The following is a 52,621-nucleotide window of genomic DNA, read 5'->3' as shown; positions in this document are numbered from 1 at the left end:
TATCTGTTTTAGGAAATGATTGCCGCTGTACCCTGTCGCTAGAACGTTTTTATAGACATGTAAAGAACTGTCTAATATCTATCAAATTTAATTGGTTGTAGTCCTGCTGAAGATGGTTCATAATGAGAATCGGGAATGGCGGATACAGGAATTGGAAAGGGGTTCAACATGCAGATGCAGTCTAGCTGGTATGAACGAATAGCCGCACCTCGGACAAGCACGTGCCTTGCTTGCAGGAAGACCATTCCCTATTACGGGGAGATTGCGAACCTTGGAGCTGAGGATTGGCGGCGCCCTTTATGTACAAGCTGCTTGGAGCATATCCCTTTTATCGATGAAGTCGGATGTTCAAGCTGTGGACGCCATATTCGCTGCGAGGACTGTCAGCGGCAACCGCTTCAGAGCTATGGCCTTGCTTATAACCGCAGTGTCGTTCAATATCACGATCATATGAAAGAATGGCTAGCGATGTGCAAATATAAAGGCGATCAATCCTTTGCTCGGGTGATGGCGGGAATGATGATCGAACGGTATATGCCGCTTGCCTTAACGGCGAAAGTCAATAAGCCTGCTCGATCGACAAGTGATTGGTGGACGATGCTGAAGGAATGGTGGAATCCGGAATCCATAATCGAAGTGCCCGATCTGATCACGTATGTGCCTTCGTCACTCGAGCGCTTGGAAGAGCGGGGCTTCAATCAAGCTGAGCTTCTTGCCGGATATCTAGCAAAGGCGTGGGGGCGACCGCTGCTTAGCTGCCTGGATCGAGTAAGGGATATGGGCAAGCAAAGCCAACAAAGTCGTGCAGGGCGTGAGCACAGCCTTGAAGGCACTTTTGTATGGAATAAAGAAGCCTTTCAAGGGATTCGATTTTATATAGCAAGGCAGCCTAAGCCTCATCTTCATATCCTGTTAGTCGATGACGTTTATACGACAGGAAGTACGATAAGAGCATGCGCAAGTGCCTTGCGCGAAGGGTTGAATGAGATTCGCATTCCAGGCATGATAAGCAGTTACACTTGGGCCCGAGCTTAAGATGAACCAGATGATTGATGCATATCGATGATCGGAATAGCTTAGACTGCCCCTTCAAATCTATTCCCAACTCCTCTCTTCTCTAAATAAAAGCACTCGTAATCTGAATCATGATACGCTATGATAAGTCTATTAGTTCAATAGCATGGAGGTGTGCTGGATGGATTTAGCCAACTGCTTTCGCTGCGGAAGGTTATTTGCTAAGGCATTTCGAGATATTTGCCCGACCTGTATCAAAGAGATTGAACAGGAATATATGAGATGTACCGATTATTTGCGCCATAATCGTCAGGTGACGATGCAGGAGTTGAGTGAGGCGACAGATGTCAGCGTTCGCCAAATCACCACGTTTATTCGGGAAGGCCGCATTTCAATCGCGAATTTCGAGAATATCAGCTATAAGTGTGAGGCCTGCGATACACATATCCGTGAAGGGCATCTATGTGACAGCTGCCGTCGACGTTTGCAGAGCGATCTAAAGAATAGCGAGAAGGTTGTTCGCCAGGCTGAGCCGACGACCCAAAGCACGACAACATATCGAATTACAGAATAGTCGTTAAAGGATTGTAGTAGTCTGATCATTGGATGCAATAATGTAGTTCAGTTAGATGAAATTGTTGTTTTCCTGAGGAAGCAGTGATTGTGGATCTAATGCAAATCGTCTTTTTATATCACGCATGGAAATAATTGTGAAACATTCTCTCTTTTTCAAAGGGAAAACTAAATAATCACGTAGGCTTGTCCGATAATCTTAGTAAAGGTTATCGGTTTTTTTTATGCAAGAAAGAGGGACAGTAGAAGAGAGAGATCTTCTAACTGTGGAACGAGGTGATTCACGATGAAAATTAATGATACACAGCGAATTAATGCGGTTTCGCAATATCAAACGCAGCAAGCTATGCATAGAGCGGGGAAAGCACCAGTGAAGAAGGATGAAGTGAGCATTTCTCAAGAGGCTAAGGAAATGCTGAATGCCCAGAAGGCGCAAGATCCGGCAAGAGCGGAACGAATTCAGGAGCTGAAGCATGCGGTATCCACAGGCACATATAGAGTGGATGCCGATAAGATCGCTGAGAAACTGCTGCCTTATTTCCGACCGAAGCAGTAAGTGATGAAGGCCAGCTTTGAGATAACGAATGAGCGGCAGGGATGCCCATAAGAAGGTGATCAGAATGAGTGTGCAGCCAATCATTGCTACGCTGAAGCAGTTGGAGCAATGCTATGAGCAGATGATGGAACAAGGACATAGGAAAACTCAAATTATTATCCGAAATGAAATCAATGAGCTCATGAAAATTATGATTGCTGAAAAAGGAATTATGCGCAAAATTCAAGAAGCGGAGGATGTTCTTTCTGAGCAATCACAAGCGTTCATACGAAGCAAAGGAATTAAGTCGCAATTAAAGCTGACGATTAGTGAACTGCTTAAGCTCGTATTTAATGCAGAAGAGAAGCTTGCTCTGAAAGAAGCGCAGCAAAGCCTTAACGATCTGCTTCATCAAATGAAGCAATTGAATGATCATAATCAGCAGCTGCTGGAGCAATCGCTCCAATTTGCGAATTATCAGCTGGATCTGATGGTGGAGCACCCAGAGGATAACGCCTTCTATAAGCGTCCAGACCATGCGAGAAACGCTTACTATCCTGCAGGCAAGCTTGATACACGAGGATAGGAAAATACAGCATTCTAATATATTCATAATTACCAAATCAACTAAAGAACAAGATTACAGACATGCAAGTAGAAAAGGATGGGACAAGATGAGGTCTACCTTTCATGGACTAGAAACAAGCAGACGAGCGTTGTTTGTTCAAAATACAATGATGCAGACGCTTGGCCATAATATTGCTAATGCTTCTACTGAAGGATATACCAGACAGCGTGTGCGCGCATCTGCTACGAATCCACTAGAGATGCCCGGCATGTATACTTCTACGGCGCCAGGGCAGCTTGGGACAGGGGTTCAATATGACAGTATTACTCGAATCAGGGATTCTTTCCTTGATATGCAGTTCCGCCGGGAAAATCAAAGCCTAGGCTCATGGAGTATCCTCGATAATTCCATTCGCTCTATTGAAAGCTTTTTGAATGAGCCATCAGAAAACGGACTTGCGAGTGTAATGGATAAGTTTTGGGATTCTTGGGAGGTTCTGAACCGAGATCCTTCTCTCCTAAGTGCACGGGTGGAGGTCATTGGGGCAGCAACGAACATGGCAGATATGATGAAGCATGTCGGTCAATCGCTGACAAAGCTTGAAGATGATATTAATAACAATATTAACGTGAAGGTTAGCGAAGCGAATGACATCCTGAACAATATCGCGAATCTAACGGATATGATTAAGAAAGTAGAAGGAACAGGGGACAACGCAAATGATTTTCGTGATCAGCGCGATCTGTTAATCGATCAATTATCAACCATTATTGATGTTCAGGTTGTGGAAGGATTTAATGGTGAGATCACGATCAATGCAGCAGGTGCAACGGTACTGGATGACGCTGGCGTTACTCCAATTACAGCTGCCTCTGTCGATGCAGCAACAGCAGGTCAACTTCACGGTTATGCTTTATCCCTAGATGAAGTAACGAAGATGCGCGATCAGATGAATGCCATGCTGGATACGATGATTAACGGAGCTGTTGATGTAGAGCTTCCAGCGGGCTATGTCGCTTCTCAAGACTTGGTATTGCCAAATGGTCAGGGGACAATTCCAGCAGGGACAACCTTGGCTAACCCTACTACAGTTACAGTGAACGGATTGAACGGACTGCATCAGTTGGGCTATACCTTGTCAGATCCATCTCAAACAGGCATTCCATTCTTTACGACGACGGATGGAACAACCAACTTTACAATCGACAACATTCAAGTAAATCCTGATATCGTAGCTGATACGAATATGATTGCTGCATCAGGCCGATATGAAGTCGTGAACGGTGCAAACACAACTGTAAAAGGGAACAGCGTGATCGCGCATGCCCTTGCAACATTAAGAGATGCTTCGTTCTCCTTCCCATCTAATCTCACCTCATTGTCTTCAGGTAAGATTGATGATTATTATCGAGCGCTTGTTGGAGAACTTGGAACAACATCTGCCAATGCCAATCGAAATGTCATGATTCAGACGGATATGGTTGATAACGTGATGATGAGAAGACAATCCGTCAGTGGTGTCTCGCTAGATGAAGAAATGGCGGATATGATCCGGTTCCAGCATGCTTATAACGCAGCTGCTCGGAATATGACAACTGTGGATGAGATGCTAGATCGTGTCATCAACCAAATGGGCCTTGTTGGCAGATAACGCTATGGGAGAAGGTGAGCCGTCATGCGTGTAACAGGAATGATGCAGAATACGCAGCTGCTTAAGAATATGAGATATTTGAATGCCAATCTAACAGATGGACAAAATAAACTGGCTTCTGGACAAAAGATTCATCGTCCAGGGGATAACCCTGTTGGAATCGGATATCAGATGAGATACGATACAGAACTTAGCCGCAACGAGGAATATGTGCAAAATGCCTCCATGGGCACCGGGATGCTCCGTACAATGGATTCCTTGATGCAGCAGGCGAATGATGTGCTGAAGCGGGCAAGAACACTTGCTCAGCAAGCATCAACAGGAACAACCCCCGATGATGCACGAAAGGCAATCGCTGCTGAGATGGAGCAGCTGAAGGAGCAAATTGTGATGATCGGCAATAGCTCCTACAATGGCCGTTATTTGTTCAACGGACAGAAGACAGACCAGCCTCCGTATACAGCGGCAAATGCTGCGAATGATACAACAGATTCAGGCGTATATACGCTTAATGTTAGTCCAGCTGTAGCTGTGCCAGTTAGTATCACGGGTGAATTAGTCTTTGGAGCAGCAGGCTCCAATGATAACGTGTTTAAGGTCATGGACGATATCATTGATGGTCTTAAGACTAATAATACAGACAAGATTGCAGCAGGTATGAAAGGGATCGATGATTCATCTGATCGTATTTCTACTCAATGGGCAGAGATTGGTGCTCGAATGAATCGTTTTGAGCTGATGGAGAATCGCCTTGCTGATGATAAAGTTAGTATTAATGAGCAGCGTGCAGAAGTCGCGGACGTAGATATGGCAGATGCTATTATTCAATTGAAACAGCAAGAAAATGTATTGCAGGCAGCACTGTCTACTGGCGCAAGAATTATGCAGGTATCGTTAATTGACTTTATCCGCTAATTCGGATTTATTAACGTTAGTTAAGCATTCAAGAACCAATATTACTATATTTCCAAGTGGAATAGGGTGATCTCCTTGCAGATTGGAAGTATCCTTCAACAGATTAGACAATCACCAACTTTTCAGTACGAGCCGGCAGAACTTGAGATTCACACTCGCACAGCTGAGATGGATGCGGATTGGGAGGCTGTCTGGGAGGAAATAGGTGTTCTCCCTTCCTCAGTTCTTACGCAAAGCTTAAGTCAAGAAGCAGTCCGCAAAGGATGGGAGAGCATTCAACAGCGAGCACAAGAAGGGGATCGTGTTGGTAATATTGCCAAAGGAAGTGCGACCCCAGGACAGCTTGCTTTTGAGCGCTATTTGAGAAATGGCGCTAAGGAAGTCCAGCTAGAAGCCTTGCCAAGGTTTGGTGTATCAATCGATGTAAGAATTTACCCACCCGAGATTGAAGTTAAGACGAAAGGTGTTGTGCGGAGTTGAACATGACGAATGAGGATCATCTCATGATTCAGAGTTCCATTTATGGGGAGCTGAGACCGGAATCGCATCAGCTATATCATTTCGTAAAGGGGATGGTTGGCTTTCAAGCGATGCGAGATTTTGCCTTGCTGCCATATGAGGACACGCCGTTCTATATCCTTCATAGCATCGAGGAAGAAATAAGCTTCATTCTCCTTCCTGCAAATCAGGTGGAGGGGTATGCTTTCGAGATTGATGCAGCTACTGCTGAACTTCTTGAATTAATTCACCCAGAGGATGCCATCACGATGTTGGTCGTCAACATGCATGAGGGGGAAATCAGCGTCAACTTACGAGCGCCAGTTCTTCTTCACCCTGCTGCTCAGAAAGGCTGCCAGTACGTGATCCATGATCAACAGGTACCCCTTCGCTATCTGCTGAATAAGGGAGGCGATCACCCTGCTCGTACTTAAACGTAAAGTTGGAGAAAAGATTATGATCGGCGATGACGTTGAGGTGGTTGTCTTAGGTGTGGAGGGCGATTTTGTAAAACTTGGGTTCAATGCGCCTAAAGATGTCCAGATCATGCGGAAAGAGCTTCATCAAAGTATTGCCGAAGAAAATGCTGCAGGTGCAGCCCATATAGATAAAATACAACTAGACCAACTCTTGAAGAATTTTAAAAGTAAATAGACTATTCATCATATATGTTCAATAGAGGTGTGAAATGGTGAGAGAGGTTCATCGGTTGCAGCCTAATGGGCTTGATGTGCATCTAAATCGGAGCAAAGCGATTCTGCCGAAGAATCTGAATGCAGGTAATATTGGTATGATGTTGCCACGCCTAGGTTCTATAGACATGAGCCAAGTTACGGAAATGGAGCGAAAGCAGCTAGACCTTGCTTTTAATCAACTCAATCAAACGATCAAAACCTCGGGTACTGAAATTCGTTTGAAATACCATGATGAGGCGGAACAAATCATCGTCGAGCTTCTTGATCGCGCTTCAAAAGAGGTAATCGCTACCTCGCCTCCTGAATATCTTCTAGAATTGTCTGTCAAGATTAAGGAAATGGTTGGCATGTTCTTAGATGAAAAGGTGTAGATTCAGAGAAAACATATTGTAAAAAAAGGGTGGTGCAGCAAATGGGATTTAGTGTATCTGGTCTTGTATCGGGCATCAATACGGATTCGATGATTAGCCAGCTAATGCAGCTTGAGAGGATTCCATATAAAAATCTTGAAACGAAGAAAAAAGATCTTGGAGACTCACAGACCTTCTTTCGAACGTTAAATACGAAGATGAATACTTTAAAAACAGTAGCTTCAGATTTAACATTAGGTAGCAATTTCAACTTATCTTCTGTTAAAAGTTCTGATGAAACCGCTGCAAAGGTATCGGGCACATCTACGGCTTCTACAGGGAATTACAATGTTGTAATTAACAATTTAGCAAAGAGCCATGTTGTAAAATCTTTTGGTTTTACGAATGATGGAAAAGGTCAACAGCTTGCAGTTGGATCAAAGGTAACCGTAGATGGTCAAGAGATTGAGTTGAAGGGCAGTTCTAACTTTGAAATTCTTGAAAATCTAAAAAATGATATAAATAAGAATTCTAAAAATGTGTCAGCTTCTGTAGTGGAAACAAAAACGGGTGAGAAGACATTGGTTCTTACGTCTACTCGAACAGGAACAGATCATGCAATTAATTCTACTAATGGTCCTAAGCTTAGCGGCTTTAAAGCGGCTGGTTTGTGGAATGATCTATCTGATCCTTCCCATCAGGTGCAGGCTGCAGAGAATGCCAAGATTTCCGTTAATGGACTCGATATAGAAAGTGCTTCAAACGAAATAAAGGGTGTTATCGAAGGCGTGACCATTACAGCACTTAAAGAAGGATCTTCCTCAATGGTTACGGTTGCAAAAGATGCAGATAAAGTTGTAGAACAAGTAAAAAAATTCATTGATGCCTTTAATGAAGTTCGTAAGATGATACGTGACAATACAGGGAAGGAAAAACCTCTCCAGGGTGATTCTACTTTGCGTTCATTAGATATGGAACTCACAGATTGGGTAACTGGGCTTGTCGGGCCAGATGGTAATACGTCGTTGCTTGCAGAATTTGGTATTGAGATGGACAAAGGAAAAAAAGGTTCTGAAATGGATGGTCAACTTGTTCTAGATGAAAAAGTATTCAAAGAGAAATTAGAACAGTATCCTGATAAATTGACAGCTCTGTTTAATTATGATGGGAGCAAAGGTGGAAATAAAGGGATAGCACAAACGATTTCTGACAAAGTTCAAATTTGGACAAGCTCTGCTAACGGTATTCTTAATTCTCGTATTAAAGGATACGATTCGGAGATTTCTTTTGTAACAACTGCGATGGAGAATATGGAAGTTCGCCTTCAAAATAAAGAGAAGCTACTTAAGAAGCAATTTACAGCCATGGAACTTGCAATGGGACAGTTACAAGGGCAATCAAATTGGTTGAACACTCAATTAGCAAGTCTTAATGCATCGAATAAATAGAGGAGATGATCTCATGAATCCCGCAGCAGCAAAAGGTTATCAAGCCTATCAGAAGAATAAATATGAGACGGCATCTCCTCACCGCTTAATTTTAATGCTCTATAACGGTGCAATTCGTTTTGTAAAGCAAGCTGCCAAAGCTCTAGAAGAAGGTGATTCTAATCAAGGTCATCAGCATTTGTTAAAAGCACAGGACATCGTATATGAACTGATCTCTTCATTAAATGAACAGCAAGGCGGCGAAATTGCATCCAATCTAAAAAACTTATATCTCTACATGATTGATCAGATGATGCAGGCCAATATGAAAAAAAATTCTGAGCCCTTAATGATCGTTCTTGAAATGCTAGAATCTATTAAAGAGGCGTGGGAACAGATTGGTAAAGAAGTGAATGCAGGTCAAGCCTATGCATAAATCTGAGTCATCGAGCCGCGGGAAATACTACGAAGTGCTGTTGGAATTGACACGACAACAGCTTTTAACGGTTGAGCAATCGGATCAATGGAATGAAGAGGCCTTTCAGCAATATGTTTATCAATGGTCATGTATAGAAAGTGTTATTGGCAAACTAGATGACACAGGTGACCAACCGAATCAGCAGGACGTAGAATGCTTGCAGGAATTAATGAGCATGCATCGTCGATTGATGGATGTGGTTGATTCCAAACAGACAACTACTTCAAAAGAAGTAGTTGGAGTAAGACAGAGCCAAGCTGTAATGAACGCTTATTACGGAATGGGGCGTTCAGATCAGGTAGCTTACTATTTTGATGAAAAAAAATAAATATTTTCGAAGATCACTATAAAGTTTTGGATAGAATCTTTCGATAAATATAGTAGGTCGCAAGGACGTGGCCTAGATCATTTATATCATGGAGGATGAATATTATGTCAATGTTTATTAACACTAACGTTGGTGCTATCAACGCTCACCGCAACTTGGGCATGAATAGCAGCTCAATGAGCAAAACAATGGAGAAATTGTCTTCAGGTTTCCGTATCAACCGTGCCGCTGACGATGCAGCAGGTCTTGCAATCTCCGAAAAAATGCGTTTCCAAATGAACGGTATGAACCAAGCTATGCGTAACGCGCAAGATGGTATTTCCTTGATTCAAACAGCTGAGGGTGCTTTGACTGAGGTTCACTCCATGCTTCAACGTTTGAATACACTTGCGAACCAATCAGCGAACGGTACATATAAAGATACTGACCGCGCTAACATTCAAAAAGAAGTAGACGCATTGCTTTCTGAGATCAACAACATTGCAGATACGACGAACTTCAATGGAACGAACTTGTTGAATGCTTCTGGTAGCGTATCCTTCCAAATTGGTGTTGATGGTGGTACGAAGTTGGCTGCTAATTTAGTATCTATGAAAACAGATGATTTGGGTGGAGTTAGTGTAACCAATGCTTCCGGTGTGACTTCTACAACAGGTGGTAAGTTGACTGATATTAGCTTGTCAACTGCTACAGGTGCATCCGAAGCAATTAAAGTCATTGAAAATGCTATTAATTCAGTTTCTGCACAACGCGCAGACTTTGGTGCTGTTCAAAACCGTCTTGAGCATACAATCAATAACCTTGGCGTTACTGCTGAGAACTTGTCCGCATCTGAGTCCCGTATCCGTAATGCGGATATGGCAAAAGAAATGACAGACTTCACTCGTAACCAAATCTTGGTTCAAGCAGGTACTTCCATGCTGGCACAAGCTAACTCCATGCCACAAAACGTTCTAAAATTACTTGGATAATTAGAAAGTTCTATGAGGATGAAGACCGTTACCTTTTAAAGGTGCGGTCTTTTTTATGTTATACATTCCATTGATGTGTTGTGACTTCATTATGCTTTAATAGACACCGATAATATATATAAGATGAAAATGTGGAGGATATAATAATGTTGATAGTTGTTGATAAAGCATTAAATAAAATTGAAATTAATAATGTAGAAGAATTAAACATTTTTTGGGTGAGGTTTACGAAGGAAATATACATGAATAATAGTTTAATCTATTGTATACATATTGATGGACTAGCATATTACAGCAATTATGAACAGATATTAATTGATCAGTTTGAACAAATAGTAGAAGTGAAGATAAGTACGATTACCCATCAGAAAGCGATATTTAATACAGTGGAAGAATTTAATTCGTATTTGCCAAGGCTTTTGGCGAATGCAAATGAATTAGTACAACCATTGTATGGAGATGATAATGAGCAAATTCATAATTCGATTTCTACTATGGTAACAAGTATTCAATGGATTGGGCAAGCTTCCGAATTTGCACAATATTTAACTAAAGATATTCCAGAATTAGAAAAATTGCATGAGACATTTAATCAGTTTGTTGGACATTTTATGACGAGTGTTGATGCGATGTCCAATGAATTAGAGTTTAATAATTTTGTTGCTTTTGGTGATATCTTTATTTATGAGTTACTACCACTTTTAGAGCAGCTTGAACAAGATACCAAGGAAGTAGGTGAGTTGGTTGAATATAAAGGATATCAACAATAATTTTTTAGATAAGGAATATCCAAATCTAAATTCTGTTGTTGTTGAAGAAAAATATATACCGACTCATTATCAATGTGTCATGAATAATGATGGCAGTACAAATATGAAGATTTCGAAAGAGAAAAGGGAGTATTATCTATATAGTAGATATAACTTAAAGAACGAAATCGAAAGATGGCTAAAAGTAATTGAAGATAAAGTGAAAGATAGCGAGTGTGTATTTGTTTACGGGTTAGGCTTTGGACATCATCTCGAAGCTTTACAAAACAGATATCCGGATAAGAAATACTATGTATATGAACCTGATAGGTATATTTTTTCTACTGCTATTAACGTAAATGATTTGACTAATGTATTAGGTCGCAAAAATATTGCAACTCTTGCTGTAGGAGATGATGAATTAACTCGTATAAATTTTATTAAATTTATGCTAACTCAAGCTAAAGACTCATTCATACAACTTATAGTCCCTAGTTATCAGCAAATCTATAGTCAGGAATTAAATGAACTGAACAGTGTATTAACAGAATTAGTAGTACAAGAAAGAACAAACATATCTACATTACATTCTTATTCTAAATTGTGGATCTTTAATATACTAAATAATCTCAGATATGTAGATAAATCGCCAGGTTTACAACATTTCAAAGGGAAGTTCAAGAGTGTCCCCTGCATTATTATTGGGTCTGGGCCTTCGTTAAAGTATGATATTGAACTAATTAAAGAATTAAAAAATAAAGTGCTAATAATAGCTGCAGGGACTAGTACTCAAGCATTGCTTAGAGCAAATATAGAGCCAGATATAATTGTATCCATGGATGCAACTACTGCCAACTTGAAAGCTTTTAGTCATATAAATACAACAGATATTCCAATTGTATTCGGTACTACGGTTCATCCAGAAATATTATCGGCAAAGAATAAATATCTATCTTACGCTATACTTAATACCGATACGATAACTCCCTATTATGTAGGAGAAAATAATACTTGCCCGATATTTAGAATGAATTATAGTGTAACTGGATTAGGGATACAATTAGCAGCATACTTAGGCTGCTCCCAAGTTATCTTTACAGGTCAAGACTTATCTTTTCCTAATGAAGAATATTATGCGAGTGGTGTTGAACATGCAACTAAAGAGCAGATTAACAAAACATTAAGAGAGTCGAACCGTAAAGTTGTAAATGTTTATGGCATGTACAATAATTCCAATAGTGTTATGCAAGCAACATTACAAGATATCGGAAGACTTCTGAGTGAATATCCCGATATATTGTTTATGAATTCTTCCCAGCATGGAGCAGCAATAGATAACACAACTTTCAAAAAACTATGCGACTTAAATCTACACAACTTACCGAAACAACAAGATCATTGGGTTAAAAGAATTTTTGAGGAAGTAAAAGCAGTACATTATAAGTCTGATAGCAATATGAAATTAAAACTGGAATCAGACAAAAATGGTATTAGCAAACTTAAATTTATTATAACAAAACTTCAAGATGAGATTAGCAAATCTGGCATCCAGTACAAAAATGTGAAGGATCAGGATAAGCAATTCAAAATAATTAATAAATGGTGGAGCCAGTTGTGGGATAATGAAATCTTTAAAAGGTATGGAATCATTGGGTTGAATGCCAGTATTAATGCTCATCAAAGAAACTTTAAGATGCTTGCAACTGAAGAAAACATCTCAAGTAAACTTCAGATGGTTGATCGATACATTTCTCCGTTTATTAAACAAGTATTTACTTTTATAGTGATTTTAGAGGGGATGCTAGAAGAGGTTAATTCCAATTGGAATAATGAAATCAACTAATTTAAATGTTTGAAATTTACTAAGGAATGATTCGTATGCCAAAAATAAGTATAGTTGTGCCTGTTTTTAACTCAGAGCATTATCTGAAAAGATGTGTAGATTCAATATTAAATCAATCTTTGACTGATATCGAGATAATACTTGTTAACGATGCATCAACTGACCGTAGTATCGATATCTTAAAGGATTATGAACGTAGATATCCTGATAATGTGATTGTTATTGATTCAGAAATAAACCTTAAGCAAGGTGGCGCAAGGAATTTAGGAATGAAGGTTGCAACTGGTGAGTATATTGGGTTCGTGGATAGCGACGATTGGATAGCCTCGGACATGTACGAACAGTTGTATTTAACTGCTAAACAAAACAATGCCGATATTGTGAGTTGTAATTGTTATCGAGCGATTAGTGAAAATAAGTATTTCCCATTTTTATGGAGGGACCTTTCTTCTATAACAGGAAAGTTAGATTATAGGAAAAAAGAGACAATATTAATCGAAGGCGCCTCAGCTGCAATATGTAGCAAAATTTATAAGAAAAGTCTGATCATTGATAATAAATTGTGGTTTCCTGAACATTTGTTTTATGAAGACAATCTATGGGTACCAATGGTATTTTTATATGCAAAAAACTACTATCATTTAAATGAAGCTTACTATTACTATTTCTTTAACTCTAATTCTACAGTTGTTTCAACTGAGAGCATGCATCACTTTGATCGACTAACTATAGAAGAAATGAAACTTGAAGAATTCAGATCTAGAGATTTATATGATCAGTTTAGAGATGCGATTGAATTTAGTTTTATAAATTTGTATTATGTGAATTCACTCCATCTAGTTTTTACTAGGTTTAAGAAGCCGCCATTCATTAAGGCATTCGAAATAAGGAAATATATGAAAGACCATTATCCACAGTATAGAACTAATAAATACTTCGATAAAATAAGTGATACTGGTAGAATACTAACGGGATTAAACGATATTAGCCCATATAGGGCTTACGAATGGTATAAAAATTTATTGAACACAAATGGAAATTGATTGATAGGAGAACGAAAATGTCTCAAGCGAAAAAAATACTTGTTACAGGTGCAGATGGTTTTATTGGCTCTCATTTAACTGAAGCACTTGTTCGTCAAGGGCATGATGTCAAAGCTTTCGTACTATATAATTCTTTTAATACTTGGGGATGGTTGGATCAATGTGCCGCAGATATTAGAGGGCATTTTGAAGTGTTTAGTGGTGATATTCGAGATCCTTATGGTGTTAGAAAAGCAATGGAAGATTGTGACCGTGTACTTCATTTAGCTGCATTGATTGCTATCCCATATTCATATCATTCACCGGATACTTATGTAGACACGAATATAAAAGGTACATTGAACGTTCTTCAAGCAGCTCGTGATCTTGGAGTTAGTAAATTAGTGCACACTTCTACAAGTGAAGTGTATGGTACCGCAAGATATGTACCAATAGATGAGAAACATCCTTTGCAAGGTCAGTCACCATATTCGGCTTCGAAGATTGGTGCAGATCAAATGGCACTCTCATTTTATCGGTCGTTTGAAACCCCAGTAAGTATTATTCGTCCGTTTAACACCTATGGTCCAAGACAATCAGCTAGAGCAATTATTCCAACTGTAATTACACAAATTGCTTCTGGTAAAGAATCTATACAATTAGGATCTCTTCATCCCACTCGGGATTTCAACTATATTGAAGATACTGTGCGGGGCTTTATTGCTATGTTGGAATCAGCGAATTCAATTGGGGAAGAGATTAATATTGGGAGTAACTACGAGATAAGTATTGGAGATACAGTAAGTATGATTGCTGAACTAATGAACAAGTCAGTGAGTATTGTATCTTCTGATGATAGGAAAAGACCTGAAAAGAGTGAAGTGGAGAGGTTATGGGCAGATCATTCGAAAGCTAAGAATTTGCTTGCATGGGAACCTTTGTATTCAGGTACAGAAGGTCTGCGCAAAGGTTTAGAGAAAACCATTGAGTGGTTTACTAAGCCAGATAATTTGAGTCGATATAAGACAGATCTTTATAATATATAGAATTGGGATGACGACTTTGAATCTTACGTCAAATCAGATTTTAAAAACAATTGAACGTGTTATCGGTGATCATGAATCTTTTGTACCACTTCACGAGCCTACGTTTGCCGGAAATGAGTGGGTCTACGTAAAAGAATGCATAGATGAGGGCTGGGTTTCATCAGTAGGTTCATATGTGGATCGATTTGAACGTGAATTAGCTGATTATATAGGCGTAAAGCATGCAGTTGCAGTAGTAAATGGAACTGCCGCATTGCATATCAGTTTATTATTAGCTGGAGTTAAATCTAAAGAGGAAGTACTTATTCCCTCTGTTACTTTTGTTGCCACTGCTAATGCTGTAGCTTATTGTGGGGCTGTACCCCATTTTATTGAGGTTAGCACAGAGTCATTAGGCATTGATCCGAACTTATTAGAGCAATACTTGAATGATATTTCGTATCATAAAGATGGACAAACCATAAATCGCATTACGGGAAGGATAATAAGGGCAGTTGTTCCGATGCATACCTTCGGGCATCCTGTTGATATGGACCCATTATTGGAAGTATGCCAACGTTACGGGCTAGTCTGTATTGAAGATGCCGCTGAGTCATTAGGGTCTACCTATAAAAATCAACATGCTGGATCAATGGGCTTGCTTGGAGCGATTAGTTTTAATGGAAATAAGGTTGCTACCACAGGTGGTGGAGGAGCCATTGTTACAAATAATACTGAGATTGCAAGAAAAGCAAAGCATTTAACAACAACGGCTAAACTGCCACACAAGTGGGCATTTATGCATGATGAGGTTGGGTACAACTATCGAATGCCTAATTTGAATGCGGCGTTAGGCTGTGCACAGTTAGAACAGATTGATACATTTGTTAAGAAGAAGAGAGTTTTGTATAAAAAATATGTACAAGAGTTTAAATCTGTTGAAGGTGTGCAGCTTTTTGAAGAAAAAGCGGGAGTGCGAAGTAATTGTTGGTTAAATGCAATAATTTTAGATCAACCTAATAAACTGCTCCTGGATGAAGTACTAGAATTAACGAATTCAAATGGTTTAATGACTAGACCTGTATGGACGCCACTTCATCTGCTTCCGATGTATCAAGATATGCCGAGCATGCCTTTGATGCGAACTGAGCAGTTACAATATCAAATTATAAATATTCCAAGCAGTCCTTCCTTATCTGGAGGTCATTGATATATGCGCAGGATAGCAGTGGTCACTGGAACTAGAGCAGACTATGGATTGATCTACTGGCTTCTCCGAGAAATTCAAGATGATCCGGAATTGAAACTACAAGTGATTGTAACAGGTATGCATTTGTCGCCTGAGTTTGGTAATACGTACAAAGTTATTGAGAAAGATGGTTTTGCGATAGATTGGAGAGTAGATATGTTGCTTTCAAGTGACACAACAAAAGCTATGAGCCAATCTGTAGGATTAGGTGTAATTGGTTTTGCAGAAGCGTTTAATTATTTGGAACCTGATATTGTTGTGTTAACAGGTGATCGATTCGAGACATTAGCTGCTGCTCAGGCAGCAATGTTCGCTAAAATCCCTATTGCTCACTTGTACGGAGGAGAAGTAACCGAAGGTGCAATTGATGAGGCTATTCGACACAGCATTACAAAAATGGCATATGTTCATTACACTGCTTGTGAAGAGTACAGGAATCGTGTCATCCAATTGGGTGAACACCCAGAACGAGTATTTAATTACGGTGCGCCTGGACTAGATCATATTTCTAAAACTCCTACTTTATCTAGAAAAGAATTGTCTATGCAGCTCAATTTCCCTTTAGATAAGCCTTACTTTCTTATAACCTATCATCCAGTGACTTTGGGGGTAAAAGATCCCGTTTTGTGTTTGGGCGAATTGTTATCCTCGTTAGATGAGTTTCCTGATTATAATGTATTGATTACAAAACCAAATGCTGACCCAGGAGGAAGAACGCTAATTTCTCAGCTAGAGAAGTATAAGGACGCTAATACAGAACGGGTATACTTGCATACATCTCTAGGTCAGTCGAGATATTTAAGTGCTATGAAGAATGCCGCTGCTGTTATAGGGAATTCGTCCAGTGGCATTATAGAAGCACCTGCAATTCGGGTTGCAACGGTAAATATCGGGGATCGGCAAAAAGGAAGATTGAGAAGTGACTCCGTGATTGATTGCAAGGAGACTACGGAATCCATTACCAACGCAATAAGAATAGCTATCTCTCCAGAATTTCAGCAAAAGCTAAATTGTGTTGAGTCTGTCTATGGTATCGGGAATGCGTCGGGCCGTATAAAAGACTCTTTAAAAGCATTAGATCTAAGCCATGGAACAACGAAGACATTTTATGATTTGGGAAAGGTGTAGCTTTATGAGTAAATCAGTATATATTATCGCCGAAGCGGGAGTTAATCATAACGGTTCTATTGACATGGCTAAGGAGCTTGTGTGCAATGCTGCTCAAGCTGGTGTAAATGCAATAAAATTTCAGACATTTAAAGCCGATCAATTAGTAACAAAGCAAGCCTCAAAAGCAGAATATCAGAAAAAAACATCCGGTGATGATACTCAATATAGCATGCTGAAAAAACTGGAATTATCTGAAAAGGCTCATTATGAATTAATGGAACTGTGTTCCTATGAAGGGATTGAATTTTTATCAACCCCATTTGATCATAAAAGTCTAAATTTCTTAGTAAATGATTGTGGATTGAAGAAATTAAAAATCTCCTCAGGGGATCTTACAAATGCCCCCTTTTTGTATGAGATAGCTCGATTTGGGGTACCTGTTATTCTATCAACTGGAATGAGCACTTTAGGTGAAATAGAAGAGGCGCTAGGTATATTAGCATATGGATATATGCACCTCGATCCTCCGTCCTCAGAATCTAATATCAAACAATTTTATAGATCGCAAGAAGGGCAGGATATCCTGAAACAAAAAGTTTCTTTGCTGCATTGTACGACAGAATATCCTACTCCGTTCAACGAAGTGAATTTAAAAGCAATTTCGACATTGAAAAACTGTTTTCAATTAGCTACTGGTCTCTCAGATCATACTCCTGGAATTGCAGTGTCTGTGGCTTCAATCGCCTTAGGGGCTACCATTATTGAAAAACATTTTACTTTGGATAAAAATCTCCCTGGACCAGATCATCAAGCATCGCTGACTCCTTGTGAGCTAAAAGACCTTGTGTTATCTATCCGTCAAGTTGAGCAAGCCCTAGGTAGCGGTATTAAGGTACCTTCTAAATCGGAGTACAAAAATATCGAAGTGGCTAGAAAAAGCCTTGTTGCCTCCAAAAGTGTCCGAAAAGGTGATGTTTGGACATTGGATAATTTAACAACAAAAAGGCCAGGTACAGGTAAATCTCCAATGCTATATTGGGATTTGTTGGGGACGCCAGCCGACCGTAATTATAACAAAGATGAAGTTTTGTAAGACGACGATCAGTATAAAAAAGGTGATGGGATGAGTAAGCCGGTTATCATTTTAGGAAGTGGCGGACATGCCAAGGTGCTTTATGACATTTTAATGCAGCAAAATATTTATCTATTAGGTTACACTGATCCGTTTCATCATGAGTCTAAATTAAAAGATCTAAACTATCTGGGTGATGATACGATTATATATTCATACTTACCAGAAGATATTGATCTTGTTTTAGGAGTAGGGAAAATCTCAAATGAGTCTATTAGAGATCGAATATATAAGGAATTTAGCGATAAGGGTTATACGTTTAGATCAGTAGTTCATAAAAGTGCTACGATTTCACCCAGCGCCTCCTACGGAAAAGGAGTTCAAGTGATGGCTGGTGCTGTCATACAAGCGGGAACAATGATATCGGACAATGTAATTATTAACACAGGAGCAATTGTTGACCATGATTGTATTATAGAAAGTCATTCTCATATTGCTCCAGGCGTAACCCTGTGTGGTTCGGTACATATTGGATCATCCTGTCTAATCGGAGCAGGTGCAACAATTATTCAGCAATTGAGTGTGGGGAACGGGTCTATTGTTGGGGCAGGAGCAGTTGTTGTGAATTCTGTCCAAGCCTGTAAAAAAGTCATAGGGGTTCCTGCTAGGGAGGTGAAGTAATGACTGATTGGAAGAGGGTTATGGTCAGTTCTGAATTAACGGTGCTTCAAGTTATTGAGAGGATAGACTCAACGGGATTACAAATTGCTATTGTCGTTGATTCTTCCTTCCATCTCCTAGGCACCATAACAGATGGTGATATTAGAAGAGGAATATTAAAAGGGATCTCCCTGCAAAACCCAGTAACGGATATTATGAACCGGAATCCTGTCACGGCTCGTATTGGAGATAATCGGGAGAGTATTTTCAATAAAATGAAAAAGAAACGATTGAAGCAGATCCCGATATTAAATGAAGACAATCAAGTTATTCGGGTGGATCATCTAGATCAATTTTATGAGAAACGATTATATACGAATCCAGTAGTATTAATGGCAGGTGGTTTGGGGACAAGATTACGACCGTTAACTGAAAACTGCCCAAAACCACTTTTAAAGCTTGGTGAGAAGCCCATATTAGAAATGATCATTGAGAACTTTATTGAGTTTGGATATTATAAATTTTTCATTTCTGTAAATTACCACGCTGAAATGATCGAAGAATACTTTGGAAACGGTTCAAAATGGGGCGCTGAGATAGAGTATATACACGAAACACAACGACTAGGCACAGCGGGCGCTTTAAGCTATTTAAAAGAGAAAAACTTAACCGAGTCATTTTTCGTTATGAATGGCGATTTACTTACAAAAGTTAACTTCGAACAGCTGCTTGAGTATCATATACAGCATAAATCAATGGGTACAATGTGTGTGAGAGAACATGAGTATCAAATACCTTATGGAGTTGTTACCGTTAACGAACATAAGCTTCTATCTATTGAGGAGAAACCTAAGCAGCGTTTCTTTATTAATGGAGGTCTATACGTTCTGCATCCAAATGCACTGGAATACATACCCAAGGACAAATACTATGATATGCCAGAGCTATTTAATGAACTTATTATTCGTAAAGAAGAAACCGCAGTATTTCCAATAAGAGAGTATTGGATTGATATAGGGAAGATGGACGATTTTAAAAAAGCAAATGTTGATGTTGAAGCAGGCATTATTTAATTACTTATATCTCAGGCAAATGAGGGGAAGAAGATTGTGAACATTGCGGTTGTAGGGCTAGGCTCTATGGGAAAGAGAAGGATAGGACTAGTAAAACAATACTTATCAAATATAAATATATTCGGTATAGATCTAAGGGAAGATCGAAGATCTGAAGTGGCCAGTCTATTCGGAATCAGTACATATAGTACATTATCCGAATTGTTCAATTATACTATTGCTGATGCTGTAATGGTATGTACATCTCCTTTAAGTCATGAAGAAATAATTAAAGAAGCACTAACTTATTCTTCACATATATTTACCGAGATTAATTTGCTGCATAACTACTATGCTGAAGTGATGCAAATAGCACAGGAGCAAGAAAAAGTGCTATTCTTATCTTCTACTATGCTATACCGCAAGGAAGTGCAATATATAGGATCACTAGTTGATGCGAGCAATAAGAAAATATCCTATAGATATCATGTTGGTCAGTATCTTAAAGATTGGCATCCATGGGAATCATATCAGGATTTCTTCATCTCTAATAAAAGAACCAATGGATGTAGAGAGATATTTGCTATTGAACTTCCTTGGTTAGTTGATGTCTTCGGGGATATTGAGAGCTTTCATGTTGAAAAGAGCGAGTTGACTAGTCTGGATATCGATTATCCAGATTACTACAGCGTAATAATAAGGCATAGAAATGGAATTGTTGGTAGTGTTAATATTGATGTGGTTTCAAGAGTTGCAAGAAGAGATTTCCAAATTATAGGCGAGGAACTTCAAATTCATTGGGACGGGTCGCCTTTAGGATTAGAAGTTTGGAATGACAACATTAATCAGATGGAACCTATATGTTTATATGAACGATACATGAAAGATAACGCATACTCAAAATCCATTATTGAAGATGCATATTATGAGGAGATTAAAGAATTTTGGGAGATGATTATGACCAAATCTATTTCCCCAAGATATTCGTTTGAAAAGGACAGGGAGATACTGCAAATTATTGATCGAATAGAAGGAGAACTATAGTGTGAAGGTTATTTTTTTCGGGCTAGGTTCGATTGGGAAAAGACACTTGCAAAATTTAATCACGCTATATCGCGAAAATAGTGTTGATTTGGAAGTTCATGCTTACCGAACAAAGGCTACAGATGAAAAAATAGAGGGTTTAGATAAATGTATATTTGAATGCGATCAAATTAATGATCATTATGATGCTACTTTTATAACGAATCCAACAGCTATCCATTTTGAAACGTTGAATCTAATGAATGAGAAATCGAAATTTTTCTTTATAGAGAAACCGGTATTCGATCACCCCAACTATCGAGTTAATACTTCGATAGACCCTAGTAAAGTATATGTTGCAGCACCATTGAGATACAAGCCAATCATGAGTTACTTAAAGACTTACTTAGAGGACAAAAGAATTTATTCTGCTAGAATAATGTGTTCTTCTTATTTGCCGACTTGGCGTAAAGGAGACTATAGAAAAAGTTACTCAGCTTCCCGAGAACTTGGCGGAGGGGTAGAGTTGGATTGCATTCACGAGCTTGATTATGTAACGTGGTTATTCGGCTTTCCAAAACAAAAGAAGCATCTTCTTTTGAAAACATCAGACCTTTCTATTGAAAGTAACGATCTTGCACTCTATCTTTTAGAATACGAGGATAAAGTTATCGAGGTCCACTTGGATTACTTTGGGGTTTTCTCACAAAGAAAAATAGAGATTATAACAAATGATGATCTTGTCGTTTGTGACTTGCTTAATGATACTTTGTCTTCACAAAGGTACGGACAGATTGTGGACATGAAAAGGGACGTTAATGAAATGTACATAGAAGAAATGAAGTATTTCATAGAACAAGTGATACATTGTCAAGACAATTGGAATGATCTAAACAATGCGATTGATGTGTTGAAGCTTGCTAAAGGGGAGATTAACACATGAATATACTCTTCACGGTATGTGGCAGAAGAGGTTCTAAAGGAGTAAAAAACAAAATTGTTAGGACCATGAATGGATACCCCTTGGCCTTATATACATTTTCAGCTATCCAATTATCGAAAAAGAATAGTACAGATCATTTTGATGTGGCAGTAAACTCAGACAGTTATGAGTTAGCTCAATTATCAGGAGTAATAAAAGAATCTATAACTGTTGAACGAGATGAGTCTTTGGCTGGTGACCATGTTTCAAAGTTTAATGTCATCAAGGACACCTATTTGCGAGTTAGAGAGTTGACAGCTCTAAACTATGATATGGTAGTGGACTTGGACATTACATCTCCTATACGGACTGTAATTGATATAAAGAATGTAATTGAAGCAAAAAAAAAACATCCGGAATTTGATGTCATTTTTACAGTTGTTAAATCGAGAAGAAGTCCGTATTTTAATATGGTTGAGGAGGATAGGGGAGCAGTCAGCCTTATAAAACAATCAAGATACACGGCTAGACAACAAACCCCACAATCTTTTGATATGAACGCCTCAATATATGCTTATTCTCCTGGTTTTTTGGAACGTAACAACTATCTGTTTGATGGTAAATGTGGAATAGTTGAGATGAAAGATACATTAGTGTTAGATATAGATAGTGAAGAAGATTTTGAGTGGATGGAGTACATTCATAAAAAAATTCTGAATGATGATCAGGGATATAAAGATATATACGATAATATTCGTCTCATGATGTGAAAGGATATACAAAATAAATATAATATTTATCGATGAATTTCTTGCGCTCCTAGTAATGTATCTGAGGATAATATATAAATATTTGCAGGCACTATTTCAAACGCAAAAATTACTATAATTAAATTATCAAAAAAGCTAAAAATGTCTAGTAATGTCTGTCTAGGAGCGGTTTTGTCGAAAAATATTTTTTTTCCAATATTAACATTGACACCGCTTCCAGCGGGTGATATAGTCGAAATTGTGAGGGCCATACCTCACGGATTTGAAGATGAAGGGATGTATTTACATGCAAGGTAAAGTTAAATGGTTCAACGCAGAAAAAGGTTACGGCTTCATCGAAACTGCAGAAGGTAACGACGTATTCGTTCACTTCTCCGCTATCCAATCCGAAGGATTCAAAACTTTGGAAGAAGGCCAAGCTGTAGAATTTGATATCGTGGAAGGCGCTCGCGGACCACAAGCTGCTAACGTAATCAAATTGTAATTATACCGGCAATCGCCGTATTTTATATGATTTCGATTAGCTAACCCTCAGCTTTCGCTGGGGGTTTTTATTTTTATTTTAAGGAGGCAGGGTAATGGCAGACCATTATGAATTCTCCATTCAGAGTCACCACAACATCTATAACAATAACGCAAGGGAGTTTACTATACATTTTTCAACCCCTTCTAAAGGTGTGGGAAAAGATACGGGCATTTTGTTATTAATTCCTGGTTACGGTGGAAACGTGAACTCTAATGTGTACAAAAAGATGCGAGATCGTTTTGCTGATAAGCACAACTTAATTGTTGTCCAATGTCATTACTTTGGACAGGAGTTTATGCAGACAGAACTGATCCATGAAGAATCGTTGGATAATTTTAATGATATGTCATTTATGCAGGCGTTAGATAACATTACGGCTGTATTGATTGTTATTCAGATTATGAAAAACAAGAATTTACCTATTCATTATGGAAGGATTATTCTTTATGGACAATCCCATGGAGCATATCTAAGTTACTTATGCAATGCGTTTGCCCCACAGTTGTTTAAGTTATTGATTGACAACTCTTCATACCTTTATCCTATATACATGATTTCCGATCGTATTCTTCCATTGGCCGATGGGAAAGTTATTCGTTTCCATTATTTAATATCAAACGAAACGTCGCCTGAAAATGAAATATTATATCTACCGAACTTATACAAGAAGTTCTCGAATCAATGTTCAATTATCAGCTTCAATGGAACAAACGATGCTATGGTTCCCGTAGAAGATAAGACATCATTTATTAAAAGCATAAATAAAGCACGGCACATCCTTATTGATGATAATAGTATTGATGGACAAATATTTACTTCAACGAATCATGGTCTAGGTGCTGATTTTCTACAATTGTTTGATTATGTGATGAAAACACATCGGTTCTCTACGTTAAATGAATTACGACTAGTGCCACATACTTTACATACCAAACAGCATTTATTCTCTATTGATTTCGAAGAAGAATTGATTCAGTTATCGATACAGCGGCATGAAAAAATTTCTACCTATTAAAATGGTTTGAATGCAAATATTCAGGGTAATGATACGTACACACAAGATGCTACATACAACTCCTCTAGTACACATATCGTACATAAAGGGACTTTGAATTCGATCTTGTGGCTATGGTATAATGGAATTAATCAAAGGAGGAGTGCCCTATGAAATTCAGCATTCGAGGCCAAAATATTGAAGTGACAGAAGCTCTTCGCGACCACGTGGAGAAGAAACTGGATCGACTTGAACGCTATTTTGAAGCTCCCCCAACCTCTGATGTGAATGTAACGTTAAGTGTAACAAAGGATAGACATCGTGTAGAGGTTACGATCCTACTGCCAGGACTGATCCTTCGTGCAGAGGATGCCAGCAGAGACATGTACGCATCGGTGGATGCGGTTGTAGATAAGCTGGAACGTCAGATTCGCAAGCATAAGACGAAGGTCAATCGCAAGTTCCGTTACGATGATTCCCGCAAGTTCTTCGCAGAGGAGCCAGTACCTGCAGGTGCTGCTATCGATGAAGACGAGCTTGAACTGGTTCGTACGAAACGCTTTACCTTTAAGCCAATGGACGTAGAAGAAGCGATTCTCCAAATGGATTTGCTCGGACATGATTTCTACGTATTCAAGGACGCTGAGACTCGCGAAGTGAACGTCGTATATCGTCGCCAAGACGGCCGCTACGGCTTAATCGAACAAGAATAGCCTTGAACCCCTAGCAGAGACTGTATACAATTCCATATAATGAACAGAGCCTATTTCCACAACGGAATAGGCTCTTTTAGCGTATATATGGTGTATAATATAGATCGAAGTATAGACTGGGTGATAGTCTGCCTGTGATATCAGCGGTTGCGACTGTCCCATGAAACTGTTACAATTTATTTCAAAACATAGTCACGGACAAGCACTTCATCTGATGACTGGGAGAAGCAAGATGAGGCTTTAGATAAAAGGTACGAAGTTATTGCGCTGTACGAAAGGGGTTAACTATGCTAGGTCTAGTTAAAAAGATATTTGGTGATGCAAATGAACGCGAGATCAAGCGCTACATGAAGACCGTTGAGCTGATCAACGGCTTAGAGCCTGATTTCGTTAAGCTTACAGATGAGCAGCTAAAGGCGAAGACGGATGAATTCCGTGCTCGTTTGGAAAAAGGAGATACACTTGATCAATTGCTTCCGGAAGTATTTGCAACAGTTCGCGAAGCTTCCAAACGCGTATTGAACAAGCGCCACTATGATGTTCAGCTCATCGGGGGTATGGTTCTCCACGAAGGCAAGATCGCGGAGATGAAAACAGGTGAAGGTAAGACCCTTGTGGGTACACTTCCTGTATATCTCAATGCCCTCGCAGGCAAAGGTGTTCATGTCGTAACCGTGAATGACTACTTGGCATCCCGTGACAGCGCGGAGATGGGCCAGATCTATAACTTCCTCGGCATGACAGTGGGTCTTAACTTGAACGGAATGGACCCCGATCTGAAGCAAGAGGCTTATGCTGCGGACATCACATACGGAACGAACAACGAGTTCGGTTTCGACTATTTGCGTGACAACATGGTCCTTTATAAGGAACAAATGGTTCAGCGTCCGCTGTCCTTTGCGATTATCGATGAGGTGGATTCCATCTTGATCGACGAAGCGCGTACACCGCTTATCATTTCGGGTCAAGCCGCGAAGTCTACAGAAATGTACTTTGCAGCTGACCGCTTTATTAAGCGATTGTCGAAGGAAGATTACACGATTGATGTGAAAACGAAACAGGTATCCCTCTCCGAATCTGGTGTGGAAAAAGCCGAAAAAGCATTTGGCGTAGAGAACCTGTTCGATGTGAACAACGTTACGCTTAACCATCATGTGCAGCAAGCATTGCGTGCGAACATCATTATGCGCCGCGACGTCGATTATGTTGTCAATGATGGAGAAGTGATCATTGTCGATGAGTTCACAGGACGTATGATGGCAGGCCGCCGTTACAGCGATGGATTGCATCAAGCGATTGAAGCGAAGGAAGAGCTCGACGTGCAGAACGAGAGCATGACCTTGGCGACAATCACGTTCCAGAACTACTTCCGTATGTACCGCAAGCTCGCTGGTATGACAGGTACAGCGAAGACAGAGGAAGAGGAATTCAAGAGCATTTACGGCCTTGAGGTTATTCAAGTGCCTACCAATAAACCAAACCAGCGTGTAGACAGCCCAGACGTCGTATACAAGACAGTTAACGCGAAGTTTAATGCGGTTGTCAAAGAAATCGTGGAGCGTCATCAGAAAAAGCAGCCTGTACTCGTAGGTACGGTATCCATCGAGAACTCAGAGCGTCTATCTGACATGCTTCGCCGCAAAGGCATTCAGCATAAAGTATTGAATGCGAAGTATCATGCGGAGGAAGCGGAGATCATCGCTCGCGCAGGCGAACCGTCCTCTGTTACGATCGCGACAAACATGGCCGGTCGTGGTACGGATATTATCTTGGGTGAGGGCGTTTCTGATGTTGGCGGTCTTCACATCATCGGTACAGAACGCCACGAGAGCCGTCGTATCGATAACCAGCTTCGCGGTCGTGCGGGACGTCAGGGTGACCCTGGATCCTCTCAATTCTATTTGTCGCTTGACGATGAATTAATGCGCCGCTTTGGTGCGGACAACGTGCTTGGCATGATGGAGAAGCTCGGCTTTGAAGAAGATCAGCCAATCGAATCCAAGCTGATTTCTCGTGCAGTAGAATCAGCGCAGAAGCGTGTTGAAGGCAACAACTTCGATCTACGTAAAGTGGTCTTGCAGTATGACGATGTGATGAACCAACAGCGTGAGATTATTTATCGCCAGCGCCGTGAGGTGTTGGAATCCGAAAATATCCGCCAGATCGTCATGGATATGATTCAGCCTTGCATCGATCGCATCGTAGATGCGCATTGTAATGAGGAAAACATTCCTGAAGAATGGGATTATGAAGAAGTTATCAATTACGTGAATCGTCAGCTCTTGGATGAGGGCGCGGTATCGAAGGATGATCTCTGGGGTAAAGAGCGTGAAGAGATTAAAGAATATTTGTTCAAGAAAGTTATGGACAAATACATTGCACGTGAAGAGCTCATGGGTGAAGAGTTAGTCCGTGAATTCGAGAAAGTAATCGTGCTTCGTTCCGTTGACTCCAAGTGGATGGATCACATCGATGCGATGGATCATCTTCGTCAAGGGATTCACCTTCGCGCTTACGGCGGTACTGATCCGCTTCGCGAGTATCAATTCGAAGGCTATGAGATGTTCAATGCGATGGTTGCTTCCATTCAAGAAGAAGTATCCACGTATATCATGAAATCTCATGTTGAGGCGAAGGTAGAGCGTAAAGCCGTCGTTGAAGAGAACAAGATGTCAACGAATGCCGAGCCAGGCGTGAAGCGTCCGGTTAAAAAGGATGAGACGGTAGGTCGCAACGATCCTTGTCCTTGCGGCAGCGGCAAGAAATATAAAAACTGCCACGGAAGCGACAACTAATCGCAGACGGCAGCACTTGGTTCATGATTGAGCGGTCACGCTCATGGTATAAGCAGTAACGAGCAACGGGCGTCCATACGGCGCCCGTTGTTCAGCGCTCTTTGGTGCTTCACTAGAAGCCGATAGAGGGTAAGGATAACCGTACAGGCACAGCAGATAGACTTTTTGAATAGTGAGGAGAATGATACATGATTGAAGCTAACGTTCGCCACCAGCTGCGAGATGTTGCAGCGAAACTAATAAACCTTAGGGGGTCTCTTTGACTTAGATCTGAAGCAAGAGCAGATCGCGAACTTTGAAGAGAAGATGGCCGCACCGGACTTCTGGGACGATAATGAGAAGGCGCAATCGATTATTACCGAGTTGAACGGGGTAAAAGGGATTGTGGACCAATACCAGGCTCTGCAGCAGGAAGAAGAGGACATCCAGATGATGATCGAGCTTGCCGAAGAGGAGCAGGATGAGAGTCTTGCAGCCGAGATCGAGCAAAGCGTAGTCTTACTGCATGAGAAGGTTGGGAAGTTTGAACTGCAGCTGATGCTTAGCGAGCCCTATGACCGTTATAACGCCATTTTGGAGCTGCATCCAGGTGCAGGCGGCACAGAGTCCCAAGATTGGGGCCAAATGCTGTATCGCATGTATACACGCTGGGCTGAGAAGCGCGGCTTCAAGGTCGAAGTGCTGGACTTCCTTCCTGGAGATGAAGCGGGTATTAAGAGCGTAACCCTTTTGATCAAAGGCTTTAATGCATACGGTTATTTGAAGGCGGAAAAAGGGGTTCATCGCTTGGTGCGCATCTCGCCATTTGATGCTTCTGGACGCCGCCATACCTCCTTCGTATCCTGTGATGTGGTACCGGAAATTACGGAGGATGCAGCGGTCGAGATTCGTACCGAGGATCTTAAGATCGACACGTATCGCGCGAGCGGCGCGGGTGGACAGCACATCAATACGACGGATTCCGCGGTGCGTATTACGCATATCCCTACTGGAGTCGTCGTGACCTGTCAGACTGAGCGCTCTCAGATCAAGAACCGCGAGCGTGCGATGACCTTGCTTCGTTCCAAGCTCGTTGAACTTAAGATTCAAGAGCATGAGAAGCAGCTGGCCGAGATCCGCGGTGAGCAGATGGATATCGCATGGGGCAGCCAAATCCGCTCCTACGTCTTCCATCCTTACAGCATGGTAAAAGACCACCGCACGCAGGTGGAAACAGGCAACGTCGGCGCTGTCATGGACGGCGATCTCGATGCATTCATTGAGGCTTACTTGCGCAGCCGCATTCAATCTAACTCGGAACAATAAATACGGTGTATCCTTGAATGAACCTGCCTCCGACGTTGTCGGGGCAGGTTTTTTTCTGTGCTTGATCGCTGTACCTGAACAGAGTGGATTTGTGAATGCAGGCATGACCCCTCGCACATACTAGGGACGATTCAAGGATAGCCATGGACTTTTTATACGAACCATGACCTACACACTACTTATTCGCAACAATGACCATACATAAGGATCGTTCGGATTGGTTGCAAGTCATCGGAGGAAAACAGTTGGTATTTGATTTAATGGGAGTACAAAAAAGGAGAGAAGTTATGGTTACGTATTCGAATACGAAAAAGCCGCGCCGCGGTCCGCTTGTTCCCCCTAATCATCCAATGAGGACGGTTGTGGATTATGCCTTGATTTTGCTGGGAGCTTTCTTCATGTCATTATCGTTTAATTTGTTTATGCTTCCAAACAAGATCGCTTCCGGCGGGATCTCCGGGCTTTCAATTATTTTGCAGGAGACCCTTGGATGGAACCCTGCGATTACGCAGTACGCATTCAACATTCCATTGTTTATTATTGGCGTGCTGCTGCTTGGCAAGCAATACGGCGTTCGGACTTTCGTCGGCTCAGTGGCCTTGCCAACGTTTGTATATTTAACGTCGAAGCTGCCTGCTGCGACTGACAATCATCTGTTGGCAGCCATTTTTGGCGGAATCCTGCTGGGCCTTGGCTTGGGGATCGTGTTCCGTGGCCGTGGCTCTACAGGCGGTAATGCGATTACGGCGCAGCTTGTACATGTCTTTCTAGGCGTTAGCTTGCCGCTGGCCGTTGCCTTCTGTGACGGAGTCATTATTTTGTTGGCAGGCATCTTTCTGTCCTTTGAAGGGGCAATGTACGCTTTGATCGGTTTGTTCGTTATGACAAAGACGATTGATGTCGTTCAAATGGGCTTTGGCTATACGAAGCTTGCCTATATCATTTCGGATAAGACAGAAGCTGTGATGGAAGCGGTTCTGCATGATCTGGATCGCGGGTTGACGAAGCTTCATGCTGAAGGTGGTTATACAGGGGACAGCCGCACTGTGCTGATGGTCGTGGTGGGGCAAACCGAGATTGTGAAGCTGAAGACACTCGTAAAAACCGTCGATCCGCAAGCGTTCATGATCATCAGCGAGACGAACGAAGTGCTGGGTGAAGGCTTTAAGATGCACCACTCGTAAAGCTAACCATTCCTTTTCGAAACGATAGCTATAGGAAGAGATAACGAACGTCAGGAGAAGGAGAGAGATTATTCTACTCGTCTTCTATTCATAGTGATCGTTGACGCCGCTGAAAAGATGATCATCTGTTATAATGTTGTTTTTAGCACCTTACTATGTGTCTTCAACAAAGAGGAGAGAGTCAAATGTATCGTTCACCCTGGTGGAAACGCGCATTAATAGCTTGGCTGCCAGTTGTGATCCTATGTGGAGTTATTTTTTATTCTTCATCACAACCTGCAAATGAACAGGATGTTAAGCCTGCGCTGGAAGGGATGTTGTCTGAGGAAAGCTTGAGCTGGTTTCCTTCTATGGAGTTTTACTATGGAAGACAGCTTGTAAGCACAGATGATGGCATTTATGCCTTCCTGGAATTCTGGATTCGAAAGGGAGCTCACTTTGCAACCTTCGGTGTGCTCGGCTTGCTGTTCCTTCGAGCATGGCGCAAGTATACGCTGCTTGAGCCTGCGAGCATTGCTGCACTGCTGTGTACGTTTTTGTATGCAGCATCGGATGAGTGGCATCAGTCGTTCGTTGTGAACCGAACAGGACGCATTGCAGATGTCGTACTCGATACAAGCGGAGCGTTATGCTTTATCTTGATCGCGTACATCATCATTCGAAGAAGAGAACGGAAGCGGTCGACATACATCTGGAACCTCAAGTAGGTATTGTGTAAAAAAAGAAGCCCTCAGGCCACATTGTCGTGGTTCTGGGGGCTTCTCTATTTTTATGTGATGACTTTAACACTTACAGAAGCTCTTTGCGAAGCTCAGATGCAGATTTTGGAGAGAGAAGACCAAATGGGATGTCAAATACCGTGCGGGCTCCTTTTTCACCGTTCTTCGCCAAACGGAAGGCAGCGCGGGCATAAGCAACCAGTACGCTCGAAGTGAATTCAGGGTTGCTGCCCAAGTTCAAGCCGAACTCCATAATTTGTTTTGTGCCTTCGCCTGTTACACCACTGCGGAATACCAAGCCGCCGTGCGGCATCTCGCTGTGATTATGGCGAAGCTCTTCTTCGGAAATAAAGTGAACGATGGTGTTGTAATCAGCGAAATAGTTTGGCATCGTCTTGATTTCTTCCTCAATGCGAGCGGTATCCGCCCCTTCTTCTGCTACTACGAAGCACTCACGAAGATGCTTGTCTCTTGTTGTCAGCGAAGGGTTGTCTCCACGGCGCACTTGAGCAACAGCTTCCTCGGAAGGAATCGTGTACTGCACGCCAGCTTTCACACCTTCGATGCGGCGAATCGCATCAGAGTGACCCTGGCTTACGCCGCGGCCCCAGAATGTATATTCATTGCCTTCTGGAAGAATCGATTGGAACAACAAGCGATTCAAAGAGAACAAGCCTGGGTCCCATCCTGTTGAGATAACTGCGATGTTTCCGCTTTTCTCTGCAACGTGATTAACACTGTCAAAGTACTCTGGAATACGAGCATGGGTATCAAAGCTATCTACAGTATGGAACAACTCAGCAATTTGAGGTCCTTGTTCAGGAAGGTCGGTTGCAGAACCGCCGCACAGGATCATAACATCAATGCGATCCTTGTAGCTGTGTGCTTCACGAATATCGACAGCGGGTACGCTTGCTTGCACGGTGCTTGGGTCGCGGCGTGTAAACACGGCTACGAGCTCCATATCTTGATTTTGGCGAATCGCATATTCAACGCCTCTACCCAAATTCCCATAACCTACAATTCCAATCCGAATCGGTGATTCCATTTACGATACACTCCTTTTTCTCATGTATAACCAGTATAGGACAACTATGCAGGTTATTACAGAAAAATATCATATCATGGTGTAAGCAGCAAGAAGTTGTATGATCAAGTCTTATTTTGTATGGCCTGTTCTGAAAAGGGCATCGACGGGCAAAGTGGTTAGCTCACTAAGGGTAGCCGATCACTGCTGATGCTAGATCATTGAAAAACATGCATGAATGAATGCATAAATGTATGAGGCAAAAAGGAATGAATCCGTGATTTATCAATATTTTTTTGATAATTGTAGGGTTTTTTTAGGAAATCTATTGTATTTATATTTATTCAGACGTATAATGATACATATTTGTTGGGCAGGGATTCCAATCTGCCTATAGCACGGATAAGAAAAAGCGCTCTGAGAAGGCGCAAATGGATAGAGGGGGAGACCAGAGATGACAGGAGCAAGCTTGAAAGTTGCCATAGTAGGATCGACGGGATACGGCGGAGTGGAGTTAATTCGAATATTGTTGCAGCACCCTCAAGTGGAGATTACTTCTGTCATCTCAGCTTCCAGTGCGGGTGAGCCCATTGCTGCTGGATATCCTCATTTGAATGAGATCGTATGCGACACGCTGGATGGAGTAGATCCGAAGGAAATCGCGGATAAGGCGAATGTTGTATTTACAGCCACCCCTTCCGGCGTAAGCGCAAAGCTCGTTCCTGAGCTGCTCAAGGAGGGCTTGAAGGTTATTGATCTGTCAGGTGACTTCCGCTTGAAGAAGGCAGACGATTACGTGAAGTGGTATAAGCATGACCCGGTGGATGAAGCGGTTCTTCAGCATGCCGTGTACGGCTTATGCGAATGGTATGGCGAACAGGTAAAGGATCAAAGCATGATATCCAACCCAGGCTGCTATGCAACGGCAGCGCTTCTCGGCATGGCCCCGATCTTAAAGGCGGGACTTATAGACTCAGAATCGATCATTATCGACGCGAAGTCCGGCGTATCCGGTTCAGGGCGAGGCGTGAATCTTGGCGTTCATTATTCAGAGCTGAATGAAAACTTTAAGGCCTATAAGGTCAATGTCCATCAGCATACGCCGGAGATCGAACAGGTACTGAGCGATGTATATGGTCAGCCAGTAACCGTCACCTTCACACCGCATCTCGTACCAATGACAAGAGGGATCATGTGCACGATGTACGCGAAGCTTAACCAATCGGTAACGAATCAGGATCTGGTGAAGTTGTATCAAGAGCAGTACGCTGGCAGACGCTTTGTGCGAATCCGACAAGCAGGCACGTACCCTGCAACGAAGGAAGTATATGCATCCAACTATTGTGATATCGGCTTTTCCGTGGATGAGCGTACGAATCGCGTGACGATCCTATCCGTTATCGACAATGTGATGAAGGGTGCGGCTGGGCAGGCCGTCCAGAACCTGAACCTTATGATGGGCTGGGAAGAGTCCACAGGGCTTTTATTCTCCCCCGTATATCCTTAATCGATAAGGCGCAAGCCTGACATTTATAGAAGAAAGAAGCGTGAGCATGCATGAGTATAAAAGTAGCGGCGGAACAAGAGCAGACAGACGCTATAGCGGGTTCTTTATATCAAATTATTGATGGCTCTGTTACTACGCCAAAGGGATATCAAGCATCTGGACTCCATTGCGGCTTGAAGAAGACGGATCGGAATGACATGGGCGCTATCGTGAGCGAGGTACCAGCGGCAGCGGCGGCTGTATATACAACAAATGCTTTCCAAGCGGCTCCGCTTAGCGTAACCCGAGACAGCCTAAGCGCAGCTCAGCTGCTGCAAGCGGTTATTGTGAACAGCGGCAATGCGAATGCCTGCACGGGCAAGCAGGGGGAAGGAAATGCTTATCGGATGAGGGATGCATTTGCGGAGAAGCTTGGACTTGAGCCGCATTTGGTTGCGGTAGCTTCCACGGGCGTAATTGGGGAACAGTTAAAGATGGATTGCGTGGAAAAGGGCATTGCCGCTTTGCCTCAGCAGCTGACGACTGATCGTGATGGAGCGGAGCAGTTCAGCCAGGCGATACTGACAACCGATTTAGTGAAAAAGGAAATTTGCGTGGTCGTGGATGTAAAGGGTGTGCCCGTAACGATTGCAGGATCAGCGAAAGGCTCAGGCATGATCCATCCGAACATGGCTACGATGCTTGCCTTTGTAACAACAGATGCGGCGATACATCAGCCCTCGTTGGACCAATTGCTGAAGCAAACGACCAACAAGACGTTCAATATGATTACTGTTGATGGAGATACCAGCACCAACGATATGCTGCTGGTCATGGCAAACGGCTTAGCCAATAATGAAGGGCTTCATGAGGAGCATGAAGCGTGGAAGGCCTTTGAAGCAGGCTTCCACCATGTGTGCGAGGTATTGGCACAAGCAATCGCGAGAGACGGCGAAGGCGCGACGAAGCTGATAGAAGTGAAGGTGCTTGGAGCTTCCAGTAATGAATCTGCGAGCAAGATTGCCAAGTCCGTCGTCGGCTCAAGCCTTGTAAAGTCTGCTGTATTCGGTGCAGATGCGAACTGGGGACGCGTCATCGCTGCTGTAGGATATTCCGGTGAAGCCGTAGAGACGGATAAGGTGGATATCTATTTAGGCCCTATTATTGTGCTGGAGCAGTCGACGCCGGTTGGATTTGATGAAGATGAAGCGCTAGAGTATCTGCGTCAAGACAAGATCGTGTTTACAATCGATCTTCATATGGGAGAAGGCCAGGCCGTAGCTTGGGGCTGCGACCTCACCTATGACTATGTGCGTATCAACGCCGCTTATCGCACGTAAAGCTGAAGAATGGGAGAGAAGAGATGGTGAGCCAACTGAAACAGAGCTTTGTGATGAAGTGTGGGGGAAGCACCTTAGCCGATCTTCCCGATTCTTTCTATGAGCAATTGCGTGATGTACAGCAAGCAGCCTTGGTACCAGTGATCGTTCATGGCGGGGGGCCGGCAATATCCGATACATTAGGCAAGCTTGGCATTGAGACCGAGTTCGTCAACGGTCTGCGCAAGACAAGTGAAGATGTGCTGGATGTAGTGGAAATGGTGCTGGCAGGCAGCATGAACAAGCAGATTGTAAGGCGATTGAACCGTGTTGGCGCTTCGGCCCTAGGTTTGTCCGGCACCGATGGCCGCTTGATTCAAGCCAAGCCAGTTGCAGAAGCGGATCAAGTTGGCTTTGTCGGAGATGTAACGCAGGTTGACGCTGCCTTGATTCAAGGCGTTATGGAGATGGGCTATATTCCAGTTATTGCGCCCATAGGCATAGATGATAATGCTCAGCGCTATAACATCAACGCAGATACAGCTGCAGGAGCCGTTGCCGCTCATCTCGGCGCAGATCGCTTGGTTGTCATTACAGACGTAGCGGGCATTATGAAGCCTGTTGATGGGAAGCTTACCCTTCTGCCTGTTGTCACGATACAAGAGATCGAAGAGATGATCGTCTCTGGCGACATCTACGGAGGGATGATTCCTAAGGTGCGCGCAGCCATGAAGTGCTTGGAGGGCGGCGTGACAGAGGTAGTTATAGCCAAAGGCACAGAGCCTGATGTGCTAAGGCGACTGGTTGCAGGTGAAGAGCTTGGCACGCGGATTGTCGTTAGCCATAACGAGACGGTAGGCGTTTAAACATCATGATCATCAGTGATTCGTTGGATCAACGATATCGATAGATTCATAGAAAAGGTTTGGGGGGATTCAGAATGACAGCTTCCAATGTCAGCGGTCAAGGGACCGACAGTGCGTTGTTTCCTACGTACGCAAGATATCCAATCGCGCTTGTAAAAGGAGAAGGCAGTCGACTGTGGGACGCCAACGGCAAGTGCTATCTCGACTTTATGAGCGGCCTTGCTGTGACGAACCTCGGTCATGCGCCGAAGCAGGTTAGAGATCGTCTTGTAGAACAGCTGGATACGCTGTGGCATGTATCGAACTTGTTTCATATTCCGCAGCAGGAAGAGGCAGCGAAGCTGCTTGTCAAGCATTCCTGCGCTGATGCCGTATTCTTCTGCAACAGTGGTGCAGAAGCGAATGAAGCAGCGATTAAGCTAGCTCGACGCTATCAGAATGTGATTGCTGGAACAGGACGGACGGAGATTATCACCTTCCAGCAATCTTTCCATGGACGTACGTTGGCGACCTTGACGGCTACTGGACAGGATAAAGTGAAGGATGGCTTTGCCCCTCTGCCAGAAGGCTTCCGCTACGCTCCTTTTAACGATAAGGACGCTTTGCTTCAGGCGATTAATCACAACACAGGCGCTATCATGCTTGAGATGATTCAAGCAGAGGGCGGCGTGAATCTATTGGATCCAGCATTTGCCGAACTTATCGCACAGTGCTGCGAGGAACATGGCCTTTTGCTCATCGTAGATGAGGTGCAAACGGGCATGGGCCGTACGGGTCGATGGTTTGCCCATGAGCATTACGGACTTGAGCCGGATATTATTACTTCGGCGAAAGGTCTTGGCAGCGGGTTCCCTGTTGGGGCCATGCTCGCAAAGGCGAAGCTTCGCGAAGCCTTTGGCCCAGGCAGCCATGGTTCCACCTTCGGCGGTACGCCGCTAGCGATGGCTGCGGTCATCGGTACGCTGCTTGCCCATGAAGAGGAAGAGCTCGCTAAGCGTGCAGATGAGATGGGACAGTATCTGGTGCAGCAGCTTCATGCGAAGATCGGCGCGATGTCCATCGTGAAGGAGATTCGCGGACTGGGGCTGTTGATCGGCATAGAGTGCCATGCACCGGTCGCAGGCATGCTTGCAGCAGCCCAAGCAGTGGGATTGCTGTTCGTAACGGCTGGACCGAACGTTATCCGCTTGCTTCCAAACCTAAAGGTGACGAAGGAAGAGATCGATGAGGCGATTGAAGTCCTTGTGCACGTGCTTGAGTCTGCTGAGGTAACGGTATAAGGGGTAGAAAACGGCGAACAATTGATTGGCTTTAACAAGTACGAAGAACGAAGCGAATGGATAGCAGGCAGGTCCTGCTTTGAATAGACGGAGGTGCGGGATATGACATTAACGCAAATTGACCTTAGAGGACGCGACTTTATTGCCCTTGCGGATTATACCCAAGAAGAGCTCTATACCTTGCTGAAGGTCGCTCGCGATTTGAAAGAAAAGCAGAAGGCAGGAACGCCTGAACAGCCTTTAAAGGGCAAGACACTAGGCATGATCTTCGAAAAATCCTCGACGCGTACGCGTGTATCGTTCGAGGTTGGCATGTACCAGCTTGGCGGGCAGGCCTTGTTCCTAAGCAAAAACGATATTCAAATTGGCCGCGGCGAGACCATTGAGGATACGGCGCAAGTTCTCTCACGCTATGTGGACGGTATAATGATTCGTACGTATGCGCACCGCACCGTTATTGATCTGGCTCGCGCAGCTACGGTGCCGGTTATCAACGGCTTGTCGGATCTGAATCACCCTTGCCAGGCGCTGGCGGATTATATGACAGTCCTTGAGAAGAAGGGACGCCTTGAAGGGCTTAAAGTGGCTTACATCGGGGACGGCAACAATATGGCTCACTCCTTGATGATGGGCGGAGCAAAGTTTGGGATGCATGTGGCGGTTGCTACGCCTGAAGGCTATGAAGTGGATCCTGAGGTGGCGAAGCAGTCAAAGGAGTTTGCCGAGCAGCACGGAGCGTCCATTACACTGACGCATGATCCGAAGGAAGCGGTGGCCGATGCCGATGTGATTTATACCGATGTATGGGCGAGCATGGGCTTTGAAGAGGAGCAGAAGGAACGCGAGAAGGCCTTCCACAGCTATCAAGTCAACGAAGCGCTAGCGAAATATGCGAAGGGCGACTATCTCTTTATGCACTGCCTGCCGGCCCACCGTGGGGAGGAAGTAAGTGCAGGCGTAATCGACGGCAGCAACTCGATTATTTTTGATCAAGCGGAGAACCGCCTTCACGCACAAAAAGCGATCATGGCCTTGACCATGTGCAATTAATAGGTGCAGTTGAATCGTATAATCTTTCATGCCAAATTAGAAGACAATGCAATTTTACGTACCGAATGATTTAGCAAGGCATGGATTCGATAAATCGGAATGGAAGAAGCAAGAGATGAAGGAGAGGAATCAACATGGCAAAGAATAAGATCGTGCTCGCCTACTCAGGCGGCCTGGATACTTCCGTGATTCTAAAATGGCTGAAGGAAACCTATGATGCGGAAATTATTACCTTTACAGCTGATATCGGCCAAAAGGACGAACTCGACGGCCTAGAGGAAAAGGCACTTGCAACTGGCGCGTCTAAAGTCTACATCGACGATCTTCGCGATGAGTTTGCGAAAGATTTCATTTACCCGATGTTCCAAGCGGGAGCTCTTTATGAGGGGCAATACCTGCTCGGTACCAGCATCGCGCGTCCGTTGATCGCGAAGCGCATGGTTGAGATCGCTCGCGCAGAAGGGGCAATCGCAATCGCTCACGGCGCAACCGGAAAAGGAAATGACCAAGTACGCTTTGAATTGGCTGCAGCTGCACTTGCGCCAGAGATCGAAGTGATCGCGCCTTGGCGTTCAGAGGAGTTCCGCAATCAATTCCCAGGTCGCGCAGAAATGATCGCGTATGCTGAGAAGCACCAAATTCCAGTGCTGGCATCTGCAGCGAAGCCTTATTCGATGGACCGCAACCTCCTTCATATCAGCTTTGAGAGCGGCATGCTTGAAGATCCATGGTTTGATGCAACAGCAGCAGAAAACAAGGGAATGTATGTGCTCAGCGTCGATCCAGAGGATGCTCCAGATACAGCGGAATACGTAGAGCTTGCCTTTGAAAAAGGAAATTGTATGGCCATTAATGGCGAAGCGTTGACGCCGCTACAGGTGATGGAGAAGCTGAACGAGCTTGGCGGCAAGCATGGCATCGGCCGTGTGGACATGGTTGAGAATCGTTTTGTCGGCATGAAGAGCCGCGGCGTGTATGAGACACCGGGCGGAACAATTCTATTTACCGCTCATCGCAAAATGGAATCTTTAACGATGGACCGTGAAGTGATGCATCTTCGCGACTCCTTAATTCCTAGATACAGCAGTGTCGTCTATAATGGCTTCTGGTTCGCACCTGAGCGTCTTGCGATGCAAGCTCTTGTGGCAGAAAGCCAAAAGCATGTCACAGGCACCGTTCGTCTGAAGCTGTACAAGGGCAATGTAATGGGCGCAGGCGTACAAAGTCCAGTCAGCCTGTACAATCCAGACATCGCAACGATGGAAGCAGATCCTACTCAAGCTTACGATCAGAACGACGCGACAGGCTTCATTCATCTGAATGCACTGCGCTTGAAAGTCGCTTCTGGCGTTCACGGCTCTGAGGTGCATGGCATCGAAGCGAAGAAGGAGCCGGCATCCGTATAGGTAAAGGCTGGCTAGAAAAAGACGCACCTCATGTAGAAATGGAAAGCTGGCTTGTGCAATATGTAGTACAGCAAGTCAGATCATGTTGGAATGAGGGGAAGCAATGAGGAGGCACGCGTGTGAGCAAGCTATGGGGCGGGCGGTTTACGAAGCAGACAGACGAACTAGTGGAGCAGTATACCGCCTCCATTACATTTGATAAAGAATTGGCGGAAGAAGATATTCAAGGAAGCCTCGCACATGTAACGATGCTTGGCAAATGCGGCATTCTGCCTTTGGAGGATGTCGAGAAGATCAAGCAGGGCTTGGTGCAGGTGCTGGAGCTTATCCGCCAGGGCAGCATGGAGTATTCCGTGTCTGATGAAGACATTCATATGAATATTGAGAAAAAGCTGATTGAGCTGGTAGGTCCAGTCGGAGGCAAGCTCCATACGGGACGGAGCCGCAATGATCAGGTAGCGACCGATATGCATCTTTACCTGCGGAAGCATGTCATCTCCTTTGTGGAGCTTCTAGGCAAGCTGCAGGCTGCGCTGATTGAGCAGGCGAAGGCGAACAAGGAGACAATTGTTCCGGGTTATACGCATTTGCAACGGGCACAGCCGATCCTCTTTGCTCATCATCTCATGGCCTATGTGGCTATGTTTGAACGGGATATCGAGCGCTTGAGAGACAGCTATAAGCGCATCAACACACTCCCGCTTGGTGCAGGGGCGCTAGCGGGAACGACATTCCGGATCGATCGCCACTTTGTTGCGGAACAGCTCGGCTTTGAGCGAGTATATGAAAACAGCTTGGATGCGGTGAGTGATCGTGACTTTATCGTAGAGTTCCTATCCAACGCTTCCTTGATCATGATGCACTTGTCCCGCTTATGCGAGGAGTTAGTGCTATGGTCCAGCACCGAATTCCAGTTCGTTGAACTGGATGATGCATTCTGCACGGGATCAAGCATCATGCCGCAGAAGAAGAATCCGGACGTGGCAGAGCTTGTTCGAGGGAAGACAGGGCGCGTGTATGGCAATCTTGTCGGCATGTTGACTGTATTGAAGGCTCTTCCGCTTGCGTATAACAAGGATATGCAAGAGGACAAAGAAGGGATGCTTGATACCGTAGCGACCTTGGATGGAGCCCTTCGCTTGTTCGCACCTATGATCGCGACGATGAAGGTCAATAAGGAGCGCATGCGTCAAGCGGTTCGCCAAGACTTCTCCAATGCGACGGACATTGCGGATTTCCTAGTGAACAAAGGACTTCCGTTCCGCCAAGCGCACGAGGTCATCGGCAAGACGGTGCTGTACTGCATTCAGCGCGGTGTTTATTTGCTGGATATAACGCTGGAAGAGTTCCAACAGTTCTCACCGCTGTTTGACGAATCAATCTACCAGGTGCTCCAGCCAGAGCAGGTTGTGAATGCCCGCAATGTATATGGCGGCACTGCTGCTCCGCAGGTAGAAGGAGCCATTCAACGGGCGGAAGCCTCGCTTCAAGTGACGAAGCAATGGGTGGAGAATCACCAACCGGCACTTGTTACGATATAAGTGAGCCTTAGATACAGGCTATTGACGTAACCTGAAGCCAGTCTTGACTTTTTGACTTGTATGGAGATCCGACAGAGAGAGTAAGCATGACTTGCTTGCAAGGATGGCTTGCTCCCATGACTGGTTGTAGTGGGGGTTACGACGAGTTGGCAGGAAAACGGAGTAGGGTAAAGATATACGGGCGTTTGGATCTTTTGCAAGATCATACATTGAATGGGTTAGTTGGCTGAATCATATCGCAGACTCGCGTTAAGAGTGTCCAGAGAGGCCTTACGCGTGCGAGCTGCGACAGCAGAAGGGGCTGCTTCCTACGTCGTTAAGACGTTAGAAGCAGCCCCGCTTTCGTTTTCATAAGGAAAATAAAACTCCAATCGATTCTTGTGTAAGGGGGGTCTACCGTGCTGAACCTTGAAAGGCCTGTATAATGTCTTACATGGATGCCGAACTTGAATCAGAAATTAGGTCCGTTTACGCCGTCCTCAAGGATCGGCTCCGGATTAGACGGCTTCTCCGAACTAGGATTCTGTCCTCCACTGTTCGTGGCGATCAGGGTAGGCTGCGCTTTGTAGGTATCCACGTACATTTTCTCACGGGAAACTTCTTTTCCATCCACTAACTTAATACGGTAGGATTCGACCTTGTAACCCTGTTTCCCCTTTTGAATGGTCTCTTGTGAGCCGACTGGCAGGCTGGCGTTTTTCACATATTTGACGGTTGGCTGGATGATCTGCACGGTCTTTGTTTCCATCTTGTAGCTTACGTTCTTTTCCATTGTGCCGAACAGCTTGATGATGAGCTGATTGTTTTCGGCTGAGGTTCGAATGAGCAGATTTTTGCCTGTCGTATTTTTAAAGCGGAAGTTAATATATCCCTCTGAAAAAGTAGCATCGAGCCCGATAGGGAGATAGGCTACAGGGAGCGAATGGTTGCGACGCTCTACGACTTCAAGGCCGGTGCGGAGCGCTGCATTGTAAAGGGTGCTGGATACCTGGCAAATGCCGCCGCCGATCCCAGGAACGAGCTTGCCGTTAAAGATGACAGGAGCTTCTTGAAAGCCATACTCTTTCTCCGTCTCTGCAATAACTTTTTCATAATCAAAAATATCGCCTGGCTTCAGCACCATATTATTGATCGTTTTGGCCGCTGATACCACATTATGAATGCGCCCTGCATCGCCAGGCTTTAAGTAGGTGGAGATCTCGATGATTTTGCGGTCAATGCCCTCATCCTTAAGGCTTTGCACCGTTACAGCAGCCTCCTGCTTCACGAGCGGCACCTCAATATTTAAGGCGTCGCCCTCTTGCCATTCGGAAGGAATGGCCACACGAATAACCTGCTCCATCTGTATTCGGTCTAGACGATATACCGATTGATCTGGAGTGTAAGTCACTTTATCGTCCTTCGTAATGGTTCTTGTCGCATCGACTGGCTTGCCGAAGGTTTGAATTTCCCACTGTGCATGGAAGCGCTGCTTCCACACCTGATTATCCCATGTGAAGTTGAGGGTCCAATCTTTTTTGAAGGAACGCCTTGCCTCGATTCGATCCCAGAGGCTTCCCGCCTGAAGCTGCTTTAGGGCCTCTAGCAAAGGCTGTGCCTGATAATAAACGCCAAGCTTATCAAGGGTTGTAGAAACGGGGCTTACTTGCGTTTTCGGAAAGGTGAAGGTTACAGGAGTTTGCTCCAGTTCCTTGATGCGTTGCGTGAGCTCTTTTTCAAAAGCCGAAATGTCCATACCCCCAATAGACCACGAAGAGAGCTCTACCTCATTGGGAATGGCGGTAGAGTTGGCGTAGCGCTGCAGCGAGCTCCACCCTACGATAGCAGCGATTAACAGCAAGAGGAACACTCCTGCTAGACCGATATACAGCTTCTTCACGACAATATCCTCCTGTCACTCCTCAAACCTTTTTTCAAAAGACGGACATGCAGACAAGCCCATTTTTTGCCTCAACGATTTTTATGACGCAATGCTACATTGTGATGGAAGATGGTTTGCGTTGATATGTCAAAGTGGACATGCTTTGGGCAGCTTAATCTCCTATAAGGCTGCATGCAATCTCATCCCTTTCATCTATATGCGCCTTGCGGTTCAAACTTTCCAGAACGGTGTCTAACCTGCTTCTTCTAATCGTGAAGGCGGTTGCTGTCGAAAAAGGAGAGGTCGGCTAGGAGCGTCAAGTGCTGACATTTTCCCGGGAAATAACGAACAAAAGGTTACAAATTGTAAAAAAATCTGTAGAAAATACGGTTGGAATAAAGGAATCTGGTACCCTGTGTCGAATATATAAAAGCTGATTTCTAACTTTAGGAAGTGATTGCTTTGATAGAAATGCAAGACGTGTGGAAGACCTATCAGGATGGTTCCCATGCGATTCGCGGCATTTCGGTGCGCATTGAGAAGGACGATTTCGTCTATCTCGTTGGACCGTCGGGTGCAGGCAAATCGACATTTATGAAGATGATTTATAGAGAAGAAGTTCCGACAAAGGGACAAATTTTTGTGAATGGATTTAATATCGGCAAGCTGAAGCGCCGCAAGATCCCGTTCGTGAGAAGAAATATCGGGGTTATCTTTCAAGACTTCCGCTTGCTGCCGAAGTTGAATGTATTTGAAAATGTAGCGTTCGCCATGGAGGCGATTGAAGCGCCGAAGAAGATTATTAAGCGTCGGGTGCCTGAGGTGCTGGAGCTGGTTGGCCTTAAGCATAAGCTGATGAGCATGCCGTCTCAGCTCTCTGGTGGCGAGCAGCAGCGTGTGGCGATAGCGCGCGCGATCGTGAATAATCCAACGGTAATCGTAGCGGATGAGCCTACGGGGAATCTTGACCCGGATACTTCATGGGAAATTATGAAGCTGCTTGAGGAGATCAACTATCGGGGAACGACCATCTTGATGGCGACCCACAACAAAGACATCGTAAACACGATTCGTAGACGCGTTATTGCCATTGAGCAAGGACAGATTGTGCGAGATGTGATTCGGGGGGATTACGGCTATGACAGTTAACACCATGACCCGACATATTCGCGAAGGCGGTAAAAGCGTATTCCGCAATGGCTGGATGTCCGTTGCATCGATAAGTTCCATCGTTATATCCCTGTTGATACTGGGCGTTTTTATTCTGTTATCGTTTAATTTGAATGCCATGACTAGCGAATTGGACAGTAAGGTTCAAATACGCGTGTACCTTCAATTGGATGTGACGCAAGATGAGATTGAGCTGCTCCGAACGGATATTGGCAATATGGCAGAAGTGAGCAAGGTGGATTACGTGACGAAGCAAGAAGGCATGGATCTCCTTGAGAAAAGTTTGGGCGAGGATGGCAAAGACATCCTTAGCGGTTATAACGATGAGACGAATCCGTTGCCAGATTCCTTCACCGTTGAAGTGAAAGATCCACAGACCGTAGGGATGGTCGCGAAGAAGATTGAAGCCTTGAATGAGACGAATGCAGCCAAGCCGGTCTGGAAAGTCAAGTACGGTCAAGGCAGCGTGGAGAAGCTGTTCCAGGTAACGAAAATGATTCGCAACTTTGGCCTTATCTTAGTAGCAGGACTTGCCTTAACGGCGATGTTCCTTATTTCAAATACGATTAAGATTACGATCATGGCGCGTCAGCGTGAGATCGGCATTATGAAGCTCGTGGGCGCAACCAATTCCTTTATTCGATGGCCGTTCTTTATTGAAGGATTCCTGATCGGATTAATTGGAGCTCTAGTCAGTGTCGGTGTATTGTTCTTGAGCTATGATCAGCTCATTCACTACGCATCTTCGAATTTATCCTTTATCAAGCTGATTCCGCTGCAAGAGATGTGGGGGCTCGTCGCGACGGTGCTTATGCTGCTTGGCATTGTGATCGGAATGTGGGGAAGTACGATATCCATTCGCAAGTTTCTTAAAGTTTAGGTTGGATGAAAGAGGAGGTACCAATGTTGAAGAAAAAATGGCTGTTACTCGTGCTCAGTACGATGTTGTTGACTGGTATTGCGGCTCCTTCAACGGGGCATGCTTCTGAGCTTGGCAAGATCAATGATCAGCTAAAGGATCTAAAGCAGCAGATGCGCGCTGCAGAGAAGAAGCAGCAGCAAGCAGAGAAGCAAGCAGATGTAGCAACGGCGAACAAGACGAAGACGCAAAAGGATCTGGATCAGATTACAGAGCAGATCGACGTCAAAGTGAACGAGATGGCGAAGGTATCCTCGGAAATCGACCAGGCGGAATTCGATCTTGAAGAGAATGGCAGACAGCTCGAAGCAGCCAATAAACGTATTGCAGAGCGCGAGGAGCTATTGGATGCACGGGTACAGCTCATGTATACAGACGGCAATGTATCTTATATTGAAGTGCTCTTAAGTTCAACCAGCTTTTCAGACTTCTTAGATCGTTTGGATTCTATCGAGCAGATCGCAAATCGCGATAAAGAGCTTGTAGCTGAGCATAAGCGGGACAAGGCTTTGGTATTAGAAAAGAAAAAGCAGATCGAATCAGACCTCACGCGTGTGCGGACACTTTACGCGAAGCTTGAAGAGACCAAGCAGGATCTGATGAAGCAGGAAAAAGAAAAAGAAGTCATGATCGCTTCCTTCAATCAACAAATCGAGGAATCGCATGGTCTTAGCGCGGAGCAAGAGGAACTGCTCGTTGCGCTTGTGTCGCAGCGTGCTGAGTTAGAGCAACAGAAGGTATCCGAAGAGACTCGTCTTCGCAAGCTTGAGGAGGAGCGTCGCCAGCGTGAGCAAGCGAAGCAGGCAAACCAAGGCAGCAGTAGCGGAAGTTCAAGCTCCAGCTCCAATACCGTGTACGGTTATACGGGCGGCAAGCTGGCTGTTCCGTTGAAGAGTTCGTATACCATTACCTCCCTGTTCGGTACGCGGCAGGATCCAATCACGGGCAAGATGGGCGCGTATCATAGCGGCATCGATATGGCTGCGCCGGGTGGAACGTCTATTTATGCAGCAGAATCTGGGGTTGTCGTCTTGGCGGAATGGTGGAGCGGATACGGCAACTGTGTTATCATCGATCATGGACAGGGTCTGTGGACCTTGTATGGACATATCCGTAATGGCGGGATCAAGGTGCAAAAAGGGGATAAAGTTCAAGTGGGAGATAAGATTGCGGAAGTAGGCTCAACGGGCCGCTCGACAGGCAATCACTTGCATTTTGAGGTTCGCTTGAATGGGGATCGCGTCGATCCGGAACCATACCTGCAATAAGACCAGCCTTTCTCTTCGTTTATCGTGACGAGAGAAAGCATTCCAAGCAGGTTGATTCGCCAGTCGGCGTGAAGATTTTGTCCCAGCAAAATTTATATGAGCCTGTCATGGTAAAAAATCCACTATTGGCATATACTACTAAGGTTCTATAGATTTTTAGCCGAACGCATACGGATACGTGGAACAGCTAATGGAGACACGAAGGCGGTGATCGTATGACATTCAAAGGGCGTACCGTCGCTCTTATCGTAGGTGCATCCATCGCTGTCAGCAGTTTGATTACGATGGCAGTTATGGACTTGCCTATCTTTGCAAGCAGTGGACAACCTGCTAGTGGCAGCTTGACCGTGAAGGAGCAGCAGAAGGTGAACGCTGTTCTTCAGGTGATTGAACAGAAGTACTTTAAAGAAGTTGATCGCAACAAGCTTATCAATGGAGCGATCAATGGGATATTTACAGCGCTGGACGATCCATACTCTACTTATATGCAGCGTGAAGAAGCGGAAAACTTCAACGTAAGCGTGCAAGGCGGCTTTACAGGAATCGGCGCAGAGGTATCGATGGAGGAAGGGAAGGTTACAGTCGTTTCTCCAATCAAGGATACTCCGGCAGAGCGTGCTGGCTTGAAACCGAAGGATGTCTTGCTAACGGTGGATGGCGCATCTCTTGAAGGCTTGACCCTTAATCAAGCGGTAGAGAAGATCCGCGGGCCGCGCGGCAGCAAAGTGAAGATCGAAGTGAAGCGACCAGGTGTCGACCAGATCATGACCTTCGAGATTACACGAGATAAGGTAGACCTAGAGACGGTGTTCCCGACGATGCTGGACGGCAAGATCGGCTACATCGAAATTCGCCAGTTCTCTGAGAATACGTATGAACACTTTATGACGGCTCTGGATGACCTTGAGAAGAAAGGCATGAAGGGATTGATTCTCGATGTGCGCAACAATCCTGGCGGCGTCTTGGATGTTGTAGAGAAGATGACTTCTCCATTTATTCAAAAGGGCAAACCGCTGCTGCAGGTCGAGTATCGGGATGGTCCATCAGAAGTGCATAAATCAAAGGGCACCGATAAGCCGAAGCCTTATCCGATCGCCATATTGACGAACAAAGGTAGCGCAAGCGCCTCTGAGATCATGGCAAGCGCGCTGCAGGAGTCGGCAGATGTGAAGATCGTCGGTGAGCATACGTTTGGCAAAGGTACCGTACAAACAAGCTTCCCAGATCAAGAAGACGGAAGCCTGATTAAGATTACCATTGCTAAATGGCTGACTCCAGACGGCAACTGGATCCATCAAAAAGGAATTGAGCCGGATGTTAAGGTGGCTCAGCCTGATTACTTTAACGCTGCTCCAATTGCAAAGGATAAGCTGCTTAAAGCGGACATGAACTCTACGGATGTTCAGAATCTGCAGGTTATTCTAGGCGGGCTTGGCTATAAGCTTGATCGGAAGGATGGCTATTTCTCAGCAAGCACGGAGCAAGCTGTGAAGACATTCCAGAAAGAGAAGCAGCTTTCGGTAACCGGACAGGTTGACAGCAAAACAGCGGAGAAGCTGGAGCAAGCGATTGTTGAGGTTATGCGTGACAAGAAGAATGATGCTCAGCTGAATGCGGCAATTCAGACCATTCAGAAGGAAATTCATCCGTAAGTGTCGAATAATAAGAAGGTCGGAGCCTGCGCGGCTTCAGGCCTTCTTTTTCTATTTATAAGCATCCTCACTCGGAACGTAATATCAGGCGAACAACGAGAGTGTGCCCTTCCGTATCATTGCTGAAATCGATTCACAGGGAAGTGAATAATTGTGTTAAGCGGATTGCGTTGCGCTGATAACGTGTTGTTCTTAAGAACTGCATGATGAGTGAGAGTAGATGAAATTCAAGTATAGTGTGACTAGCGTCTTCTAAAAATTGGTTCACTCGCGATTTAGGAGTGATCGTTGATCTATCGGTTTTGACGGAAAGGGGAGAAGAAAGTGGATGTCGTTCTAGAATGGTTATCTCGCGTTGGCTTTGCTTTGTTGCAGTTACTGCTGTCGCCATTCTACTGGTTGTCGATTATCTTGATTGCCATACACTATCGCCGGCAAATGCTGCTTGAACGCAGACTCTTTGCCGTTAAAATGCATAGCTGGGTTCAACAAACATGGAGAGCATGGCTAGGAGGGCTTGTTGCCGGAGTATTCGTATCTGCTGCAGCCATTGGACTGGGAGTAGCCCTATCACCGCCTGTCGTGTTTCTGATCTGGGGAATCAGTATTTTATTGCTTGTCTTCCGTGTGCGAATGCTTTGTCTGGCTTACTCTGGGGGGATTGTAGCTCTGCTTCATGTTATCCTTGGCTGGTTCCCTGATTTCACACCGAATGGTGTGATAGGGACGGTTGTACAGGAGCTGCGAGCCATCAACCCTGCAGGCTTGCTCATCTTAATTGCATTACTTCATGCTGCAGAGGCCTTTTTGGTTCGCAAGCAGGCGGCCTCCTTTGCAAGTCCGCTCTTTATGGAGAGCAAGCGAGGAAGTGTAATGGGCGGCTATCGCATGCAGACGATGTGGCCTGTGCCATTGCTTATCTTTATGCCTTCTGCAACATATGCAGGCGAAGTGCTGCCTTGGCAGCCCTTGTTAAATGGGGATTTGTGGCAGCTTGGCTGGATGCTCATGGCGTTCCCTGTCATGATCGGGTTCTCTGAGGTCACCTATGCTTATCTTCCGCAAGAGAAAGCCAATGTGACGAGCTCCAGACTATTCATGTATGCTGCTGCATTGCTTGCGCTGTCTCTTCTTGCGAATTGGTGGTCTCCGTTGGTTGCCATTGCAGGTATTGTCTCAATCGGGCTCCACGAATGGATGATCTGGTGGAGCAGGCAGCTTGAATCGAATCGAAGCCCCTTGTATACGCATAGTGGCGAAGGCCTTCGCGTTCAAGCGGTGCTTCCAGGCAGCCCAGCAGAAGAGATGGGAATCGAGGCTGGGGAACGGATCACGAAGATAAATGGGCGTCCGCTGCGCACCAAGGCAGACCTTCATCAGGCGCTCAGCTCTAGCGCGATGTACAAGCTTGAAGTATACAATTTGAATGGAGAGGTCAAGTTTGTACAGCGTGCCTTGTATGATAATGAGCACTATCAGCTAGGCGTATTATTAGCCCCAGATGATGACGTAGCCTACGTAGCAGATGTTGTTCCGGTATCTGCATGGAGATGGCTTAAGGCCCCATGGAAGCGGCACGCTGCTGGTGAGCATCGCGTTCGAACGGAAGCTGACTCCTAAAGCGGTAGACTCAATACGAGATCATAATCAGATAGATAGCGTTCATTTCGACTAGAGATGAGCGCTGTTTTTTTGTTAGCTGGTTTTTCGATGATGTATATGTATGGATCATGAATGGATCACCGTTCGAATTGGCTGTGGGTAGGTTTCTTTTTTATAATCGGAAAAAGGCTGGAAAAACATAATTGTGGATAACTTATAGAAAAAAATAATAATATTCTTCAAATTGTCGACAAGTTGTTAACATTATGGGGATAAAACAGTGAATAATGTGCATAACTTGCGGGTCCTTGTGTATAAAATGTGTGAAAATAAGCTTGTCAATGAAAAACTCCATTTTTGAATATTCTCAAGAACGGAGTGTTGATAGAGATGTTTTGTATTCTGGATAATTGGTTTATCTCGTATAAAAAAGGTTAGCCAGCATGGGCTGACTAACCTGTTAATCGTCATTTGTAGATGAGTGTAAAGATAACTCCGCTATAAAATCAAAAAGAAAGAAATTCGCGATGGAGCGGCTTGGAGCAGATCCATATTTCTTCTTATTGGGACATCGGTTGAATCGTACGCAAGATAATGATTTCTACACGACGATTTTTCTTACGTCCATCTGCTGTTTCATTCGTATCTACAGGACGTGTCTCCCCGTAGCCTGCAATCTGGAACTGTTCTTGCTTCAAGCTCTCTTCCTTCACAAAATAGCGAAGAACGGACAGGGCTCGTTCTGCCGACAGCGCCCAGTTGTCTTTGAACCGGCTGCCAGGCGACATCGGCACATTATCGGTATGCCCCTCTATGCTGATCGTCGTATCAAGCTTCTCGAACAGACTTGCGAGCTTCGACAGGGTAGGCTCAGCCTGAGCGGTCAATTCCGATTGGCCAAGGGCAAACAGCAGGCTGTCGCTGAGTCTAATCTCAATGCCTTTTTCACTGTCGATAACTGTAATGGCATTCTCCAGCTTGTTTTCATCGATATAGGCTTGTACCATGTTTTTGACATGCTGCAGCTGCTCTTCCTGCTTGCGATAAGCAAGATCCTTTTCTGTAATTTCCCCAACCATAACGGCTTTGTCCTTGTTAGAGAGATCATTTTCACTTTTGTCCTGTTGATTCGATTGCCCGTTAGAATCCGATCCCTCTTTACCTACAGCTCCTTGATCCGTCTGATCCGGTTCGGAACCCCCTTCAGAAGGATCCAATTGTCCGGTATTGTCTGTAGTTGAGCCGCCTTCCAGCAAGCTTGGCCCACCTGAAAGCGCACCCTGCTGCGGATTGCTCTTGAAGGAGACCTGAAGCGTCTCCGAAAGGGATTGGTACTTTGTCGCATCAACCTGGCTCATCGCGTACATCACAACAAAGAAAATCATTAACAGCGTAATCAGATCCGCGTATGTAATCAACCAACGATCGTGCTGCTCAGGCGTGCCTGAACGCTTCCTGGAAGCTCTACTTCTGTACTTCAACGTTCATCCCTCGCTTTGGCTCTGCGATTTCACGTAAGGATTCATAGGAATCTTCCCCTTGCATAAAGGTGGAGAGCTTGCGGCGCACGATCTTAGGATTATCCGCTGCCTGAATCGAGAGAATGCCAAGCTGAACAAGCTCCATCTCACGAATCTGAAGGGCACTGCGGCTTCTGATCTTGCTGGCAACGGGCAGGTAAAGAACGTTTGCACTAACGACTCCATACAAGGTTGCAGTAAAAGCAACCGCGATAGAAGGTCCTAGCATGGACGGATCGTTTAGATTGCTGAGGACGTGAATCAATCCCATAACCGTACCGATGATCCCCATGGTTGGTGCGTAACCGCCTGCAGCTTCAAAGATTTTGGCATAACCATCATGCTTCTGCTCGACGCTGTCCATCTCCATGTCCATCATCTGCTGAATAACTTCTGGATCCGTGCCATCCACGACCATCATCATGCCGTCTCGAAGGAACGGATGGCTATGCTTTTGGGCAGATGCCTCAAGGGCAAGAACCCCTTCGCGTCTTGCTTGAAGGCTCATGGCAACAAGATCGTCAACCAAGCGATTCAGATCGCGCGGCTGCTCTCTAAACGCCATGCGAAGCGCCTGAGGAATGCACTTAAGTCTGCTCATCGGGAAGCTGATGATGACGGCTGCAAAGGTACCGCCAAATACGATCAGAGCGGCGGTAGCTTCCCAAAGACCGCTAATATGGCCGCCTTCCCAAATGAAACCGCCAATCAAGGCAACGAGTCCAACGACAATACCAATTACGGTTGTTTTATCCATAATAAATTTCCTTCTTCCTTGCATGTTCCCATTTGCATCCAACGTGAGTTGAGAGTATAATAAAACGGGAACAAACATTCTTATTTATTGAAGATTCTAATCCATGAATGTCTTAAATGGTTGAACTATAAATAAAGGTGTTTCTGTCCTTTTTATCGGGTAATTTCCCTTTAAAGTTTAGCTTGTTTCAGAACGGGTAAGCCTTTGAATAGGTGAATGTTTTTGGTAGTGAATTGGATAAACATAACAGGTGAGCACATGGTCCTATGCCAACTGTATTAGGCTGGGACTTTTGAATCTGCCTATGTGAAGATAGATGCTTTAACGTATAGAAAAGTGATGATGGAAGGATGAGGTGATCGAGTTTCTATGACAGATATTCAGATGTCTTCGAAGCCCTTTGAGCTGGTAAGTGAGTTTGCACCCCAGGGCGATCAGCCGCAGGCGATAACAGAGCTCGTGCAAGGGATCCAGGACAATAAGCGGTATCAGACGCTGCTTGGAGCTACGGGTACGGGGAAGACCTTCACCATCGCTCAAACGATTGCTAAGGTGAATAAGCCAACGCTAGTGATTGCGCATAATAAGACGCTCGCTGCTCAGCTGTGCAGTGAGTTCAAGGAATTTTTCCCAAATAATGCGGTTGAATACTTCGTCAGTTACTACGACTATTACCAGCCGGAAGCTTATATCCCATCCTCTGACACCTATATCGAGAAGGACTCCAGCATTAACGAAGAGATCGATAAGCTTCGTCACTCCGCAACGTCAGCACTTTTTGAGCGTCGAGATGTCATTATTGTGGCGAGCGTGTCGTGCATTTACGGTTTGGGTTCGCCGATCGAGTACGGGAACCTGGTAATGTCTCTGCGAACAGGGATGGAGAAGTCGCGCAACGACATCTTGTCGCGACTTGTTGATATCCAGTACCAGCGGAATGATATGAACTTTATTCGCGGCACCTTCCGGGTGCGCGGCGATGTGGTCGAGATCTTTCCGGCGTCAAAGAGTGAGCATGCCGTACGTATTGAACTCTTTGGCGATGAGATTGAGCGCATTACGGAAATTGATGTCCTTACGGGTGAGATCATTGGCGAGCGTGATCATGTTGCCATCTTCCCGGCTTCTCACTTCGTAACGGCGGAAGAGACGATGAAGCGT

Annotated in this window: 50 protein-coding genes; 46 read left to right on the top strand and 4 right to left on the bottom strand. The window is 44.2% G+C overall.

Going from position 1 to position 52,621, the window contains the following annotated elements:
• Positions 1-135 precede the first annotated feature (135 nt).
• The 33 genes from I2H74_RS09160 (at position 136) to I2H74_RS09000 (ending at position 30,724) form a co-directional block, all read left to right on the top strand.
• Positions 136-1,035, top strand: coding sequence for a ComF family protein (locus tag I2H74_RS09160; protein ID WP_195573624.1), 900 nt, complete (start codon positions 136-138; stop codon positions 1,033-1,035).
• 160 nt (positions 1,036-1,195) lie between these two features.
• On the top strand, positions 1,196-1,588 hold the full coding sequence (locus I2H74_RS09155) for a TIGR03826 family flagellar region protein (RefSeq protein ID WP_195573622.1): 393 nt from the start codon (positions 1,196-1,198) through the stop codon (positions 1,586-1,588).
• Between the two features lie 285 nt (positions 1,589-1,873).
• Complete coding sequence (gene flgM / locus I2H74_RS09150) at positions 1,874-2,143, top strand: flagellar biosynthesis anti-sigma factor FlgM (protein WP_195573620.1); 270 nt, start codon at positions 1,874-1,876, stop codon at positions 2,141-2,143.
• Between the two features lie 64 nt (positions 2,144-2,207).
• On the top strand, positions 2,208-2,708 hold the full coding sequence (locus I2H74_RS09145) for a flagellar protein FlgN (protein WP_195573618.1): 501 nt from the start codon (positions 2,208-2,210) through the stop codon (positions 2,706-2,708).
• Positions 2,709-2,796: 88 nt separating this feature from the next.
• Entirely contained in the window at positions 2,797-4,341 is a 1,545-nt protein-coding gene (gene flgK, locus I2H74_RS09140) for a flagellar hook-associated protein FlgK (protein WP_195573616.1), read from the top strand.
• Positions 4,342-4,365: 24 nt separating this feature from the next.
• Positions 4,366-5,256 (top strand): flagellar hook-associated protein FlgL, encoded by an 891-nt coding sequence (gene flgL / locus I2H74_RS09135; protein WP_195573614.1) that lies wholly within the window; start codon positions 4,366-4,368, stop codon positions 5,254-5,256.
• 75 nt (positions 5,257-5,331) lie between these two features.
• Positions 5,332-5,736 carry a DUF6470 family protein gene (locus I2H74_RS09130; protein ID WP_195573612.1) on the top strand — a complete coding sequence of 135 codons (405 nt, stop codon included), beginning with the start codon at positions 5,332-5,334 and terminating at the stop codon, positions 5,734-5,736.
• A 23-nt stretch (positions 5,737-5,759) separates the two neighbouring features.
• Positions 5,760-6,188 (top strand): flagellar assembly protein FliW, encoded by a 429-nt coding sequence (gene fliW, locus I2H74_RS09125; protein WP_229106532.1) that lies wholly within the window; start codon positions 5,760-5,762, stop codon positions 6,186-6,188.
• A gap of 22 nt (positions 6,189-6,210) precedes the next feature.
• Positions 6,211-6,408 carry a carbon storage regulator gene (locus I2H74_RS09120; protein ID WP_420707434.1) on the top strand — a complete coding sequence of 66 codons (198 nt, stop codon included), beginning with the start codon at positions 6,211-6,213 and terminating at the stop codon, positions 6,406-6,408.
• A 34-nt stretch (positions 6,409-6,442) separates the two neighbouring features.
• Positions 6,443-6,820 (top strand): flagellar protein FlaG, encoded by a 378-nt coding sequence (locus I2H74_RS09115; protein WP_195573610.1) that lies wholly within the window; start codon positions 6,443-6,445, stop codon positions 6,818-6,820.
• A 41-nt stretch (positions 6,821-6,861) separates the two neighbouring features.
• Positions 6,862-8,247, top strand: coding sequence for a flagellar filament capping protein FliD (fliD, locus tag I2H74_RS09110; protein ID WP_195574042.1), 1,386 nt, complete (start codon positions 6,862-6,864; stop codon positions 8,245-8,247).
• Between the two features lie 13 nt (positions 8,248-8,260).
• Positions 8,261-8,662, top strand: a complete 402-nt coding sequence (gene fliS, locus I2H74_RS09105) for a flagellar export chaperone FliS (RefSeq protein WP_195573608.1) — start codon at positions 8,261-8,263, stop codon at positions 8,660-8,662.
• On the top strand, positions 8,655-9,032 hold the full coding sequence (locus tag I2H74_RS09100) for a hypothetical protein (protein WP_195573606.1): 378 nt from the start codon (positions 8,655-8,657) through the stop codon (positions 9,030-9,032). The genes fliS and I2H74_RS09100 overlap by 8 nt, the downstream gene beginning before the upstream one ends.
• A 104-nt stretch (positions 9,033-9,136) precedes the next feature.
• The gene (locus I2H74_RS09095; RefSeq protein ID WP_324254036.1) at positions 9,137-10,003 is read left to right on the top strand and encodes a flagellin; all 867 of its coding nucleotides are present in this window, start codon (positions 9,137-9,139) and stop codon (positions 10,001-10,003) included.
• 146 nt (positions 10,004-10,149) lie between these two features.
• Positions 10,150-10,773 (top strand): hypothetical protein, encoded by a 624-nt coding sequence (locus I2H74_RS09090; RefSeq protein WP_195573604.1) that lies wholly within the window; start codon positions 10,150-10,152, stop codon positions 10,771-10,773.
• Entirely contained in the window at positions 10,748-12,595 is a 1,848-nt protein-coding gene (locus I2H74_RS09085) for a 6-hydroxymethylpterin diphosphokinase MptE-like protein (protein ID WP_229106531.1), read from the top strand. Before I2H74_RS09090 ends, I2H74_RS09085 begins: the two co-directional genes overlap by 26 nt.
• 35 nt (positions 12,596-12,630) lie before the next feature.
• On the top strand, positions 12,631-13,638 hold the full coding sequence (locus tag I2H74_RS09080) for a glycosyltransferase (RefSeq protein ID WP_195573600.1): 1,008 nt from the start codon (positions 12,631-12,633) through the stop codon (positions 13,636-13,638).
• 17 nt (positions 13,639-13,655) lie between these two features.
• Positions 13,656-14,663 (top strand): NAD-dependent 4,6-dehydratase LegB, encoded by a 1,008-nt coding sequence (locus I2H74_RS09075; RefSeq protein WP_195573597.1) that lies wholly within the window; start codon positions 13,656-13,658, stop codon positions 14,661-14,663.
• A gap of 16 nt (positions 14,664-14,679) precedes the next feature.
• Positions 14,680-15,852, top strand: coding sequence for a LegC family aminotransferase (locus I2H74_RS09070; protein ID WP_420707433.1), 1,173 nt, complete (start codon positions 14,680-14,682; stop codon positions 15,850-15,852).
• 3 nt (positions 15,853-15,855) lie between these two features.
• Positions 15,856-17,019 (top strand): UDP-N-acetylglucosamine 2-epimerase, encoded by a 1,164-nt coding sequence (gene neuC / locus I2H74_RS09065; RefSeq protein ID WP_195573593.1) that lies wholly within the window; start codon positions 15,856-15,858, stop codon positions 17,017-17,019.
• Between the two features lie 4 nt (positions 17,020-17,023).
• A complete protein-coding gene (gene neuB / locus I2H74_RS09060) occupies positions 17,024-18,094 on the top strand; it encodes an N-acetylneuraminate synthase (protein WP_195573591.1) in 1,071 nt (356 codons plus the stop codon).
• A gap of 30 nt (positions 18,095-18,124) precedes the next feature.
• Positions 18,125-18,754 carry an acetyltransferase gene (locus tag I2H74_RS09055; RefSeq protein ID WP_195573589.1) on the top strand — a complete coding sequence of 210 codons (630 nt, stop codon included), beginning with the start codon at positions 18,125-18,127 and terminating at the stop codon, positions 18,752-18,754.
• The gene (locus tag I2H74_RS09050) at positions 18,754-19,806 is read left to right on the top strand and encodes a nucleotidyltransferase family protein (protein WP_195573587.1); all 1,053 of its coding nucleotides are present in this window, start codon (positions 18,754-18,756) and stop codon (positions 19,804-19,806) included. Before I2H74_RS09055 ends, I2H74_RS09050 begins: the two co-directional genes overlap by 1 nt.
• 36 nt (positions 19,807-19,842) lie before the next feature.
• The gene (locus I2H74_RS09045) at positions 19,843-20,829 is read left to right on the top strand and encodes a Gfo/Idh/MocA family protein (RefSeq protein ID WP_195573585.1); all 987 of its coding nucleotides are present in this window, start codon (positions 19,843-19,845) and stop codon (positions 20,827-20,829) included.
• A gap of 1 nt (position 20,830) precedes the next feature.
• Positions 20,831-21,751: a Gfo/Idh/MocA family oxidoreductase gene (locus I2H74_RS25125; protein WP_324254035.1), complete on the top strand. Its 921-nt coding sequence runs from the start codon at positions 20,831-20,833 to the stop codon at positions 21,749-21,751.
• The gene (locus tag I2H74_RS09035; RefSeq protein ID WP_195573583.1) at positions 21,748-22,500 is read left to right on the top strand and encodes an acylneuraminate cytidylyltransferase family protein; all 753 of its coding nucleotides are present in this window, start codon (positions 21,748-21,750) and stop codon (positions 22,498-22,500) included. The genes I2H74_RS25125 and I2H74_RS09035 overlap by 4 nt, the downstream gene beginning before the upstream one ends.
• Positions 22,501-22,786: 286 nt before the next feature.
• A complete protein-coding gene (locus tag I2H74_RS09030; RefSeq protein WP_085494984.1) occupies positions 22,787-22,984 on the top strand; it encodes a cold shock domain-containing protein in 198 nt (65 codons plus the stop codon).
• A 94-nt stretch (positions 22,985-23,078) separates the two neighbouring features.
• The gene (locus I2H74_RS09025) at positions 23,079-24,041 is read left to right on the top strand and encodes a DUF2920 family protein (protein ID WP_195573581.1); all 963 of its coding nucleotides are present in this window, start codon (positions 23,079-23,081) and stop codon (positions 24,039-24,041) included.
• Between the two features lie 149 nt (positions 24,042-24,190).
• A complete protein-coding gene (hpf, locus tag I2H74_RS09020; RefSeq protein ID WP_195573579.1) occupies positions 24,191-24,733 on the top strand; it encodes a ribosome hibernation-promoting factor, HPF/YfiA family in 543 nt (180 codons plus the stop codon).
• Positions 24,734-25,020: 287 nt separating this feature from the next.
• Positions 25,021-27,528, top strand: coding sequence for a preprotein translocase subunit SecA (secA, locus tag I2H74_RS09015; RefSeq protein ID WP_195573577.1), 2,508 nt, complete (start codon positions 25,021-25,023; stop codon positions 27,526-27,528).
• Between the two features lie 188 nt (positions 27,529-27,716).
• Positions 27,717-28,833, top strand: a protein-coding gene (gene prfB / locus I2H74_RS09010) for a peptide chain release factor 2 (RefSeq protein ID WP_195573575.1) whose coding sequence is annotated in 2 segments (ribosomal slippage) — positions 27,717-27,788 and positions 27,790-28,833 — 1,116 coding nt in all. Because the reading frame shifts where the segments join, the coding sequence is not laid out codon by codon here.
• A gap of 287 nt (positions 28,834-29,120) precedes the next feature.
• Positions 29,121-30,017: a YitT family protein gene (locus I2H74_RS09005; RefSeq protein WP_229106530.1), complete on the top strand. Its 897-nt coding sequence runs from the start codon at positions 29,121-29,123 to the stop codon at positions 30,015-30,017.
• A 185-nt stretch (positions 30,018-30,202) separates the two neighbouring features.
• On the top strand, positions 30,203-30,724 hold the full coding sequence (locus I2H74_RS09000; protein ID WP_195573573.1) for a VanZ family protein: 522 nt from the start codon (positions 30,203-30,205) through the stop codon (positions 30,722-30,724).
• Positions 30,725-30,806: 82 nt separating this feature from the next.
• On the opposite strand, the gene I2H74_RS08995 is transcribed toward I2H74_RS09000, so the two are convergent.
• On the bottom strand, positions 30,807-31,784 hold the full coding sequence (locus I2H74_RS08995) for a diaminopimelate dehydrogenase (protein WP_195573571.1): 978 nt from the start codon (positions 31,782-31,784) through the stop codon (positions 30,807-30,809).
• Positions 31,785-32,217: 433 nt separating this feature from the next.
• Between I2H74_RS08995 and argC the strand changes: the two genes are divergently transcribed.
• The 7 genes from argC (at position 32,218) to argH (ending at position 40,711) form a co-directional block, all read left to right on the top strand.
• Positions 32,218-33,270, top strand: a complete 1,053-nt coding sequence (argC, locus tag I2H74_RS08990; RefSeq protein WP_229106529.1) for an N-acetyl-gamma-glutamyl-phosphate reductase — start codon at positions 32,218-32,220, stop codon at positions 33,268-33,270.
• Positions 33,271-33,320: 50 nt separating this feature from the next.
• Positions 33,321-34,589, top strand: a complete 1,269-nt coding sequence (gene argJ / locus I2H74_RS08985; protein WP_195573569.1) for a bifunctional ornithine acetyltransferase/N-acetylglutamate synthase — start codon at positions 33,321-33,323, stop codon at positions 34,587-34,589.
• A gap of 23 nt (positions 34,590-34,612) precedes the next feature.
• Complete coding sequence (gene argB / locus I2H74_RS08980; protein WP_195573567.1) at positions 34,613-35,434, top strand: acetylglutamate kinase; 822 nt, start codon at positions 34,613-34,615, stop codon at positions 35,432-35,434.
• 74 nt (positions 35,435-35,508) lie between these two features.
• Positions 35,509-36,714, top strand: coding sequence for an acetylornithine transaminase (locus I2H74_RS08975; protein WP_195573565.1), 1,206 nt, complete (start codon positions 35,509-35,511; stop codon positions 36,712-36,714).
• Between the two features lie 102 nt (positions 36,715-36,816).
• Entirely contained in the window at positions 36,817-37,764 is a 948-nt protein-coding gene (gene argF, locus I2H74_RS08970) for an ornithine carbamoyltransferase (protein ID WP_195573563.1), read from the top strand.
• A gap of 134 nt (positions 37,765-37,898) precedes the next feature.
• Positions 37,899-39,170 (top strand): argininosuccinate synthase, encoded by a 1,272-nt coding sequence (locus I2H74_RS08965; protein WP_195573561.1) that lies wholly within the window; start codon positions 37,899-37,901, stop codon positions 39,168-39,170.
• A gap of 119 nt (positions 39,171-39,289) precedes the next feature.
• The gene (gene argH, locus I2H74_RS08960) at positions 39,290-40,711 is read left to right on the top strand and encodes an argininosuccinate lyase (protein ID WP_195573559.1); all 1,422 of its coding nucleotides are present in this window, start codon (positions 39,290-39,292) and stop codon (positions 40,709-40,711) included.
• Positions 40,712-41,162: 451 nt separating this feature from the next.
• On the opposite strand, the gene I2H74_RS08955 is transcribed toward argH, so the two are convergent.
• Positions 41,163-42,590, bottom strand: a complete 1,428-nt coding sequence (locus I2H74_RS08955) for a VanW family protein (RefSeq protein WP_195573557.1) — start codon at positions 42,588-42,590, stop codon at positions 41,163-41,165.
• Between the two features lie 444 nt (positions 42,591-43,034).
• Between I2H74_RS08955 and ftsE the strand changes: the two genes are divergently transcribed.
• From ftsE to I2H74_RS08930, 5 genes are all read left to right on the top strand, one after another.
• On the top strand, positions 43,035-43,721 hold the full coding sequence (gene ftsE, locus I2H74_RS08950) for a cell division ATP-binding protein FtsE (protein ID WP_195573555.1): 687 nt from the start codon (positions 43,035-43,037) through the stop codon (positions 43,719-43,721).
• Positions 43,711-44,622, top strand: coding sequence for a permease-like cell division protein FtsX (gene ftsX, locus I2H74_RS08945; RefSeq protein ID WP_195573553.1), 912 nt, complete (start codon positions 43,711-43,713; stop codon positions 44,620-44,622). Before ftsE ends, ftsX begins: the two co-directional genes overlap by 11 nt.
• A 23-nt stretch (positions 44,623-44,645) precedes the next feature.
• Positions 44,646-45,929, top strand: a complete 1,284-nt coding sequence (locus I2H74_RS08940) for a murein hydrolase activator EnvC family protein (protein ID WP_195573551.1) — start codon at positions 44,646-44,648, stop codon at positions 45,927-45,929.
• Between the two features lie 215 nt (positions 45,930-46,144).
• The gene (locus I2H74_RS08935; RefSeq protein WP_195573549.1) at positions 46,145-47,581 is read left to right on the top strand and encodes a S41 family peptidase; all 1,437 of its coding nucleotides are present in this window, start codon (positions 46,145-46,147) and stop codon (positions 47,579-47,581) included.
• A gap of 324 nt (positions 47,582-47,905) precedes the next feature.
• The gene (locus tag I2H74_RS08930) at positions 47,906-49,201 is read left to right on the top strand and encodes a PDZ domain-containing protein (RefSeq protein ID WP_324254034.1); all 1,296 of its coding nucleotides are present in this window, start codon (positions 47,906-47,908) and stop codon (positions 49,199-49,201) included.
• A 542-nt stretch (positions 49,202-49,743) separates the two neighbouring features.
• On the opposite strand, the gene I2H74_RS08925 is transcribed toward I2H74_RS08930, so the two are convergent.
• Both I2H74_RS08925 and I2H74_RS08920 read right to left on the bottom strand, forming a co-directional pair.
• Complete coding sequence (locus tag I2H74_RS08925; protein WP_195573547.1) at positions 49,744-50,664, bottom strand: OmpA/MotB family protein; 921 nt, start codon at positions 50,662-50,664, stop codon at positions 49,744-49,746.
• Positions 50,648-51,460, bottom strand: a complete 813-nt coding sequence (locus I2H74_RS08920) for a flagellar motor protein (protein WP_195573545.1) — start codon at positions 51,458-51,460, stop codon at positions 50,648-50,650. The genes I2H74_RS08925 and I2H74_RS08920 overlap by 17 nt, the downstream gene beginning before the upstream one ends.
• A 369-nt stretch (positions 51,461-51,829) precedes the next feature.
• On the opposite strand from I2H74_RS08920, the gene I2H74_RS24565 reads away from it, so the two are divergent.
• Positions 51,830-52,621 (top strand): DEAD/DEAH box helicase family protein (locus I2H74_RS24565; protein WP_229106528.1); only part of this gene is annotated, 792 nt, incomplete at its 3' end.

Origin of the sequence: Paenibacillus sp. 1001270B_150601_E10, from assembly GCF_015558675.1 — a bacterium.
Taxonomy (GTDB): domain Bacteria; phylum Bacillota; class Bacilli; order Paenibacillales; family Paenibacillaceae; genus Paenibacillus_B.
Note: the sequence above shows the minus strand (reverse complement) of the source record. Positions and strands in the feature narration are given on the sequence as shown.

Bases quoted from the DNA above. Each gene is read 5' to 3' on its own strand.
- I2H74_RS09160 (WP_195573624.1), top strand. From the start codon at position 136: ATGGCGGATACAGGAATTGGAAAGGGGTTCAACATGCAGATGCAGTCT.
- I2H74_RS09155 (WP_195573622.1), top strand. From the start codon at position 1,196: ATGGATTTAGCCAACTGCTTTCGCTGCGGAAGGTTATTTGCTAAGGCA.
- flgM (WP_195573620.1), top strand. From the start codon at position 1,874: ATGAAAATTAATGATACACAGCGAATTAATGCGGTTTCGCAATATCAA.
- I2H74_RS09145 (WP_195573618.1), top strand. From the start codon at position 2,208: ATGAGTGTGCAGCCAATCATTGCTACGCTGAAGCAGTTGGAGCAATGC.
- flgK (WP_195573616.1), top strand. From the start codon at position 2,797: ATGAGGTCTACCTTTCATGGACTAGAAACAAGCAGACGAGCGTTGTTT.
- flgL (WP_195573614.1), top strand. From the start codon at position 4,366: ATGCGTGTAACAGGAATGATGCAGAATACGCAGCTGCTTAAGAATATG.
- fliW (WP_229106532.1), top strand. From the start codon at position 5,760: ATGATTCAGAGTTCCATTTATGGGGAGCTGAGACCGGAATCGCATCAG.
- I2H74_RS09120 (WP_420707434.1), top strand. From the start codon at position 6,211: ATGATCGGCGATGACGTTGAGGTGGTTGTCTTAGGTGTGGAGGGCGAT.
- I2H74_RS09115 (WP_195573610.1), top strand. From the start codon at position 6,443: ATGGTGAGAGAGGTTCATCGGTTGCAGCCTAATGGGCTTGATGTGCAT.
- fliD (WP_195574042.1), top strand. From the start codon at position 6,862: ATGGGATTTAGTGTATCTGGTCTTGTATCGGGCATCAATACGGATTCG.
- fliS (WP_195573608.1), top strand. From the start codon at position 8,261: ATGAATCCCGCAGCAGCAAAAGGTTATCAAGCCTATCAGAAGAATAAA.
- I2H74_RS09100 (WP_195573606.1), top strand. From the start codon at position 8,655: ATGCATAAATCTGAGTCATCGAGCCGCGGGAAATACTACGAAGTGCTG.
- I2H74_RS09095 (WP_324254036.1), top strand. From the start codon at position 9,137: ATGTCAATGTTTATTAACACTAACGTTGGTGCTATCAACGCTCACCGC.
- I2H74_RS09090 (WP_195573604.1), top strand. From the start codon at position 10,150: ATGTTGATAGTTGTTGATAAAGCATTAAATAAAATTGAAATTAATAAT.
- I2H74_RS09080 (WP_195573600.1), top strand. From the start codon at position 12,631: ATGCCAAAAATAAGTATAGTTGTGCCTGTTTTTAACTCAGAGCATTAT.
- I2H74_RS09075 (WP_195573597.1), top strand. From the start codon at position 13,656: ATGTCTCAAGCGAAAAAAATACTTGTTACAGGTGCAGATGGTTTTATT.
- neuC (WP_195573593.1), top strand. From the start codon at position 15,856: ATGCGCAGGATAGCAGTGGTCACTGGAACTAGAGCAGACTATGGATTG.
- neuB (WP_195573591.1), top strand. From the start codon at position 17,024: ATGAGTAAATCAGTATATATTATCGCCGAAGCGGGAGTTAATCATAAC.
- I2H74_RS09055 (WP_195573589.1), top strand. From the start codon at position 18,125: ATGAGTAAGCCGGTTATCATTTTAGGAAGTGGCGGACATGCCAAGGTG.
- I2H74_RS09050 (WP_195573587.1), top strand. From the start codon at position 18,754: ATGACTGATTGGAAGAGGGTTATGGTCAGTTCTGAATTAACGGTGCTT.
- I2H74_RS09035 (WP_195573583.1), top strand. From the start codon at position 21,748: ATGAATATACTCTTCACGGTATGTGGCAGAAGAGGTTCTAAAGGAGTA.
- I2H74_RS09030 (WP_085494984.1), top strand. From the start codon at position 22,787: ATGCAAGGTAAAGTTAAATGGTTCAACGCAGAAAAAGGTTACGGCTTC.
- I2H74_RS09025 (WP_195573581.1), top strand. From the start codon at position 23,079: ATGGCAGACCATTATGAATTCTCCATTCAGAGTCACCACAACATCTAT.
- hpf (WP_195573579.1), top strand. From the start codon at position 24,191: ATGAAATTCAGCATTCGAGGCCAAAATATTGAAGTGACAGAAGCTCTT.
- secA (WP_195573577.1), top strand. From the start codon at position 25,021: ATGCTAGGTCTAGTTAAAAAGATATTTGGTGATGCAAATGAACGCGAG.
- I2H74_RS09005 (WP_229106530.1), top strand. From the start codon at position 29,121: ATGGTTACGTATTCGAATACGAAAAAGCCGCGCCGCGGTCCGCTTGTT.
- I2H74_RS09000 (WP_195573573.1), top strand. From the start codon at position 30,203: ATGTATCGTTCACCCTGGTGGAAACGCGCATTAATAGCTTGGCTGCCA.
- I2H74_RS08995 (WP_195573571.1), bottom strand. From the start codon at position 31,784: ATGGAATCACCGATTCGGATTGGAATTGTAGGTTATGGGAATTTGGGT.
- argC (WP_229106529.1), top strand. From the start codon at position 32,218: ATGACAGGAGCAAGCTTGAAAGTTGCCATAGTAGGATCGACGGGATAC.
- argJ (WP_195573569.1), top strand. From the start codon at position 33,321: ATGAGTATAAAAGTAGCGGCGGAACAAGAGCAGACAGACGCTATAGCG.
- argB (WP_195573567.1), top strand. From the start codon at position 34,613: ATGGTGAGCCAACTGAAACAGAGCTTTGTGATGAAGTGTGGGGGAAGC.
- I2H74_RS08975 (WP_195573565.1), top strand. From the start codon at position 35,509: ATGACAGCTTCCAATGTCAGCGGTCAAGGGACCGACAGTGCGTTGTTT.
- argF (WP_195573563.1), top strand. From the start codon at position 36,817: ATGACATTAACGCAAATTGACCTTAGAGGACGCGACTTTATTGCCCTT.
- I2H74_RS08965 (WP_195573561.1), top strand. From the start codon at position 37,899: ATGGCAAAGAATAAGATCGTGCTCGCCTACTCAGGCGGCCTGGATACT.
- ftsX (WP_195573553.1), top strand. From the start codon at position 43,711: ATGACAGTTAACACCATGACCCGACATATTCGCGAAGGCGGTAAAAGC.
- I2H74_RS08940 (WP_195573551.1), top strand. From the start codon at position 44,646: ATGTTGAAGAAAAAATGGCTGTTACTCGTGCTCAGTACGATGTTGTTG.
- I2H74_RS08935 (WP_195573549.1), top strand. From the start codon at position 46,145: ATGACATTCAAAGGGCGTACCGTCGCTCTTATCGTAGGTGCATCCATC.
- I2H74_RS08920 (WP_195573545.1), bottom strand. From the start codon at position 51,460: ATGGATAAAACAACCGTAATTGGTATTGTCGTTGGACTCGTTGCCTTG.